The sequence below is a fragment of the Paenisporosarcina sp. FSL H8-0542 genome (assembly GCF_038632915.1).
Lineage (GTDB): Bacteria > Bacillota > Bacilli > Bacillales_A > Planococcaceae > Paenisporosarcina.
On the sequence record NZ_CP152050.1, the window covers coordinates 1085001 to 1141169 of the forward strand.

Sequence of the window (56169 nt, forward strand, 5' to 3'; positions counted from 1 at the left end):
CAAGGCTAAATACTACCTAGTGACCGATAGTGAACCAGTACCGTGAGGGAAAGGTGAAAAGCACCCCGGAAGGGGAGTGAAAGAGATCCTGAAACCGTGTGCCTACAAGTAGTTAGAGCCCGTTAATGGGTGATAGCGTGCCTTTTGTAGAATGAACCGGCGAGTTACGATTGCATGCAAGGTTAAGCTGAGAAGGCGGAGCCGCAGCGAAAGCGAGTCTGAATAGGGCGATAGAGTATGTAGTTGTAGACCCGAAACCAGGTGATCTACCCATGTCCAGGGTGAAGGTAAGGTAACACTTACTGGAGGCCCGAACCCACGCACGTTGAAAAGTGCGGGGATGAGGTGTGGGTAGCGGAGAAATTCCAATCGAACCTGGAGATAGCTGGTTCTCTCCGAAATAGCTTTAGGGCTAGCCTCAATTTTGAGAATCCTGGAGGTAGAGCACTGTTTGGACTAGGGGCCCATCCCGGGTTACCGAATTCAGACAAACTCCGAATGCCAGAGATTTATAATTGGGAGTCAGACTGCGAGTGATAAGATCCGTAGTCAAGAGGGAAACAGCCCAGACCACCAGCTAAGGTCCCCAAGTAATTGTTAAGTGGAAAAGGATGTGGCGTTGCTTAGACAACCAGGATGTTGGCTTAGAAGCAGCCATCATTTAAAGAGTGCGTAATAGCTCACTGGTCGAGTGACGCTGCGCCGAAAATGTATCGGGGCTAAACAATTCACCGAAGCTGTGGATGGATTCCGTATGGAATCCGTGGTAGGAGAGCGTTCTAAGGGCGTTGAAGCTAGACCGGAAGGACTGGTGGAGCGCTTAGAAGTGAGAATGCCGGTATGAGTAGCGAAAGACGGGTGAGAATCCCGTCCACCGAATGACTAAGGTTTCCTGAGGAAGGCTCGTCCGCTCAGGGTTAGTCGGGACCTAAGCCGAGGCCGATAGGCGTAGGCGATGGACAACAGGTTGATATTCCTGTACCACCACTCCACCGTTTGAGTAATGGGGGGACGCAGAAGGATAGGGTAAGCGTACTGTTGGTTATGTACGTTCAAGCAGTAAGGCGTGGAATGAGGCAAATCCCGTTCCTATAACGTTGAGCTGTGATGACAAGGACCATTAGGTCTGAGTTCCTGATTTCACACTGCCAAGAAAAGCCTCTAACGAGGTGGAAGGTGCCCGTACCGCAAACCGACACAGGTAGTCGAGGAGAGAATCCTAAGGTGAGCGAGAGAACTCTCGTTAAGGAACTCGGCAAAATGACCCCGTAACTTCGGGAGAAGGGGTGCTCTATTAGGGTGTTAAAGCCCGAGAGAGCCGCAGTGAATAGGCCCAGGCGACTGTTTAGCAAAAACACAGGTCTCTGCAAAACCGTAAGGTGACGTATAGGGGCTGACGCCTGCCCGGTGCTGGAAGGTTAAGAGGAGTGCTTAGCGCAAGCGAAGGTGCGAATTGAAGCCCCAGTAAACGGCGGCCGTAACTATAACGGTCCTAAGGTAGCGAAATTCCTTGTCGGGTAAGTTCCGACCCGCACGAAAGGCGTAACGATCTGGGCACTGTCTCAACGAGAGACTCGGTGAAATTATAGTACCTGTGAAGATGCAGGTTACCCGCGACAGGACGGAAAGACCCCGTGGAGCTTTACTGTAGCCTGATATTGAATTTTGGTACAACTTGTACAGGATAGGTAGGAGCCTGAGATTCCGGAGCGCCAGCTTCGGAGGAGGCGTCGGTGGGATACTACCCTGGTTGTATTGAACTTCTAACCCTTGCCCCTTAGCGGGGCAGGAGACAGTGTCAGGCGGGCAGTTTGACTGGGGCGGTCGCCTCCTAAAGTGTAACGGAGGCGCCCAAAGGTTCCCTCAGAATGGTTGGAAATCATTCGTAGAGTGTAAAGGCAGAAGGGAGCTTGACTGCGAGACCTACAAGTCGAGCAGGGTCGAAAGACGGGCTTAGTGATCCGGTGGTTCCGCATGGAAGGGCCATCGCTCAACGGATAAAAGCTACCCCGGGGATAACAGGCTTATCTCCCCCAAGAGTCCACATCGACGGGGAGGTTTGGCACCTCGATGTCGGCTCATCGCATCCTGGGGCTGTAGTCGGTCCCAAGGGTTGGGCTGTTCGCCCATTAAAGCGGTACGCGAGCTGGGTTCAGAACGTCGTGAGACAGTTCGGTCCCTATCCGTCGTGGGCGTAGGAAATTTGAGAGGAGCTGTCCTTAGTACGAGAGGACCGGGATGGACACACCGCTGGTGTACCAGTTGTTCTGCCAAGAGCATCGCTGGGTAGCTATGTGTGGCCGGGATAAGTGCTGAAAGCATCTAAGCATGAAGCCCCCCTCAAGATGAGATTTCCCATTACGCAAGTAAGTAAGATCCCTCAAAGACGATGAGGTAGATAGGTTCGAGGTGGAAGCGCGGTGACGTGTGCAGCTGACGAATACTAATCGATCGAGGACTTAACCAAAATGAACTTGAATGGTTTTCAATGACCCGTTTATCCAGTTTTGAGTGAACAAACACTCAAATAGTCTAGTGATAATGGCAAAGAGGTCACACCCGTTCCCATACCGAACACGGAAGTTAAGCTCTTTAGCGCCGATGGTAGTTGGGGGTTTCCCCCTGTGAGAGTAGGACATCGCTAGGCGATTTATTCCGGAGGATTAGCTCAGCTGGGAGAGCATCTGCCTTACAAGCAGAGGGTCGGCGGTTCGAGCCCGTCATCCTCCACCATTTTTCTTTTTAACACCGTGCCGGTGTAGCTCAGCTGGTAGAGCAACTGACTTGTAATCAGTAGGTCGAGGGTTCGACTCCTTTCGCCGGCACCATTGTTAGAGCCATTAGCTCAGTTGGTAGAGCATCTGACTTTTAATCAGAGGGTCGTAGGTTCGAATCCTACATGGCTCACCATTTTTATACTAAGATGCGGGTGTGGCGGAACTGGCAGACGCACTAGACTTAGGATCTAGCGCCGCAAGGCGTGGGGGTTCGACTCCCTTCACCCGCACCATTTTCACAATTTTATACGAGCGGAAGTAGTTCAGTGGTAGAACACCACCTTGCCAAGGTGGGGGTCGCGAGTTCGAACCTCGTCTTCCGCTCCATATCTTCTTAAATGCCGGGGTGGCGGAACTGGCAGACGCACAGGACTTAAAATCCTGCGGTAGGTGACTACCGTACCGGTTCGATTCCGGTCCTCGGCACCAGTTTTTAAAATAGTATAATATGCGCCCGTAGCTCAATTGGATAGAGCGTCTGACTACGGATCAGAAGGTTGTGGGTTCGACTCCTGCCGGGCGCGCCATAATTTTTGACTCGGGAAGTAGCTCAGCTTGGTAGAGCACTTGGTTTGGGACCAAGGGGTCGCAGGTTCGAATCCTGTCTTCCCGACCAGTTTATTTTATCCCTTTTACGGGGCCTTAGCTCAGCTGGGAGAGCGCCTGCCTTGCACGCAGGAGGTCAGCGGTTCGATCCCGCTAGGCTCCACCAACATTTTATAAAGATCCTGGCGGCGTAGCTCAGCTGGCTAGAGCGTACGGTTCATACCCGTGAGGTCGGGGGTTCGATCCCCTCTGCCGCCATTTTTTAGGACCTTTAGCTCAGTTGGTTAGAGCAGACGGCTCATAACCGTCCGGTCGCAGGTTCGAGTCCTGCAAGGTCCACCACTTATATACTGCGGAGGTATACCCAAGTCCGGCTGAAGGGATCGGTCTTGAAAACCGACAGGGGAGTCAAATCCCGCGGGGGTTCGAATCCCTCTACCTCCTCCATTTTTACTAAGTGTGTGGTGTAAGATCATCAAACATATAAACATACATATACTCGCGCTAAAGAAATCGTGATATTACTAGAAGCGTTGAGTCATAGTGTTTATAACAATAATATTATCGCGGGGTGGAGCAGCACGGTAGCTCGTTGGGCTCATAACCCAAAGGTCGCAGGTTCAAATCCTGCCCCCGCAACCAAATGGTCCCGTGGTGTAGCGGTTAACATGCCTGCCTGTCACGCAGGAGATCGCGGGTTCGATTCCCGTCGGGACCGCCATTTTTTATGAAGTGTTAAGAATTGGAATAAGCAAAGAAGGTCTAGGAAGCAAAATGAGTAAGTGAAGGAGCGTACTAACGTACGTGACTGAACGAACGAATGAAGCTGACAACGAGATTCGAAGCTTAGTACAATTCGAATGTGGCTCAGTAGCTCAGTCGGTAGAGCAAAGGACTGAAAATCCTTGTGTCGGCGGTTCGATTCCGTCCTGAGCCACCATATTGCGGGTGTAGTTTAGTGGTAAAACCTCAGCCTTCCAAGCTGATGATGAGAGTTCGATTCTCTTCACCCGCTCCAATTTTTTGTGGGCCTATAGCTCAGCTGGTTAGAGCGCACGCCTGATAAGCGTGAGGTCGATGGTTCGAGTCCATTTAGGCCCACCATTCCGAAGTAGCTCAGTGGTAGAGCAATCGACTGTTAATCGATTGGTCGTAGGTTCGAGTCCTACCTTCGGAGCCAATTATTTCTGGGGAAGTACTCAAGTGGCTGAAGAGGCGCCCCTGCTAAGGGTGTAGGTCGGGCAACCGGCGCGAGGGTTCAAATCCCTCCTTCTCCGCCAGATGTAAGGCCCCTTGGTCAAGCGGTTAAGACACCGCCCTTTCACGGCGGTAACACGGGTTCGAATCCCGTAGGGGTCATTTAAAAAGATGCGCTATCTTCGGGATAGCGTGTTTTTTTATGGAGAAATGTCGAATTGTAGCGAAACGTGACAGACGAAATTCATACAAGTATTTTTATAAACAAACAACCGCAATTGCGGTTGTTTTTCATTCTATATTATGTAGCCGATCAATAAACCTATGCCGAGTAAGAATCCGAATAGTGTATTTGTTAATGCTGTATCTTTCATAGCCGGCATTACTTCCAGTGGGTGTTCTTTTGTTTTGAAAACTTGGATGTCATGCACTGGTTTCTTTACGCTTAAGATCACAAATAGTGCCCAAGGCGTAACAAGGTTTAGAACAACTAATATTAAAATCCAAATGTATGAAATTACGAACAGTGCTAACAAGACATTAACTGCTCGTTTGCGACCGATTAAGATGGCCATCGTTTTTCGACCACTTTCTTTATCACCTACTAAATCCCGAGTATTAATGGTTTTCAATGACCCGTTTATTCAGTTTTGAGTGAACAAAAATGTTTTTTTAAAAAAATAAAAAACACTTGTAAATTTCGTCAGACTTGTTATAATAAATCTTGTCTTAAAAAAAGAATACCCAGTCCAGTGATAATGGCAAAGAGGTCACACCCGTTCCCATACCGAACACGGAAGTTAAGCTCTTTAGCGCCGATGGTAGTTGGGGGTTTCCCCCTGTGAGAGTAGGACGTCGCTGGGCGATTTATTCCGGAGGATTAGCTCAGCTGGGAGAGCATCTGCCTTACAAGCAGAGGGTCGGCGGTTCGAGCCCGTCATCCTCCACCATTTTTTTTTAACACCGTGCCGGTGTAGCTCAGCTGGTAGAGCAACTGACTTGTAATCAGTAGGTCGAGGGTTCGACTCCTTTCGCCGGCACCATTGTTAGAGCCATTAGCTCAGTTGGTAGAGCATCTGACTTTTAATCAGAGGGTCGTAGGTTCGAATCCTACATGGCTCACCATTTTTATACTAAGTTGCGGGTGTGGCGGAACTGGCAGACGCACTAGACTTAGGATCTAGCGCCGCAAGGCGTGGGGGTTCGACTCCCTTCACCCGCACCATTCTTACAATATTATACGAGCGGAAGTAGTTCAGTGGTAGAACACCACCTTGCCAAGGTGGGGGTCGCGAGTTCGAACCTCGTCTTCCGCTCCATATCTTCTTGAATGCCGGGGTGGCGGAACTGGCAGACGCACAGGACTTAAAATCCTGCGGTAGGTGACTACCGTACCGGTTCGATTCCGGTCCTCGGCACCAGTTTTTAAAATAGTATAATATGCGCCCGTAGCTCAATTGGATAGAGCGTCTGACTACGGATCAGAAGGTTGTGGGTTCGACTCCTGCCGGGCGCGCCATAATTTTTGACTCGGGAAGTAGCTCAGCTTGGTAGAGCACTTGGTTTGGGACCAAGGGGTCGCAGGTTCGAATCCTGTCTTCCCGACCAGTTTATTTTATCCCTTTTACGGGGCCTTAGCTCAGCTGGGAGAGCGCCTGCCTTGCACGCAGGAGGTCAGCGGTTCGATCCCGCTAGGCTCCACCAACATTTTATAAAGATCCTGGCGGCGTAGCTCAGCTGGCTAGAGCGTACGGTTCATACCCGTGAGGTCGGGGGTTCGATCCCCTCTGCCGCCATTTTTTAGGACCTTTAGCTCAGTTGGTTAGAGCAGACGGCTCATAACCGTCCGGTCGCAGGTTCGAGTCCTGCAAGGTCCACCACTTATATACTGCGGAGGTATACCCAAGTCCGGCTGAAGGGATCGGTCTTGAAAACCGACAGGGGAGTCAAATCCCGCGGGGGTTCGAATCCCTCTACCTCCTCCATTTTTACTAAGTGTGTGGTGTAAGATCATCAAACATATAAACATACATATACTCGCGCTAAAGAAATCGTGATATTACTAGAAGCGTTGAGTCATAGTGTTTATAACAATAATATTATCGCGGGGTGGAGCAGCACGGTAGCTCGTTGGGCTCATAACCCAAAGGTCGCAGGTTCAAATCCTGCCCCCGCAACCAAATGGTCCCGTGGTGTAGCGGTTAACATGCCTGCCTGTCACGCAGGAGATCGCGGGTTCGATTCCCGTCGGGACCGCCATTTTTATTAAGTAATTCTTTAAGAATTTGAGATAAGCAAAGAAGGTCGAGGAAGCAATTGAGTAAAGGAAGGAGCGTACTAACGTACGTGACTGACTGAACGAAAGAAGCTGACAAAGAGATTCAAAGCTTAGCACAAATTCAATGTGGCTCAGTAGCTCAGTCGGTAGAGCAAAGGACTGAAAATCCTTGTGTCGGCGGTTCGATTCCGTCCTGAGCCACCATTATTATGCGGGTGTAGTTTAGTGGTAAAACCTCAGCCTTCCAAGCTGATGATGAGGGTTCGATTCCCTTCACCCGCTCCAATTTGTGGGCCTATAGCTCAGCTGGTTAGAGCGCACGCCTGATAAGCGTGAGGTCGATGGTTCGAGTCCATTTAGGCCCACCATTCCGAAGTAGCTCAGTGGTAGAGCAATCGACTGTTAATCGATTGGTCGTAGGTTCGAGTCCTACCTTCGGAGCCAATTATTTCTGGGGAAGTACTCAAGTGGCTGAAGAGGCGCCCCTGCTAAGGGTGTAGGTCGGGCAACCGGCGCGAGGGTTCAAATCCCTCCTTCTCCGCCAGACGTAAGGCCCCTTGGTCAAGCGGTTAAGACACCGCCCTTTCACGGCGGTAACACGGGTTCGAATCCCGTAGGGGTCATTTAAAAAGATGCGCTATCTTCGGGATAGCGTGTTTTTTTATGGAGAAATGTCGAATTGTAGCGAAATGCGACAGACGAAATTCATACAAGTATTTTTATAAACAAACAACCGCAATTGCTGAATGCAATTGCGGTTGTTTTTCATTCTATAATAAGTAGCCGATCAATAAACCTATACCGAGTAAGAATCCGAATAGTGTGTTTGTTAATGCTGTATCTTTCATAGCCGGCATTACTTCCAGTGGGTGTTCTTTTGTTTTGAAAACTTGGATGGCATGCACTGGTTTCTTTGCGCTTAAGATCACAAGTAGTACCCAAGGCGTTACAAGGTTTAGAATAACTAATATTAAAATCCAAATGTATGAAATTACGAACAGTGCTAACAAGACATTAACTGCTCGTTTTCGACCGATTAAGATGGCCATGGTTTTTCGACCACTTGCTTTATCACCTACTAAATCCCGAATATTATTGGAGAGCATAATTGCTGCAACAAGTAACATACTGGGTATAGACAATAATAGAGCAAGGGTCGTTATTTCACCTGTTTGGATATAAAATGCGATGAGAACAATGAGCATTCCCATAAATACACCTGAAAATATTTCTCCAAAAGGTGTGTACGCAATCGGGTAGGGACCGCCTGTATAGAAATAGCCGATCGCCATTGACACAGCACCAACGACTGCCAGCAACCAAGTGGTTTCAATACATATGTATATCCCTAAGATAATTGAAACTGCATAAAGCAGTAACGCGAGCTGCATAACTGTTTTTGGTTGAACGCCATTTCTGACGATGGCTCCACCAATTCCCACAGACTTCTCATTATCTAAACCTCTTGTGAAATCATAATACTCATTAAACATATTAGTTGCTGCTTGGATGAGCATACTTGCAACTAGCATTGCTAAGAATAAAGGCCAGTGTATATCTGTATAAGAAATTGCAATCATTGTACCTAGAAACACCGGAACAAATGATGCAGTTAACGTGTGAGGCCGTGTTAATTGCCACCAAATACGCCAGCCACTATCAGCTTTTAACTCGTGTGACATATAGTTTCCGCTCCTTCTTCTTTTTTCACCTCTCTCATTGTACTTCATCCACTTAATTCTGTGTAGATTGTTTGCTTAACGGGTGCTGAATTGTCAATAAAGAGGTATGATAGAAGGTAGGATATTAAAGGGTCCTCATATGTTTATGAAGTCCTAATTACGGAGGGAAGCTGGATGAAACGAAAGTCATTTACATCCACAGAATATGTAGTCGAGGATCATTCTTCGGCCGTACATTTTTATACAGAAACAATTGAAGTGAATGGATTATCCTCTGTTGCTTTCTTTGAAGCAGGAGAGTCATATAAAGGTCAACGATTTTACTGGCAAAACCGTGAAAAGACATTTACATTAGTCGGACTTGGACATGCTCATGTCATTACAAGTTCGTCAGAAGAAAATCGCTTTGCAGAAGTGGATAAACAATGGAATGAATTATGTTCTAAAATCGTGAATGAAGAGCATGATTTACAGCCAATTTTGTTTGGCGGGTTTTCATTTGATCCAGCCAATAAATTATCTTCCGAGTGGGATATGTTTCCTTCGGCTTACTTTACTGTGCCTTCTTTTCAACTCGTTATTCGTGATGACAGAGTATTTATCAGCATCCATTTAATCACGAGTGATAAAAATTCACAACTTCAATTCGATCGGTTGCGAGGTGAACGGGACGACCTGATTCATGCAGCACAGGTCAAAGAATTGAAACCTTATGCAAAGCCTCTATTAACTCAAATGGATGAGCGCTTCAAAGAGTTGTATATGGATGCAGTTTCACATGTCACGAAATTTATTCATGCCGGAGAAGCTCAAAAAGTTGTCATTGCACGTTCATTGACACTGACCTTTGCTGAAGAAGTGAGTTCACCATCCGCAATGTATCATATGTCTAAAGAGCAACCAGAAAGTTTTCTATTTGGTTTAGAGCTTGCAGATAATTTGTTTTTTGGAGCGACACCAGAACGCTTAGTTAAAGTGGAAAATCGACGAGCATTGTCCACTTGCTTAGCTGGATCTGTTAAGCGGGGACAAACCGCAACCGAAGATCAGCAATTAGGCAATGATTTACTGCAGGATTCAAAAAACAGGGAAGAACATCAATACGTGGTAGATATGATTACAGGTGTTTTCAACCAATATTGTGATGATGTTAAAGTGCCTAAATATCCAAAATTGATGAAAATCAGGGATATCCAGCATCTATATACACCGGTGGAAGGGAAGTTGCAAAAAGGTCAAGGAATATTGCAACTGGTTAAAGATTTGCACCCAACGCCGGCTTTAGGTGGAGAACCCCGAGGAGATGCCATGGCTATAATTAGAATGGTTGAGCAAATGAATCGTGGATACTATGCTGCTCCAGTTGGATGGATAGATGCAGAAGGAAATGGTGAGTTTGCTGTTGCGATCCGTTCCGCGTTATTAAATAAAACGCACGCTTACCTATATGCTGGTGGAGGTATTGTTGCGGATTCGGATCCGACTTCAGAATATGCGGAGACGTTAGTGAAATTCAGGCCGATGTTACGCACGCTTGGAGGCAAATTACATGGATAATCGTGCAATGTTAACTGAGTATGTACACTCAATTGTACAAACCTTTCTCCAGGCAGACGTTAAAGATATCGTAATCAGTCCAGGTTCTCGTTCTACTCCCTTGGCTTATGCATTCAGTCTTACAAAAGAATTCAACACGTATATGCAAATCGATGAGCGATCCGCTGGTTTTTTTGCTTTAGGAATGGCAAAAGCTAAACAGAGTCCAGTTCTTTTACTATGTACGTCCGGAACAGCCGCAGCCAACTATTTTCCTTCTATTGTAGAAGCGAACTATGCGAGAATTCCACTTATTGTTTTAACGGCAGATCGTCCGCATGAACTTAGGGAAGTGGGAGCACCTCAAGCCATTGATCAAGTTCAATTGTATGGAAAACATGTTAAGTGGAGTGTGGACTTTCCTTTGGCTGACGACCATAAAGAGACGATTCCATTTATTATCCGTCATACGGGGAGGGCCATTGCATACGCAAAGACTGCACCAATGGGACCAGTACATATGAACATCCCTTTCCGTGAACCTTTACTGCTTGATTTTGACTATCAAATAGAAGCTCCTTCTTTTCAAAAATCATTACCAGGGACTATCGTTGCTTCACAGTCCCATATGGATTTTGTTGAACAGACGATTGCTCAAGCAAGACGTGGTTTACTTATAGTTGGGGAACTATCGGCAGACACTGATAAGAATGAGTTTTGGGCTTTTGCTAAGTCAATCCAGTGGCCTGTATTGGCGGATTCACTTTCTCAACTTCGGACAGGCGTCCCACAAGAATGCCAACACTTACTCATGGAACAATACGATGCACTTCTAAAAAGTGAACACTTTAAACAGTCCATTGTTCCCGATGTAGTTATTCGCTTTGGTGCCCAACCAGTATCCAAACCGCTATCGTTATTTTTGAAAGATGTACAGCCTGAAATCTATATTGCGGTGGATGAAGATCCTTTGTTCAGGGATTCATTAGGTGTTGTGACTCATCATGTCCAATCCGAGGCCCAAGCGTTATGGAAAGAGTTAAGTAACATTCAAGAGAATGAAGCTCTTCCAAAATGGACAGAGGCTAATACGATTGCTACCAAGCACGTTGAGAGATATATTAATGAACAACACGACGAAGGTGCGCTAGCAGGTCTGCTCTTTAAACATTTGCCTGATGGGAGTGATCTTATTTCAGGCAGCAGTATGCCAATCCGTGATGTCGATACGTTCTTCAATCAAACTGATAAAGACATTTCGATTTATGCTAACCGGGGAACGAATGGAATTGACGGTGTTGTTTCCACCGCTCTAGGTATTCAGCAGGCGAGAAAAAGACCTGCGACTTTATTAATCGGGGACATCTCGTTCCTGCACGACAGCAATGGATTACTGGTTACACGTTTCCATGAAACTGACCTCACCATTGTTGTTATGAATAACGATGGTGGCGGCATCTTCTCGTATTTGCCTCAGTCCACCGAAGAGACGTACTTCGAAAAATTGTTTGGTACGCCAACCGGTTTGACGTTCGATTCAATTGCCACCATGTATGAAGCTGAATATTTTGCTGTGGAATCAAAAGAAGATTTTACAAAAGCTTTATCAACGCCAAAACAAAAAGACTTACGAATCATTGAAGTAAAGACCAATCGGCAACAGAATGTTTTAACACATCGTCAGTTATGGAACGGAATTACTGAGGAGTTGGACCGAAAATGGAACAACTAGTCGCAACCGTTCGAGGAGTGAAAGTTAGTTATTCTATCACCAACAGAGAAGCTTCGGAAACAATCATCTTTTTACATGGATTTACTGGTAGCTCGAAAACATGGGTCCCGATTATTGAACAATTACCTGATTCTGTCCGTTGCATTACAGTCGATTTAATGGGGCATGGTAAAACCGATTCACCGAGTGATGCAAATCGTTACATCATGTACGATCAAGTGATGGATTTACACGAACTTTTTCTATTTCTGAATGTTACTAATTTCTCCCTCGTTGGTTATTCTATGGGAGGACGCATTGCGCTTGCTTATGCGCTTGCATTTCCTAAGCATGTTAAGCGGCTCGTACTGGAGAGTGCATCTCCAGGTTTACAATCAGAAGCTGACAGACTGGCCCGAATAACTGCAGATGAAAAATTAGCGAAGAAAATGGAAAGTGAAGGTCTTTCATCTTTTATTGATTTTTGGCAGGACATTCCTTTATTTCATTCTCAAAAAAAGTTAGGTGAGATAAAGCTTCATTCCATAAGGGAAGAGCGAATGCAACAAGCTGTTTCGGGATTGGCTAATAGTTTAAAGGGAATGGGAACCGGCAGACAGCCTTCTTACTGGTCCAGATTGAATGAGTTGAAAATCACTGTCATCATAATCACAGGTGAACTCGATGAAAAATTTACGATCATTGCCAAACAAATGACAGAACTCATTCGATATAGCCAGCATCTTGAAGTTTCAGGGGCAGGACATGCAATACATGTGGAAAATCCCGTTCAGTTTGCTACAATAATATTGGAGCAAGTATTAGAAAGATTTTGAGGAGGAAGAGTATGACACGTCAATGGGTATCAGAACGTACATATGAAGATATTAAGTATGAAACATATAACGGTATTGCGAAAATTACAATTAACCGTCCGGAAGTAAGAAATGCTTTCCGACCTAAAACAGTTAAAGAATTATTGGATGCATTTACTTATGCACGCGATGATTCAAAAGTAGGCGTTATCGTATTAACGGGCGAAGGCGAAAAAGCTTTCTGTTCAGGTGGAGACCAGTCCGTTCGTGGACATGGTGGATATGTTGGGGAAGATGAAATCCCACGTTTGAACGTTTTGGATTTACAGCGCCTGATTCGTGTTATTCCTAAACCTGTAGTGGCAATGGTAGCGGGTTATGCGATCGGTGGCGGACATGTACTGCATGTCGTATGTGATTTGACGATTGCTGCAGACAACGCGATCTTCGGACAAACTGGACCGAAAGTGGGATCGTTTGATGCAGGATACGGCTCAGGATATTTAGCTCGTATTATCGGTCATAAAAAAGCACGTGAAATCTGGTACTTATGCCGTCAATATGACGCACAGGCAGCACTAGACATGGGCTTGGTTAACACTGTAGTTCCTTACGCACAATTAGAAGATGAAACGGTTCAATGGTGTGAAGAAATGCTTTCAATGTCACCTACAGCCCTTCGTTTCCTGAAAGCGGCAATGAATGCAGATACTGATGGTTTAGCAGGTCTGCAACAAATGGCTGGAGATGCGACACTTCTTTACTACACGACAGATGAAGCAAAAGAAGGCCGCGATGCCTTTAAGGAAAAACGTAAACCTGACTTCGGTCAATTCCCACGTTTCCCTTGATAATAACAATTTTCTAGCTGTCCTTTTTAAGGGCAGCTTTTTCTAAAGGTGGCTATAAATCATGTACCCTAACTGGCTAGCACAACGGGTCAAAATGACTCCGAAACGCAAGGCATTAACATTTGGACAACATTCCTGGACGTTTCAACAGCTTTTCGACGAAGCAATGAATTTAGCTGGTTCACTAAAGACAGTTGGAATTGACAATGGAAATCGCGTCGCCATTCTATCACCTTCAAATCCTTCTTTAATTGTTACAATCCATGCCTGTTGGCAATTGGGCTGTGAAGTTGTTCTATTAAATGAACGATTGTCTGATGGGGAACTTGACTATCAAATTAACGATGCACAGCCAACACTTTTGTTAGTCGATAAAGACTATCAGGCAAGAGTGGCTAACCACCCATCAGTGACATTGGACGAACTGGCAGAAAAGGCTTCAAGCAAATTCGAGATAGAAGATGAATGGCCAATCGATCGTACCATGTCCATTATGTATACATCCGGTACAACGGGAAATCCAAAAGGTGTTCGTCAAACCGTCAGAAACCATACCACGAATGCAACGGCTTCAGCGTTTAACATGGGGATACAATCAAATGATGTATGGCTTTGTACGATGCCAGTCTTTCACATAAGCGGTTTATCCATATTCATTCGCTCCGTATTATATGGAATGGAAGTGAAGCTCTATTCAAAATTCGACTTGGTAAAAGTGGTCGACGATTTAGTAGATGGACAGGTCACACGTATGTCTGTTGTCTCCGTTATGCTAGAAAGGATTTTAAGGGAATTAGAGGAGCGGGATGCGAAAGTATCGCCTTGTTTACTGACGATGCTAGTGGGTGGAGGTCCTGTTCCGAGCAATTATTTAGAGCGAGCTATTTCTCGCGGTATTCCAATACTGCAAACTTATGGAATGACCGAAACGGCCTCCCAAACAGCAACGCTTGCTCCTGAAGATGCGGTCAGGAAACTGGGGTCTTCTGGCAAACCATTGTATTTGAGTTTCATTCGAATCGATCAAGCATCAAAGCCATTTGAAGAAGGAGAGATTTGCATACGTGGCGGGCATGTAACACCTGGTTACATTGGCAGTCATACAACTACGGCATCCCAAGTAAAAGGGTGGCTTCATACCGGCGATATTGGCTATTTCGATGAAGAAGGATATTTATTTGTTGTCGACCGACGTTCTGATTTAATTATTTCCGGCGGGGAAAATATTTACCCAGCAGAAGTGGAGAGTGCGATTCTTCAACATCCACAGATTCGAGAAGCCGGAGTCTGCGGAATGAGTGACGAGAAGTGGGGACAAGTGCCCGTAGCCTTTATTGTCAGTGATGAGGATATGACATTGGCATCATTACAGGCATTTTTACAAGCCAAATTAGCACCTTATAAAATGCCGAAAGCATTATATCAAGTCAATGCTATGCCAAGGAATGCATCGAATAAATTACTTAGAAGAGAGCTGAGAGCGTGGTTAATATCCAAATCAAGCAAGTGACGTTATATCACGTATGTGTACCGCTAAAGCAAACGTTTTCTACTCATTTACAGGAAGTGGTGGAACGAGATAGTATCTTGCTTGAAGTAATGGATGTCGACGGTACAATCGGTGTAGGCGAATGTGTGGCATTTACTTCCCCATGGTACACCGAAGAAACAGTGGACACTGCTTGGAACACGCTTGAAAATTGGATAATCCCAGCTTTGTTGAATCAATCTTTTTCACATCCAGACCAACTAGACGCCGCTTTAGAGAAAATAAAACGCAATCATATGGCAAAAGCGGCTTTTAATCATGCAATATGGGATATTTATGCCAAGAAATTGAACCAACCTCTATGGCAAGTAATCGGCGGAACAAGGCCCGTTATAAATGCCGGAATAGTGGTAGCTGCTGCAACTGAAAAAGCCATGATGGAAGAAATCGAAACCGCAGTAAAAACCGGGTATAAACGGATAAAGTTAAAAATTTCTCAAAACACAGATCCAAAGCTCATGAAATCAATTATCGCACAATACCCTCAAATGTTATTCTTCGCCGATGCGAATGGAGCATTCACAGAAAGAACACTGGATTACTTAATCGCATTCGACGAATGTGGTTTTGCATTAATCGAACAACCTTTTTCAGAACACCATAATCGCTTGTCTGCTGAAGCTCAACGAATAATGAAAACGCCATTTGCCCTGGATGAAAGTATTGCAAGTTTAGCAGATGCCCAGGATATGATTGAACGCAAGTCTGGGAAAATAATTGTGATGAAACAAGGTAGAGTTGGTGGACTAACTGCTGCTCTTCAAATTCATAATCAATGTGTCATAGCAGAGGTACCAATTTGGGTGGGTGGTATGATTGAATTTGGCGTTTCAAAAGCATTCAATTTAGCTTTTGCTTCATTACCAGGAGTTAAGTTTCCAGGAGATTTCAGTTCATCGACTCATTTTTGGGAGAAGGATTTGGCGACTCCACCTATCGATGTATATGATGGTAAAATCGAACTCTCTAATTTACCAGGTGTCGGAGTATCTTGGAATCATGCCATTCTTCAGAAATTCGAAGTGCAAACCAAGCTATTTAAATGAGTAAAACCACGGAATGAAAGCCATTCCGTGGTTTTTATATTAGTTTGCTGAAGCCAGTGCTTTCTTTAATGTTTCTAAATTTTGCTCCATTAATGTGAAGTAAGTTTCTTTGTTTTTAATATCTTCCTGTGTCAGTACGCCTAAGTTATGCAAGGTCATGGCATCTGCACCGACTTCATTTTGAATCACTTTCGTTAAATTGGATGAGACATTTTGTTCAAATAAAATCGTTTTGATGTTTTTTTCTTTTGCCAATTTGACGATATCAGTAAGATCTTGTTGAGAAGGTTCGTCCTGTGAATTCAAGCCTGAAACTGCAACTTGCTCAAGACCATATGTTCCAGCCAAATACCCAAAAGCCGCATGGGATACAAAGAACGTTTTATTATTCGATGCGTCCGCCATTTCCTTGAAATCCGAATCCAATTGTTTGAGTTCAGTCACTAATATGTCGTAGTTCTTAGTATAAGTTGCTTCATTTTCAGGATCTTTTTCAATTAAAGAATTTTTAATTGAAGATGCAAGTTTAATGCTGATTTGAGGTGAAATCCAAAGGTGCGGATCGATGTCACCATGATCATGCTCATCGTGACCTTCTTCTTCATGTCCATGGCCATTTGCTTTACCCATTTCCAATTCTTTATCAGAAACTGCATCGGCAGTTGCGACCAAAGAAACATCTTCATTTGCCAATGTCTTTTTCGCATTTTCAACAAAACCTTCAAGTCCTAAGCCAATATAAAAAAACAAGTCTGCATCTGCTAAATCCATCATATCTTTTTGCGTGGGATCGAATGTATGCTCGTTTGAACCTGCAGGATATACGGATTCCACATTCACATGCTTGCCACCGATTCGTTCGGTAAAGTAAGTAAGTGGATAGACCGTTGTATAGACAGTTAAGGCATTGGGGTTTTCAGATTTACCATTAGTCGAAGTGTCTTTTCCACAAGCAACAGTAAATAAAGTAAGAACAATAATAAAACTATATAATAGAAATTTCTTCATGTTTATCTCCTTTTTAAATAGTAACGATTACGATTTGAATTAAGAACTTACTTATCATACAAGATAAATCTTTAAAATACAAGAAAAATGGACACAAAAAAAATGACTCTTTTCAAGTCATTTCTTTGTAGGCCATTCTTCTGGTACTGGATCATATCCGCCTTCATGAAATGGATGACAACGAAGGATACGGCTGATTGCCAAGTAAGTGCCTTTGATTGCTCCGTGTTTTTCGACAGCTTCAACGCCGAAATGGGAACATGTTGGATAAAATCGGCAACTCGGCGGTGTCATTGGCGAAATGAATTTCTGATAAAACCGGAAGATGCCCATAACAAGGAATTTCATGTGTTGTCACTTTTGCCTGCTGATTCAGTTGGAACTGGATCTATTTTATGCTCTATTTTATAGGCTTTTTTAGTTGCAAGAAGGAACATCATGGTGATGCCGATGACCATTACTATTGAGACGATTATCATAAATGCTAACATTTTTTTCACTCCACTTCGTTCTGTATGTTTATTGTAGAGAACTTAGTGGTAAATTGAAAGTATTCAGAGCGATAAATAAAATTAGGAGTGTGAAGTTTTTATGTCAGCAGCATTAAATACAGAACTAAATAAGCAAGTAGCAACTTGGTCAGTAATGTATGCGAAGTTACATAATTTCCATTGGTACGTAAAAGGACCTCAATTCTTTACATTACATGCAAAGTTTGAAGAACTTTACAATGAAGCAACGTTACATATGGATGAGATTGCCGAACGTTTGCTTACTTTAGGCGGTAAACCAGTTGCCACATTGAAGGAGCATTTAGAACTATCAGATGTTACGGAAGCGACAGGCAAAGAAAATGATATGCAAATGGTTGAAACAGTTGTAAAAGATTTCGGTAAAATTATGAAATCATTGAAAAAAGGGATGGACGAAGCTGCAAAAGATGAAGACGATATGACAGAAGATGTATTGAATGCAGTGTATCAATCGATTGAAAAACATCAATGGATGTTAAATGCTTTTTTAGGCGATACAAACAAATAAGCATCTCAGCAAAATCCTTATGGGAATTTACTTCAGACTGTAGACAAACAAAAAAATGAGTGAATATAACTGTATACTATTGAAAAAGAGTCTATGCAAGAAAATGTTGATTTCCATTGCGGCGGACGCGTTTCGCGGGCAGGCTTCAGTCTCCTCGTCACTAGAAAAACCGGTGCTTCTGCATCGCTTCGCTAGCTTCGTCGCAAACGAATGGTGCAAAGTTCCATTTGCACTATTCGTTTCCTGTGGGGTCTTCAGCTCGTACTGTTCCCGCTGAAATGATTAGGACCAAAGGCAATTTGGTCCTAATCTTTGCGACGAGTAACCGCAGGAGCAGATGTTTTCAGACGCCTCCACTCCAATCAAAAGAAATTGCTTCTGTAAGCTGTCTCTGCAAAATATATAAGTTGGAAGGTGGTTGGCTATTTCTGAAGACTCCTGTGGAAAAACGAAACAAGCTAGACCCCACAGGCTCAGCGGTCATAGACAGCTGAGCCGAGGAGGCTAGTGTTTCGTCCGCGGAAAGCGAAAGAAATAGCCGACCACAATCTTTTTCGATAGAGTGCAAAAAATAAGAACTCAATTTTTATACTTTTATATTAATTATTATTCTTTTGTCAACAAGCTGCAGCAAATTCCTTCCGGGAATTTGCTTTTTTCAATTCTCCTATCGGTTGCATGCATGAAATATATCCATAATGCCATGCTAGAAAAAAGGGGTTGAAAAAATGTCGAAAGTATATGTTTCGGTCACTCATCACCGATACTATTTCCATCCTGAGGATTCGCAATGGGAATATGAGATTGAAGCCGAGCCCGAAGTTTTAACCGTACTAGATCAATTATTTGATCAAAAGGAATCCTTTGAATGGAAAGGTTTTTGGAGAGCTCAAACGCCTTATGTACCTTATCATCTAGACCCAGAAAATGACGGTGTCGATTTGCGATTGAAAAAGTTATACGCTGTCATTCATGAGTACGGAAATGAAGAAGCAAAACAACAAATAGAAACATTGCCTTATTATAGTTGAATGCTGTGCATGCCTTCGCTACACTATTTGAAAGGAGTGTAGCAGGCATGTTTTCTTTTGTAGATCAGCATGGGTTAAAAGTTACGTTATCATTTGAACCAAATGCCTTTTTAATTCCTACCACACATGTACTCGTGCTAGCGAACAGGCAGAACCAGTGGTTGCTCACAAAACATCCACAAAGAGGGATTGAATTTCCCGGTGGAAAAGTAGAATCAGGCGAGACGTTAGAACAAGCAGCAAAACGGGAAGTATTTGAAGAAACAGGCGCACAACTTTCAAATTTAATATGGTTTGCAGAATATATGGTGCATGAGCGTAAGCCTTTTTGTAAGGCGGTTTTCCGTGCAACAGTTGATTCAATTGAAAACAATAGTGAACGATTTGAGACTGAGGGCCCTGTATGGATGACGCTACAGGAGTTTTTCAAATCAACTAATCTTAGTTTTCATATGACAGATGACGGAATGAGAAAAATGTTGGAACAGGTGATGTTAGATGAAAGTAGACGGAACAATTGTACACAGACTTCCGTATCCAAGTCCAAATCCACTAGTTAAATTAACGGAAATTGTCTATTGGTCATGTGGATTCAGGGTAAAAGGGTTACTCGCGGAGCCACGCAAAGAAGGCAAGTATGAGGGAATCCTCTATTTACGTGGAGGTATTCAAAACATTGGTATGGTTCGATCTGCTCGAATTGCTCAGTTTGCCACACAAGGATTCGTGGTGTTTGCCCCTTATTATCGTGGGAACAGAGGCGGCGAAGGTAGAGATGAATTTGCTGGGGAAGATCGGTTTGACGCTACCAATGGAGTAGAAGTATTAAGACAGTTTATTTCAGTGAACCGTATTCATTTGTTTGCATTTTCTCGTGGAGGAATTATGGCTTTATGGACGGCTGTTCTGCGTTCAGATATTACATCGGTTGTCACCTGGTCAGGTGTGTCAGACATGGTTCTCACCTATGAGGAACGTGAAGACATGCGTAGAATGATGAAGCGGGTGATTGGTGGTAATCCTACGAATGTACCTGAGGCATATGAACTTCGTCAACCACTCAAACATGTCAGTGCTATTGATGCCAAAATTCTAATTATCCATGGACGAAAAGATGGGAATGTCGGAATTGAACATGCCTTACGTCTCGAAAGAGCACTCATTGATGGAAATAAAAATTTTGAGACTTGGTATTTTAAAGATTACACACATTATTTCCCTTCGAAAACCAATAGACAAACTGTCAGAGATTTAACGGACTGGATGAAACGACAAGGGGATTAATATATGAAACATATCCGAATTCATTTAAAGACTATCAGTACTGCTAACAAAACCTCGGTCCCTAATGATACGTCATATTGGAAAAAGCTTTGGGATACGTATACGCGTGAATATGCTTCAGTGGAAATTCAGTGTTGGCAGGAAGAAGTGCATGATATTGAGGAATTGACCAAACTCTCTGCACATTCTGTGAAACAAGGACTTGTAAAATCGTTTACAATTACATTGAACGAAAAAAACTGTAACTATTTACGTAATCATTCAATTGATGCAGATGGCGGTTTAAAATGGTTCACTATATTCTTTTATAAAGAAGATATTCAAATGCTTGAGATAGCACAATATGGTTCAGAAATTGTATTATATGGAGTAAATGAGAAAGAAGCGGAAGAATTTGAAGCGCTATTCCCTGAAATCGAGAACGCGGAATACTTCAAAGAACACCTCATGTAAGCAGAGGAGGGTGAGGCATGGGCAATTTACATATAATATACGACTCTTTATTACTAACCAGTGAAACCAACAAGCTTAGGAAGAGTATTAGCTATTGGTTTCCGTTAATGAATGAGGTACTTCCAGTGTTTACAGAAGTCGAAGTACATTGTCATGAAGATGAAAAAGAAGCAATTCTTAAGATTAAACCTTTCGCTCATACCATTCGATATGGAAGTGGATTGGTCATTTTTACAATGCCTCTAAATCAGAAGCTAAAAGACTTGCTACTGTATGGGGTAAATGAAGGGCATACAAGAATTCCCTGGTATACATTAGTATTCAAGAGAAATGGTGCACATATTTGTACTGTTAAACATCACGGATCTGAATTGTTTTTCTACCAGATAACGAAAGAGGATGCTAAAGAGATAGAATCTTACTTTCCCGAAGAGACAGTTTTTGAATATACGGAGTAAAAAAATGGCCTGCACATGAAGTGCAAGCCATTTTTGTATTCTAGATAATTGGACCGCCTTTAGAAATAATGTCTTCAGACACTGATCCAAATTTATTGAAGTTCTCACGGAATCGATTAGCCAATTCTTGTGCTTTTTTATCGTATGCTGCTGGATCCGCCCATGCATCGCGTGGGTTTAATACGTCAGAAGGTACGCCAGGTACTTCTTTAGGAATAGCTAAACCGAATGCTGAACCTTTATCCATTTCAACATTATCTAATTTGCCTTCCAATGCAGCACGAACCATCGCACGTGTATAAGAAAGTTTCATACGGCTACCAACGCCATATTCGCCGCCTGTCCAGCCAGTATTTACAAGGAAGACTTGTGCATCATGCTCATCGATTTTCTTCCCTAACATTTCTGCATATACAGTTGCAGGAAGGGGAAGGAATGGAGAACCGAAACAAGTTGAGAATGTTGCTTGTGGAGATGTAATTCCACGTTCTGTACCAGCAAGCTTCGATGTAAATCCGCTTAAGAAGTGATACATCGCTTGTTCTTTCGTCAACTTACTGATTGGAGGTAATACCCCAAACGCATCAGCAGTTAAGAAAATGATGGTTTTTGGATGACCCGCTACAGAAGGATCAACAATATTGTCGATTGCTTGTAATGGGTAAGCAGCACGCGTATTTTCAGTTAACGAAATATTTTCGTAGTCGGGTATACGCGTTTCTGGATCCAATACTACGTTTTCCAATACAGAACCAAAACGGATTGCATCGAAAATTTGTGGTTCATTTTCACGTGTTAAGTTAATTGCTTTTGCATAACAGCCGCCTTCAATATTGAATACGCCGTTATCTGACCAGCCATGCTCATCATCACCGATTAATTTACGATCTGCATCAGCAGATAATGTTGTCTTTCCTGTTCCGGACAATCCGAAGAACAAAGCAACATCGCCTTTTTCACCAACGTTTGCAGAACAGTGCATCGGTAGGATGCCTTGCTCAGGAAGCAAGTAGTTCATAATGGAGAAAATTGATTTTTTCATTTCACCGGCATACTCAGTACCACCGATTAAAATGATGCGTTTTTCCATTGACACAATGATAAACGTTTCCGAACCTGTACCATCGATTGCAGGATCTGCTTTGAAAGTCGGAGCATAAACGATTGTGAATTGTGCTTCATGCGATGCCAACTCATCTTTAGACGGACGAATGAATAATTGGTGTGCAAAAAGGTTATGCCAAGCATATTCATTAATTACTTGCAATGAAAGGCGAGATTCTTTATCCGCACCGGCAAAGCCATTAAAGACAAATAACTCTTCTTTTGTTTTTAAATAGTTCACAACTTTTTTATATAAAGAGTTGAAAATTTCAGATGATATTGGTTGGTTTACTGAGCCCCAATCAATCTTGTCTTTAGAGCTATCTTCCACAACAACATATTTGTCTTTAGGAGAACGTCCTGTATATTTTCCTGTCACTACTTTTACAGCTCCAGTTGGTGTTAAGACAGCTTCTCCACGTAATGTTGCTTTCTCCACAAGTTGTGGGACTGAAAGTTGCACATGCACGTTTTGGCCATTTAACAAGTCGTTCAGCTCGTTCATCGTGTTCACTGAATTCATGTATATGTACCTTCCTTTATCGTATATTACCCTTATATCGGGTTAACCTTGATTCGAAAATTAGTATAACACATTACGCTTAATAATCTACACTAATAGCCTAATTAATTTTATCTGATTTTCGAACATTTATATAGAACGAAAAAAATATTTGACAAGGCTTCATTAGTTTATTATGATGTAAAACTGAACGGATACTCTTATCCCGAGCTGGTGGAGGGGTCAGGCCCTATGAAACCCGGCAACCTGCAGTTATGAACCAAGTAGTAATTGGCAAAGGTGCTGAACCTGAAGCAAGGTGTATTCCTTGGATGATAAGAGTGAAAGGTGCCTATTAACGAATGCCTTTCCTCATGTTTTTACGTGAGAGAGGGTTTTTTTTATGACATCTCCCTTTATCCTCGTGTGCAGAAGCCCGAAAAGGCGGAAGGTTTTATTCTAATGAATAAGCTGGACATGGGAAATGAGTACCGTTTGAATTTTCCGAGAGCAATCTCGAAGGATATAGGAGGAATATTAAATGACAACTCGTCGTCTATTTACATCAGAATCAGTAACAGAAGGGCATCCGGATAAGATTTGTGATCAAATCTCAGACGCAATTTTAGATGCTATATTAACAGAAGACCCGAACGCACGTGTCGCTTGTGAAACAACTGTAACAACAGGTTTAGTGCTTGTTGCTGGAGAAATCACAACATCTGCTTATGTGGATATTCAAAAAGTTGTACGTGAAACAGTTCGTGAAATTGGCTACACTCGTGCAAAATATGGTTTTGACTCAGAGACTTCTGCAGTATTGACCGCAATCGATGAGCAATCTGCCGACATCGCAATGGGCGTTGACAGAGCACTAGAAGCACGTGAAGGTTCGATGACAGATTCAGACATCGAAGCAATCGGTGCAGGTGACCAAGGTTTAATGTTCGGTTTTGCTTGTAATGAAACACCGGAATTAATGCCTCTTCCAATTAGTATGGCTCATAAGTTAGCTCGTCGTTTAGCATTAGTTCGTAAAGAAGAAATTCTTCCATACTTACGTCCAGATGGCAAAACACAAGTAACTGTAGAATATGATGAAAACAATAAACCGTTGCGCATTGACACAATCGTTATTTCTACTCAACATCACCCAGAAGTAACTCTTGAGCAAATTCAACGCAACTTGAAAGAACATGTCATCAATCCTGTCGTTCCGGCAGAATTAATTGACGAAAATACAAAATACTTCATTAATCCAACTGGTCGCTTCGTAATTGGTGGACCACAAGGGGATGCTGGTTTAACTGGTCGCAAAATTATCGTTGATACTTACGGTGGATACGCTCGTCACGGTGGCGGCGCATTCTCTGGTAAAGATGCGACAAAAGTTGACCGTTCAGCAGCATATGCAGCACGTTATGTAGCGAAAAACATCGTAGCAGCAGGACTTGCTGACCGTTGCGAAGTTCAACTTGCATATGCAATCGGTGTTGCACAACCAGTATCAATTGCAATCGATACTTTTGGTACAGGCACTGTAGAAGAATCGAAACTTGTTGAAATTGTTCGCGATTCATTCGACCTTCGCCCAGCTGGAATCATCAAAATGTTAGATCTACGTCGTCCGATTTACAAGCAGACAGCTGCTTATGGACACTTCGGTCGCACAGACTTGGATGTACCATGGGAGAAAACAGACAGAGCGGCTACTTTGAAAGAAAAAGCAGGCGTTTAAGATTGAGAAGCCATTCTGGGTATGCCCTAGAATGGCTTTTTTATTGGAAATTAGTGGGCGAAAGGGAACAAATCAATTTGAACGGGAATAAATTTAAGAATGCTTCAACATATTAAAAGGACCGGGCTCTATCACCCGGTCCTTACTATCCGTTTACTTTTGTTGTTGCATTTCCTTATAAATCTGTCCTTTTTCAGCATATTCTCTCACAATACGTTCCATATCTAGTTTGTCTTCAGCATTCAACTCCCGAACCACTTTTGCCGGACGTCCCAATGCAAGCATACCTGGGGGAATTACTTTACCGGGTGGAACCAAGCTACCTGCCCCGATAAATGCACCTTCACCAATCTCTGCGCCATCCAGGACAATGGAACCCATGCCAATTAAGGCGCCTTTTCGTACGGTACAGCTATGTAGAGTTACTTGGTGACCGATGGTGACTTCATCTTCCAAAATTAATGGAGCGGCAGGGCTTTGATGAAGGCAACACAAATCTTGAATATTAACTTTGCGGCCGATTCGAGTCGCATTGACATCACCACGAATAATGGTATTAAACCAAATAGTGGACTCTGGACCGATTGTCACGTCACCACTTATTGTGACATAATCAGCAATATAAACAGATGGGTCAATCATGGGTGTTTTATCTTTAAAAGGGTAAATCATTCAAAAAACCTCGTTTCTTCTTGCCATATGGTTTCATTATACAAAAAAAGAGGAACTAAAAAAGGATGACTTCGTCGAATAAAGAAATAGAAGGAGCGATGATTATGTGGAAATGGGAAGCTGATGGCCAGGCAAAAGCAGTCATCGCCATCGTACACAGCGCGTATGAACATCACCGTCGGTACGCCTGGTTAATAGAAGAATTTAGAAGTTCAGGATTTCATGTTGTAATGGGGGATCTACCTGGGCACGGAGAATCGGCTCTCAATAAACAAGCACATGACGAAGATTTTCAATCCTATGGCACTTTTATCAATCACTTGATTGACGCTTCGCTTACATATAACTTACCTGTTTTTATTATGGGTCACGGGCTAGGTGCAACTTTAGTCATGCAGATGCTTCAGGAAAAATCAATTGAATGTGCTGGAATAATTCTGACATCTCCTTGGATGCATTTACATATTCATGCATCGAAACTTTCCAGTGCTTTAGCCAACATGGGGAAGCTTGCTGAAAACGTCAAGAGTACTCATGAAATAACCATTAAAAAACTGACAAGAAATTATGATGTTTATACGCAAGATAAAGACGATGATCTATATAACACGACCATTACTTTGAAGTGGTACAGGGAGTTGCAGCATTTGATGAAAGCAACAACTGCCAAACAAGAAAGCATTCAAAATGTTCCTATTTTGATGATGACTGCAGAGTGGGATAAAATTGCCGATCCGACATTCGCAAAGAATTGGCTGCAAAAACAACAACTTTCTGAAATACAATATAAAGAGTGGAAAAATTGTTTTCATGATCTGTTCCAAGAGCCAGAACGAGAAGATGTGTTTTATTACACGAAGACGTTCGTGAATAATGTGTTGCGTTCACTCGGATATGTGGTTTAAGTCAAATAAAAGCCTTTCTAATGAAAAATTAGAAAGGCTTTTACTATGGATTTGTTTATGACTTCATTTATGAATTATGCTGATTTACAAGGATTTATAAATTATTCTGACATGAAAATTAGCCGCCTGTAAAAAAGGGAAGCAATAGATTCAAAATTTCAAAACCTGAACATTTTCCAATATGATAATTCTATTTTAATAAAAATATTCCTCTATTGTTTTTTAGACCTTGGAAACTTGGATTTATGTACGCTAGGGCTTGCAAAAGTCGAAGTTAGCATAATGAAAATCTAGAAGTATATAAAATCTTTCATTGTACTAACATCATTTTTGTAATACAGTGAATAATGTGACAATATTATGAACAAACAAAGGGGGAAATTGGATGGAAGAGTTTATTGGGCAAATAAATAACTTTTTATGGGGACCTTGGATGATTTATGGCTGTTTGGCTATCGGTCTATTATTTTCAATCCTTACTCGTTTCTTGCAAGTTCGACTGATCAAGGATATGGTTGTTCAAATGTTCAAAGGTGAAAAATCGGATGCCGGGGTATCTTCATTCCAAGCATTATCGATTGCATTATCAGGTCGTGTTGGAACCGGAAATATTGCAGGGGTTGCTACGGCGATTGCATTTGGTGGTCCAGGGGCTGTATTCTGGATGTGGGCAATTGCGTTTATCGGGGCGTCTTCAGCGTTTGTCGAATCAACTTTGGCCCAAATTTATAAAGTGAAAGACCAAGGACAATACCGTGGTGGTCCTGCTTATTACATAGAAAAAGGAATCGGCTCGAAGTGGTATGCAGTTATTTTTGCACTCGCAACATTACTGGCTATGTCCATTTTGATGCCAGGCATTCAATCGAACTCCATTGCCATAGGGATGGAAAATGCATTTGACATGCCTCGATGGGTTACTGGAGCTATAATTGTTGTCATTCTAGGCGGCATTATTCTCGGCGGAGTAAAACGTATTGCAAACGTAGCTCAATTTGTCGTACCTTTCATGGCGCTAGCATACATTCTAATGGCAATTATCATTATTGGAATGAACATTACTGAAGTGCCAAGTGTTCTTAGATTGATCTTTTCAAGTGCTTTCAGCTTTGACTCGACTTTCGGTGGGATAATTGGTGCTGCAATTGCATGGGGCGTCAAACGTGGAGTCTATTCAAATGAAGCTGGTCAAGGTACTGGACCTCACGCAGCAGCTGCGGCAGAAGTTTCTCATCCGGTGAAACAAGGTCTAGTTCAGGCATTCTCAGTGTACATTGATACATTGTTGGTGTGTTCAGCAACTGCTTTCATGATTTTATTCACAGGGATGTACAATGTTCAATTGGATGACGGCGAAGGCGAATTTGTTGTTGAAAACCTTCCAGGAGTCGATGCTGGAGCTGGCTACACGCAAGCAGCAATTGATTATGCAATGCCGGGAGCAGGTATTGGAGCTGGATTTGTTGCAATTGCGTTGTTCTTCTTTGCATTCACGACAATTATGGCTTACTACTATATGGCAGAAACCAATGTTGCTTATCTACTGAAAGGCAATGCTGAAAAAATAGGTATTTTTGTTTTGAAAATTGTCATTTTAATAACAGCGTTCTATGGAACGATAAATGAAGCTAAATTAGCATGGGCACTAGGCGATGTAGGGTTAGGTTTAATGTGTTGGTTGAATTTAATTGCAATTCTCATCATAGCTAAGCCCGCTCTTCTTGCTCTTAAAGATTATGAAGCTCAGAAAAAAGAAGGCAAAGATCCAGTATTTGATCCGAGAAACTTAGGCATTAAAAATGCTGATTTCTGGGTTGAATATAATGACAACTTAAAAAATGAGAACCTGAAGAAATAACAATGTATCGCCTAACTCCTGTTGGGCGATTTTGTTCTTTAAGATAAAGAAAAAGAGATTATCTGCGGACTATACATTTTGATTTCCGAACATACTTGGGAATTTAATATAATGGACGAATGACTTTTTCTTAAGGATGCCTTGGCTGCAGGTGCTGCTATTGCAGCGGATGGAAGATCGGTAAATAATGCATAAGGATTCCCAGGGATATTTCGTGGTGCTTTGAATGCAGGCGTGAGTGGCATCAGTTACCCGATGCTAGTCATACAAAACCAGGGGATTTAATATCAAATCCATTAGATCCGAGTGTGCATACAGTTGTAGCAAGAGCTGTTGAACAAGCCGTACAGGAACAAAAATAAGTAATAACCGTTTCATTCCATTGTGAATGAGACGGTATTTGTTTTATGATTATACAAAGTGGAGGTGCCATCATGACAAAAATCTGTTTTCATCATGCAACATTTTATACGATGAAAGATTCACAACATACTATTGATGCAGTTTTGGTCGAGAACGGCAAAATTATCAATACCGGTTTATATGAAGATATGAAAAAGTATGCAGATCAATGTATCGATCTTGAGGGGGCATTTGTCTATCCTGGATTTGTGGACAGCCATATACATATGATTGGTCATGGTGATAAATTGCGTCATATTGATTTATCTAAATATATGTCTCCAAATGAAATGACGGCAGATTTGAAAAATCTTCTGATCAATCATCCAGAGGGAGAATGGTTCCTTGCTGAAGGATGGAATGAAAATAATTTTGACAACAAAAAAATACTTACCCGCTACGAACTGGATGAGCTTTCTACTTCACCGATTGTATTAAAGCGAATTTGTAGACATGCTATGATTGTGAATTCAGTTGCACTTAAGCTGGCGGGAATTACAAAAGATACTCCCGACCCGGAAGATGGTGTCATAGTCAGAGACGATGAAGGCGAGCCAACTGGATATTTATTGGACGGGGCTATGGCTTTTGTAGAAAAACATATACCTGAAGTGTCTGTTACACAATTGATTATTTCTTTAGAAACGGCTTTGACCGATTTGTTATCGCGAGGTTTTACAGGCGTTCATACAGAGGATATGAGTTATTACGGTGATTACAACCGACCGTTGCAAGCGTTTAAAACAGTCATCGGAAATGACCGCAAATTCCGTGTGAATTTACTTCGCCATCATACAGTCTTTGAAGAGATGATGCATGAAGCAACATATGATCAACCGTGGATTGAACCAGGCGCAATGAAGATATTTATTGATGGTTCCCTTGGAGGGCGAACTGCCTTGCTGAGTGAGCCATATGCCGACGACATGTCAACTTCAGGTGTTTCAATTCATACTCAAGAAGAATTGAATGCCCTCGTGGCAAGAGCTCGTTCTTATGGTGAAGCAGTAGCTGTGCATGCAATTGGTGATATGGGGATGGAAATGATTGTATCCGCTATAGAAAAACATCCTGTCCGAGAAGGGAAACGAGATCGTTTAATTCATGCGAATGTATTACGCGAGGATTTAGTAGACCGTATGGAGAAACTCGATATTGTACTCGATATACAACCAAGTTTTGTTACATCGGACTTTCCGTGGGTTAAAGAGAGGTTGGGAGAAACTCGACTTGACTGGGCGTATGCTTGGAAAAAGCTATTGGACCGCGGAATTACATGTAGCGGAGGTTCAGATTCTCCAATAGAAGAAGTGGATCCACGACTCGGTTTATATGCAGCCATTGCAAGGAAGAGCCCTGGAGACACACATGACGGGTATCAACCACAGGAAAAACTCAGTCGATACGACGCGATTGCCCTATATACGATTGGCAGTGCAATGGCTATTGGCAAGGAACATGAAAGAGGCTACATTAAGAAGAACTTTGACGCGGATTTTACCGTCTTTGATCGAGATTTATTTGACGGATCAGATGAACAAGTTCTGGAAGCAAAAGTCGTGAAAACAATCATCGCCGGAGAGATTGTGTTTGAAAAATAAATTAAAAAAGTAAAAGGCTGACTACTTATTAGGGTCAGCCTTTTTGCGTAGGGAAATCGTATATTAGAAGACTTCTTTGTAATTCGTAACTTCCCGTAAAGCTGCTTCTTCCATCGGGATGCGCACACACAAAATAATTAAATTTAATAAAGCAAATATCAGTGCTGTAAAGTAAGCCCCAAACATTAAGGGAATCACTAAAATTTCCAATGAAACGACGACATAATTTGGGTGTCTTAAGAAGCGGAAGGGTCCTTTTTTAACGACATGCGCACCAGGTAAGACAAGGATTTTTGTGTTCCAGAACCTTCCAAGTGACGCGATTACCCATACTCGCATGATTTGCAGACCTACAAAAATTATAAATAGCACAGGCCAAAGAGAGGGGAGTTCGCGCTCGAACATCAAAAATTCAACAATTAGACTAAGGAAAAAGCCAACATGTATGCCTACCATGTAAGGATAGTGCCTCGCACCGACTTCGTATCCTCCTTGACCACGAATCCATCGCTCATTATTGCGTGCGACAAAGAGCTCAACTATTCTTTGCACAATAACAAATCCCACTATACTGGAGAAAATAATTGTTTCTATTGCCATTCCAGCAACACCAATTCTCCACTGAATCCAGGTCCAAGTGCCGCCAACAAACCTTTTTCTCCTGGAGAACAATCCATCTTCATGAAAGCTTCCAATACATAAAGAACGGTGGGCGAAGACATATTCCCGTGTTTTCTTAAAATTTCCCTTGAAATATCAGTTTTGGATGAGTCAAACCCAAGCGATTTTTCGTATGCAGTCAGCACTTTCTTGCCACCAGGATGGGCAATAAAATGGTCAAGCTGTTTAGAAGTCAAGTGGTGTTCTGCCAAAAATTCTGTAACGAATGGCTCGAGCCACTTTTCAATAATGGAAGGAATGCTTTTGGAAAAGACGACATGCAATCCATCGTTTTTCATATCCCATCCCATCACATTTTCGGAATTGGCCATTGTTTTTGAAGATGTGGCGACAAATGTGGGACAAGGTTTCTTGGATTGAATGGCTGCGTCGTCTCCGCAAATCAATGCACAAGCTACTCCATCTGCAAATAAAGATGCCCCAATTAAATTGCTCTTTGAGTAGTCATTTGGCTGAAATGTTAAGCTGCATAATTCCACACATAGCACGAGTACTTTCGCTTTCGGATAAGCAAGACAATAGTCAAATGCGCGACTTAATCCTGATGCACCGCCTGCACACCCCAGTCCCCAAATCGGGATGCGTTTGACATAGTCAGAGAATGGAAGTTGATTTAAAATTCGCGCCTCGATACTCGGTGTCGAAAAACCGGTACTAGAAATAAATAAAATACCGTCAATCTCGGAAGGATGAACGGACTCTTCCAAAAACTCACGGTTTTGCAGACAGGCATTAATAGCTAAAGCACCGTAGGAAGTGGCAAGTTCAATGTATAGTCGATTTCGTTCTTCCAAATCATGAGGATGTTCAAACCACTCCATTGGCACGCAAAATTGACGGGATTCAATTTCGCCATTTTCAAACACTTTGAGCATCCGTTCCAAATCTTCATAGTGATCGGTAAATAAATTTTTCAATAATGTCGAGGCTTCTTCTTGGGAATAGGAATATGGAGGAAGGAATGAACTGATGGATTGGATTTTTGGCATAGAAATCTCCTTAGGGAAAAATGATAACCCTAGTTTTTCCAATCCTCTTAAAATTATGCAAAAAACCTTAAGGAAAGCTAAATAGCTTACCTTAAGGTCATGTAAGATGCTTCATTTTCTCAATCGCCACAACAAACGGCGGATGATTTTGTTGATTGATAAATTCATATTTCAGTACATGGACAAATGATTGAGGTAATGTTTGTAAATACTCAAGCAAAGCGTCACGCTCCACATCGCCCCCCTCATGTCCATGGTATACGACCAACACAATGATTCCACCGACTTTTAATAAATCCAGACAACCAGTGATTGATTGAATGGTTGTATTCGGTTTTGTGATGATGGAATGGTCTGCACCTGGCAAATAGCCGAGGTTGAAAACGGCGGCAGATATTTCATTCGTTACATATTGGGTAATTTTCTCGTGACCATCTTGTATGACCGTAGCACATTCCTGCCATTCACCTAATCGTAATCGTGTTGCTTCAATTGCCTCTTCCTGAACATCGAAAGCATACACTTTTCCAGTCAGTCCAACCAGCTGTGCGAGAAAGAGGGTATCATGGCCATTCCCAGCGGTTGCGTCTACAACAGTATCTCCAGGAGAAACCGAGCTTTTTATTAATGTTTTCACATAGGGGAGAACCCTTTCGAGTTTCATTGTATGGTCACCTTCTCTGAGAAATGTTTGCCTTGCCAACTGTCCCGGTGAACAAGTTCAGCATCGATCGCATTCAATACAGACCATTTATTGACACTCCACATGGGCCCGATCATTAAATTAATCGGTCCATCTCCTGTAATACGATGAATTACCATTTCAGGTGGCAGTAGTTCAAGCTGATCGGCAACGAGTTGGACATATGCGTCCTGGTCCATAAACTCGACCATTCCTTTTTCGTATTGTTTGATCATAGGTGTTCCCTTCAGTAAATGAAGCAAATGGATTTTAATCCCTTGGACATCCAGTTTGGATACTTCACGGGCAGTTTCCATCATCATCTCTTTATCTTCAAGAGGCAGACCATTAATAATATGGGCACATACGTTAATGCCATGTTTGCGGAGTTTTTGAACTCCTTCGACATAACAAGCATAATCATGTGCACGATTGATTAACTTTGCTGTCCGTTCGTGAACGGTCTGAAGACCAAGTTCTACCCATAGATAGGTACGTTCGTTCAATTCAGCCAAATATTCCACGACATCATCTGGCAGACAATCGGGGCGTGTTGCTATCGATAAACCGATAACGCCTTCCTGTGCTAAAGCAGCTTCGAATTTTTCTTTTAATACAGGGAGCGGCGCATGTGTATTCGTGTAAGCCTGAAAATAAGCCATATATTTTCCGTCTTTCCATTTCTTATGCATCTTATTTTTCACTTCTTCAAATTGAACGTCAATCGAATCTACACGGTCACCGGCAAAATCTCCTGAGCCCGCCGCGCTGCAGAAAGTGCAACCTCCGAAGGCCACTGTTCCGTCCCTATTTGGACAATCAAATCCAGCGTCTAATGCTACTTTAAATACTTTGAAACCAAATTCGTTTCGTAAATGACGGTTCCAGGTGTAGTATCGCTTCCCGTCAGAAGGAAAAGGGAAAATCATTTATGCATCCACTCCTCTAAAAGGGTATTTTATCATGATTCTCTTAGAAAACCCATTCGCCCAAAAAGCAGAATACTTGTATTATTTGAGACATCTTGTTGGATTGCCCAAAAAAGACTACAATTATTTAGGATTTCGAAATAATGGAGGAATTGTCATGCCTAGAAGTGTATGGCTTTTAATAATAGGTATGCTCGTCAATGTCACGGGTAGCTCGTTTTTATGGCCCTTAAATACTATATATTTACATGAACATTTAGGAAAAAGTCTGTCAGTGGCAGGGTTGGTTTTAATGGCGAATGCAGGTGCAGGAATCTTCGGTAATTTACTCGGTGGTTATTTGTTTGACCGTATTGGTGGGTATAAATCCATCATGCTTGGAATTGTAATTACTATAATTGGTCTGATCGGGTTAACTCTATGGCACGGTTGGCCGCATTATGTGTGGTTCCTGACGATTATAGGATTCAGTGGAGGTATTGTCTTTCCAAGTATGTATGCGATGGTCGGAACTGCCTGGCCGGAAGGTGGGAGGAAAGCGTTCAATGCGATCTATCTTGCACAAAATTTGGGTGTAGCTATCGGTCCGGCAGTAGCGGGAATTATCGCGGATGCCAGTTTTGATTATATTTTCATTGCGAATTTAGGCATGTATCTTGTGTTCTTTTTCATTGCGTTTTTTGGCTATCGAAAGTTTAATATTTCGCCGAATATGCATACTTCCGTCATTAATGAAGGGAAAAAGATACGAAACAAATCACCGTTTTATGCCTTGCTTATCGTCACTAGCGGCTATTTAATATGTTGGCTAGTGTATGTGCAATGGCAGTCAACTATTGCTACGTATACTCAGGAGCTGGGTCTGACACTGAAGCATTACAGTTTGCTATGGACAATTAACGGCTTGCTCATTTTAGCTGCCCAGCCAATCATTCAACCGATTGTCAAAAGACTTGAACACCGTATAAAAGCTCAGCTGGTTTTAGGTATTGTCATCATGATGATTTCATTTATCGTCGTTGGATATGCACAAGTATTTTCGATGTTCGTAACAGCGATGGTGATATTGACCATTGGGGAGATGTTTGTGTGGCCCGCTGTGCCGACTTTAGCAAGTCAGCTGGCACCTAAGGGCAGGGAAGGGTTCTATCAGGGAATTGTTAACAGTACTGCGACTGTTGGAAGAATGCTGGGTCCTTTTGTAGGTGGAGTCCTGGTCGATCAGTATGGTATGACAGCTATGTTTTTAATCTTGACGTCATTTATGGCATTGGCTATCATCCCAAGCCTTTACTATGATCGTCCACTTAAAAAAGCAATGTTAAAGAATGCAGTAGATGTTGAATAAGAATTGAAAGAGTACATGTACTTTTCTGTTGCATGATGGCATGTGTAGTAAGAGTGCAAATTAGGAGGAAATTGGTTAGTTGCTCCAAAGAGAGTGCATTTACATCTATCATGAAATCTATGATAACAATAGGAAATTTAAATTTAACCTTAAGAAAAGAAAGTGAAGAGCCTACTTAGGCTCTTCGCTTTTTTGCATAATTGCGTATTCTTTGGGAAAATAGAATGGAACGAATCGCAAAGTTAGGGTGAGTAAAATGAAGTCAGTATTACAACAATTACCGGAGTCTGTTCTTGCACAAATATTGGAGAACGCATTTCAATGGTTTGTCGTGGTAGATAAAAATTCACGAATCCTTTATATCAACGAAGACTATTGCCGGTTTTTAGAGGTGCCACGAGATCAAGCCATCGGAAAACCTGTGGATGAAGTAATCGAAAATACAAAAATGCACGAAGTTATTAAATCCGGAATGGCACACCAAGCATCTCCTCATTACATAAAAGGGACATATATGCTGGCTAATCGCGTACCTTTAATAGTGGATGGAGAAATTGTCGGTGCTTTTGGAAGCGTTGTTTTTCGGGATATGAACGATTGGAAAAAGCTTAGTTCACACGTTAGGACTACCATGGACAAAATTAACATGACTTCGCATGAAGCACCGAACAAATTATATCGTCTTGAAGATATTAAAGGTAGTTCGAAAGCGATTCGTTCGATCAAAGAAACAATACAAATGATTGCCCCAAGTGATTTGTCCGTACTGATAGAAGGCGAAAGTGGGACGGGAAAAGAACTATTCGCTCAAAGTATCCATGAACGATCGGAGCGTGCCGAATTTCCCTTTGTGAAAATTAATTGTGCAGCAATCCCAGAGGATTTATTGGAATCGGAGATTTTTGGTGCCAATATAGAGCCCGAAAAGCATCATCGAAAAGGACGCTTTGAACTTGCCGATAATGGCACCTTGTTTCTTGATGAAATTGGTGCAATGCCACTGACCATTCAAGCGAAGCTATTACGCGCTATACAGGAAGGTGAAATTGAACCCATTGGCTCTAATATGACGAAACAGGTAAACGTTAGAATACTTGCAGCAACCAATCGTCCTTTGGAACATTTAATTGAACAAGGCAAATTCCGAGAAGATTTATATTATCGAATACAAGCCATTACGCTACGTATTCCCCCGTTACGTGAGCGAATGGAAGATTTCACAGAACTGGCTAATACCTTTCTGCAGCAATACATATTAAAGGCTGGTAAACGCAGACTTGTCCTGTCGAGCCGAACAAGAGAGTATTTACAAAACTACCATTGGCCCGGCAATGTTCGCGAATTGCAAAATGTCATTCAAGCGGCAGTTTATTTAGCCGAGCACGAGATAATAGAACCAACTGCATTACCGGAACAATTAAAACAAGTTCGAAAAAAACCCGTAACTCAGTTCGTCAACTTGCAGGATGCAATTGAAGATCTTGAAAAAATGATGATTCAACATGCATTGCAAGATGAAAAGGATAAAAGGATAATAGCCAAACAATTAGGACTGAGTCGTTCGACACTTTATGAAAAAATAAAAAAATATAACTTATGACCTAATTCCGAATAAACGGACGTAAATCCGAAAAATAGGACTACTAATTTCGACAAAATCTCTATTCATATTAAATAGACTTCTAAATAGTCCGAAATTTCGGACTTAAAGACGAGGGATTTCGACAATTAGTTGTCACAACTTCTATTGCGTGAAAATTCTGTATCTGTTTTAATAGCTATGAAAGCGCTTTTATACAATTAATTAAATGAATTCTTGTAAGGAGGAAAACACATGAAGCCAATCTATTCTTCTGCAGAAGAGGCTGTACAACAAATTCAAAATGGGGCGACATTAATGGTCGGTGGTTTTGGACTGGTTGGAATACCCGAAAAATTGATTCTTGCTCTTGTTGATAAAGGAGTAACCGATTTAACCGTTATCTCGAATAACTGTGGAATTGATGATTGGGGACTTGGTCTTTTATTGAAAAATAAACAAATAAAAAAGATGATCGGTTCATATGTTGGTGAAAACAAGGAATTTGAACGCCAAGTATTATCTGGCGAAATCGAAGTGGAGTTGACGCCACAAGGGACTTTAGCTGAAAAAATTCGTGCGGGCGGTGCTGGCATTCCTGCATTCTTTACTCCGGCAGGCGTTGGTACAACCATTGCTGAAGGAAAAGAAATTCGTGATTTTGACGGTAAGGAATATGTACTTGAAGAAGCATTGCGAGCTGACTTTGCACTTGTTCGTGCTGCGAAAGCTGATAAGTTTGGGAATCTTGTTTATAACAAAACAGCGCAAAACTTTAATCCGATGATGGCAGCTGCAGGGAAATTCACCATTGCAGAAGTGGAAGAAATTGTTGAAACAGGTGACTTGGATCCGAACACAGTTCAAACACCAAGCATCTATGTACAAGGACTACTGCAAGCATCACAGGAAAAACGGATTGAACGTTTAACGACTCGTTCATAAGACAGGAGGAGACAAACAGCATGGGAAAAGTAAATGTTAGGGATCGTATAGCTATTCGAGCTGAACAAGAAATTGAAGACGGAAACTACGTGAACTTAGGAATTGGGATGCCAACTTTGGTTGCAAACTATATTTCTCCTAACAAAACAGTAGTTTTACAATCTGAAAACGGATTACTAGGTATCGGACCGTATCCAACAGAAAATGAAGTTGATCCTGACTTGATTAACGCAGGAAAGGAAACGGTTACAACAATTCCAGGTTCTGCATTTTTCACAAGTGCTGAGTCGTTTGCCATGATTCGTGGTGGACATGTTGACGTTGCTATTTTAGGTGGTATGGAAGTTTCAGAGACTGGCGATTTAGCAAACTGGATGATTCCAGGCAAAATGATTAAAGGCATGGGCGGCGCAATGGATTTAGTTCATGGTGCCAAGAAAATCATCGTGATTATGGACCATGTTGCAAAAGATGGGTCAGCCAAAATCAAGAAACAATGTGATCTCCCGTTAACCGGTAAAGGCGTAGTAAATAAAATAATTACAGAACGTGCTTTGATTGAAGTAACACCAACTGGATTGGTTCTAAAAGAAGTTTTTGAAGGGTTCTCTGTTCAAGACGTCATTGATTCTACAGAAGCTTCTTTAAATGTGGATAATGTAAAAGAAAACGTCCAGTTCTAAAACGTCTTAATAAAATTTCGGGGGAAATTTATTAATGGATACTAGTATTGTATTAAGTATGATCGGCCTCCTTGGTGGACTAGCTTTACTCATTTTCTTAACATTAAAAGGTGTAAATATTCTTATTGGTGGTCCCATTTCTGCATTATTCGTTGCCGTCATGAGTGGTCTGCCATTATTTCCTCAGTTGGTTGAAGAAGGAGCAGCAAACTTTGTTACCAGTTATATGACAGGTTTTACATCATTCATTTTAGCTTGGTACCTAATGTTCTTACTTGGGGCTGTTTTTGGAAAAGTAATGGAAGACAGTGGTGCTGCAGATTCAGTTGCCAAATGGTTTGTAGCAAAATTAGGCATGAAGTTTGCCGTGCTTGCAATTGTACTTGCATGTGCAGCTTTAACTTACGGCGGTGTTAGTTTGTTCGTCGTAGCATTCTCTGTATATCCAATGGCTATCTCTTTATTTAAACAAGCAGATTTACCACGTCGTTTTATTCCGGCGACATTAGCTTTAGGATCTGTCACATTTACAATGACTTCTGCAGGTTCTCCAGAAATTCAAAACTGGATTCCAATTCCATATTTAAAGACAGATCAGTTTGCAGGTTGGGAAGTCAGTTTAATTGTAGCTGCTTTCATGGCAGTTTTCGGTTATTGGTGGTTGAAAAAACTTATCACGAAAGCAGTCAATAAAGGTGAACGTTTTGAAGATCGTGAAACGGATCCAACTTTTGATGTAAACCGTCCATTGCCAAATCCATTCCTATCTATGATTCCATTATTGGTTGTATTGGGTATTTCGTTCATTTTCCACAATGAATTAAAAACTTCCGCATTAATTGTTGCCTTGCTGGGTGGAATTATTGCAACGTTTATCGTTAGTTGGAAATACTTTAAATCACCTTGGGAAGCAGTTTCTGCAGGTACTGTAGGTGCTATTATCGCTATTGGTAACACGGCTGCGGTTGTAGGCTTCGGTGGAGTTGCAAAATCTGTGCCTGCATTTCAGGTAGCAGTTGATGCAATGACCAGCATTCCTGGTTCTCCTTTAATCGGAGCAGCTGTAGCGGTATCAGTAATTGCAGGTATGACTGGTTCAGCTTCTGGTGGGCAAGCTATAGCATTACCATTATTAGCACCAGGTTATATGGATGCTGGTGTTAACCCTGAAGCGTTACACCGTGTTGTGGCCATTTCATCTGGAGCGCTTGATTCATTGCCACACAATGGCTATGTAGTCACAACTATTCATTCCATTTGTGGTGAGAAATATAGCCAAGCATATTGGGCAGTAGCTGCAACTACAGTTGTTACACCAGCAATCGGTGTAGTAATTGCGATTATACTTTTCTCGTTTGGTTTTGGAATTAATTAAATGAACTCAGCCGCCTAGTGCGGCTGATTTTTTTGGAGGGAAATATGATGGTAAAAGATAAAGTGTTATTCATTACTGGTGCAGCACAAGGAATCGGTTTTCAAATAGCACAAGAGTTTGCACAAGCTGGCGCCAAAGTGGTGTTGACTGATTTGAATGAAGAAAAAGTAAAAGAAGCAGCGGCTTCACTTGGTTCAGGTGCAATCGGCTTAAAATGTGACGTAACTGTTGAAGAGGAAATTATCATTTCAATCGATGAAACCATCAGACAATTTGGCAAGCTTGATATTTTAATCAACAATGCTGGTATGCAACACGTTGCCATGTTGGAAGATTTCCCAACTGCACGTTTTGAATTGCTTATAAAAATCATGCTCACTGCTCCATTTATTGCCACGAAAAATGTATTGCCACATATGCGCAAACAAGGCTTCGGCCGTATTATCAATATGGCCTCAATCAACGGATTAGTAGGGTTTGCTGGTAAATCAGCCTATAACTCGGCCAAGCATGGCGTGATTGGATTGACGAAAGTTACAGCTCTTGAAACAGCAGTGGACGGCATTACCGTAAATGCAATTTGCCCAGGTTATGTGGACACGCCACTTGTGCGTAATCAGTTGCAAGATTTGGCTACAACTCGCAATGTGCCCCTTGAATCAGTGCTTGAAGAAGTTATTTATCCGTTGGTTCCACAAAAACGTTTACTGGATGTAAAAGAAATCGCGGATTTAGCAATGTTCTTATCCAGCGAATCGGCAAAAGGCATGACGGGACAGGCAGTTGTCCTGGACGGCGGATATACTGTTCAATAAATCTTGTGCTTTTTGAAAACTTCGATTACAATAAAAAACAATAGTGTAAGACTGTGAAAAGGATCAGTAAATAATGTTGTGTTTTGTAGAGAGCCGACGGTTGGTGCAAGTCGGTATCACAAATTATTGAACTCGCCTTGGAGTCTGCAGTGGTGAAGTAGTAGTAACCGGTGCCGTTTTCCGCGTTAAGGAAACAAGTTGAGCAATATTTGTTGCTAATTTGGGTGGTACCGCGGGAGTATGCGTATAACTCTCGTCCCTTAGTCTTTTTTGACTAATGGACGAGAGTTTTTTTTATTTTGGCTATGTTATATTTCTTTGTTGTTTTTTACTGGTAAGTGATATGGAGCAAAACAGCGAAGACTCCTTTGGGAAAGCGAGACAGTCGAGACCCCCCAGAAGCGAATATAGGAACGAAGGCTAGGAACGCCACCTCGTGTGGCAACGCCTTCGTGACCAACATCCTGTTGGCCTGAGGAGGCTCGACACTCGCCCAAGGAAAGCGTAGCTGTTTTGCGGAAAATCAACAGCATTGTTTAACAGAGCCTTTATTTTAAGGAGGAAAAGATATGAATTTTAAACATCAACAGATTGAAAAAAAATGGCAAACGTATTGGGATCAAAATAAAACATTTAAAACTGGGGAAGATTCTTCAAAACCGAAGTTTTATGCTTTGGATATGTTTCCTTTTCCGTCAGGTGCAGGACTGCATGTAGGTCATCCAGAAGGATATACGGCAACTGATATTTTGAGCCGATTCAAGCGTATGCAAGGTTACAATGTGTTACATCCAATGGGATGGGATGCTTTCGGTTTGCCTGCAGAGCAATATGCTCTTGATACAGGCAATGACCCTGCTGAATTTACGGCAAAAAACATTGCGACATTCAAACGTCAGATTCAGGAACTTGGATTCTCTTATGATTGGGAACGTGAAATCAATACAACGGATCCTTCTTATTACAAGTGGACGCAATGGATATTCCTTCAGCTACATAAAAAAGGATTGGCTTATGTGGATGAAGTGGCAGTGAACTGGTGCCCGGCACTTGGAACTGTGCTTGCAAACGAAGAAGTGATTGATGGGAAATCCGAACGCGGAGGGCATCCTGTTGAAAGACGTCCAATGAAGCAATGGATGCTGAAAATTACAGCATATGCCGATCGTTTAATCGAAGATTTGGATGAACTGGATTGGCCAGAAAGCATTAAAGATATGCAACGTAACTGGGTTGGCCGTTCAGAAGGAGCAGAACTGACATTCAAAGTGGATTGCACTGAGCACTCATTCCGTGCATTTACTACACGTCCGGATACAATCTTTGGCGCAACATATGCAGTACTGGCACCCGAGCATGCTTTGGTAAAAGATATTACCGTAGCCGAACAACGTGAAGCGGTAGAAAAATATATTGAATCTGTGAAGTTGAAAAGCGACCTTGAGCGTACAGATTTAGCAAAATCCAAAACAGGTGTGTTTACAGGTGCTTATGCACTTAATCCAGTAAATGGAGAAAAAATGCCGATTTGGATTGCTGACTATGTACTGGCTTCATATGGTACGGGCGCAATCATGGCTGTTCCTGCACATGACGAACGCGACTATGAATTTGCCAAACAGTTTGAACTTCCAATAGTTGAAGTCGTTGCAGGTGGAGACGTTTCAAAAGAACCGTATGCAGGAGAAGGCGAGCATGTAAACTCTGATTTCTTGAATGGTCTGGACAAAACGGAAGCAATTGAAAAAGCGATTGCTTGGTTTGAAGAAAAAGGAACTGGCGAAAAGAAAGTAACATATCGCCTACGTGATTGGTTATTCAGCCGTCAACGTTACTGGGGAGAGCCGATTCCTGTAATTCACTGGGAAGATGGTTCAATAACAGCTATTGATGAATCAGAACTTCCACTGATTTTACCGAAATCTAATGATATTAAACCAAGTGGAACAGGTGAATCACCACTTGCTAAAATAGACGAATGGGTAAATGTTGTTGATCAGAAAACGGGCATGAAAGGCCGTCGTGAGACGAATACAATGCCAAACTGGGCAGGTAGCTGCTGGTATTACCTGCGCTATATTGATCCAAACAATGATCAAGCCATCGCAGACCCAGAATTGATTAAACAATGGTTGCCTGTCGATATTTATATCGGTGGAGCTGAACATGCGGTTCTTCACTTACTTTACGCTCGTTTCTGGCATAAAGTGTTGTATGATATTGGCGTTGTGCCAACTAAAGAACCATTCCAAAAACTTTACAACCAAGGAATGATTTTGGGCGAAAATAACGAGAAAATGTCCAAATCAAAAGGGAATGTCGTGAATCCTGACGATATCGTGGAAAGCCACGGTGCAGACACTCTTCGTTTATACGAAATGTTCATGGGGCCATTGGACGCGTCCATTGCGTGGTCAGAAAATGGACTTGACGGTGCCCGTCGATTCCTAGATCGCATCTGGCGCTTGTTCGTAAATGAAGATGGTACAATCAGCGGTAAGATTGTTGAGTCAAATGATGGAACACTCGAAAAAGTGTATCATCAGACAGTGAAGAAAGTGACGGAAGACTACGAAGGAATCCGTTTCAACACAGCGATTTCGCAAATGATGGTCTTTATCAATGATGCTTACAAAGCACCACAAATTCCTGTTGAATATGTAAAAGGATTCGTTCAGCTACTTGCTCCTGTAGCACCACACGTGGCAGAAGAGCTTTGGGAAAAACTTGGAGGCAGCGAAACGATTTCTTACGTGGCTTGGCCGACATTCGATGAATCCAAACTAGTGGAAAACGAAATTGAAATGGCTATCCAATTCAATGGTAAGGTTCGCACGAAAATGGTCGTTAGTAAAGATTTCACTAAAGATGAGTTGGAAAAAGCGGTTTTACAAGACGAAAAAGTGATTGAAATTCTTGATGGAAAAGAAATCAAAAAAGTCATTGCCATTCCTGGTAAGCTTGTGAACATAGTGGTCGGCTAATGGAACCGATACATGTTGTCTTAATACTTGTCGTCATCGCATTTTCTTGGAAGATTTTCACGATTCTACGTCACCCGGAAATTTCTAAATCCAACAAAAGGATGGCACTCAGTGTATTTATCATTTCACTGATATCATTCGCCATTGCACTATATTTTGCAGGATAAGCGAAAACCCCAGTCATTTAAATGACTGGGGTTTATTTTTGTTGATTAGATGGTGAAGTTGCGATCGTTCCGAAAAAAGTAGTTGTCCCACATTATCTGTTCTTTATACGTGTTGATCCACGAGAATAGGATTACCGTCTGGATCTTCAATTGTAAAACTGGCTGGTCCAACGCTTGATGTATCTGCTTCAGTCAGTATTTTAATTCCTTTTGCTTTAAGCTGATTCTGCAGTTCTCGAATGTCCGTAAACGTATCAAGATTCTCGGCATTTTGATTCCATCCTGGATTAAAAGTCAGAATGTTCTTTTCGAACATTTCTTGGAACAGCCCTATTACGCAACCTTGGTTCTTCATAATAAGCCAATTTTGAGTAATGTCCCCACCGAAGACTTCAAACCCTAAATCTTCGTAAAATGATTTTGATTTATTAATGTCTTTTACACTTAAACTTACAGAAAATGCTCCTAGTTTCATATTACTTCCTCCTATAGTTTTGAATATTCATGCTTTATATAAGTTCAGTATAGATGTGTCATTTGGAATACACAACATTCATCTTAAGTGAAGTGGACAGCTCCTCATACATTCCATGCTCAAGTGCTATACTAAATAGATACGTAGAAAGAATGGGAGGATAAAACAATGAGCCAAACTAATCTTCTAATGGATTCTTTTAAACAAACTAAATATCAAATTGATGGACACGGTACAAGAAATATTCAAATATTGAAAGAGGCATTCGACTCTTTCGATGGCCAGACAGTGAGCGATATGTACGGAAGAGGTGAAATAATTGAAGCTTTTCAAGCCAAGATGGCAGCGTATTTAGGTAAAGAAACAGCTGTCTTCTTTCCAAGTGGCACAATGGCCCAGCAAATCGCATTGCGTATCTGGTGCGACAAAAAAGGCCAGAGAAAAGTGGCTTATCATCCATTAAGCCATCTGGAAATTCATGAGCATGATGGCTTGAAGGAATTGCACCACATCGAAACGGTGTTGTTGGCGGACAAGAACAGGGTAATTGAACTGAATGATGTGCTAACTATGGACGAGGAAATAGCTTGTCTATTGCTGGAATTGCCTCAGCGTGAAATAGGAGGTCAATTACCGACGTATGAAACACTCGAAAAAATATCCAGTCATTGTCGTGAGAAAGGAATCATGTTGCATTTAGATGGGGCACGACTTCTTGAAATACTTCCTTATTATCAAAAAACTGCAACTGAGATCTGTAGTTTATTTGATAGCGTATATATCTCCGTTTATAAAGGGATAGGTGGAATTGCGGGGGCTATTCTGGCCGGTGATCAAGACTTTGCGCAAGAATCAAAGATTTGGAAACGACGTCATGGGGGAGATTTAATCAGTCTGTACCCATATATCATCAGTGCCGATCATTATTTTGATCAAAGATCAGAGAAAATGGGGCAATATTATGAGGATGCAAAGGAACTTGCCGGACTTTTCAACTCATGTCATGGAGTGGAAACATTACCATTGAAGCCTGTTTCTAATATGTTCCACGTCTATTTTGGTGGCGCAAAGGAAACCATGGAACATTTGTTGGCAGAAATACACATTGAAACAGGTATTGGTTTAACCAGGTATTTAAGAGAAACATCAGATGAAAGATGTAATTTTGAATTGAGCATTGGTGACTTGTATGAGAGTGTACCAAAAAGTGAATTAAAGCACGCATTTCAACTGCTGGATAAGAAGATGCGAGAGATTACGCAATAATGTTATGGAAAGGGGGAAGTGACAAAATCACTTGCCTCTTTCCTTTTTTGATTCTTATATCTTACTAGGGTTTAGAACCGTACGTTTGCGCTGGCCGCATGTTCCGCATGAGCCAACAAAAATAAGTGAGAAGTAATTAAAAAACGGAGCAAAGTGACTGGATCACTTCGCTCCGTTTTTCGTTAGTTGTGGAATGATTATTTATATTCAACCGGTACGTATGGAATCGTTTTTGCGTATTGCGCAGCGCTCATGCCAGCAATTTTCCCGGTAACGAGAGCAGAGGTAATGTTATACCCGCCAGTATAGCCGTGAATATCCAAAATTTCACCGCAGAAATACAGACCAGGCTTTTTCTTGGAAGCCATCGTCTTCGGTTCAATTTCTTTTACTGAAACACCGCCACCGGTAACGAACGCTTTTTCGATAGGTTGAGTGCCATTTACTTTCATCGTAAATGATTTCAACAAGCTGGCCAAAGCTCGAACTTTTTCATTGGACAGGTTAGCACCGATTTCATTCGATTCGATGCCAGCTCGATTTAATAAAAACAACAGCCAACGTTCAGGCGCAACGCCTTTCCAAACATTTTTCACTGATTTCTTGGCATCTTCTTTCATCAACTTGACCAGCATCTGGAAAGCTGACTCCGCATTTTCTTGCGGCAAGGAATCGATAACCATATCAACAGGGGATTCCCCGTTTTTCATGCGTTCTTTGACGACAAATTGACTGCAACGTAAAATAGCGGGACCGCTTAAACCGAAATGTGTAAATAACATGTCCATTTGATGGGTAATCAACACTTTTCCTTTTTTATTCAAGACAGAGACCGCTACATCACGAAGTGCGAGTCCTTGCAATTCTTTTGAGCGAATGAATTTTTCATCAGACAACAACGGTACTTCAGTTGGGTATAAGGTGGTGACTGTATGTCCTGCACGCTGTGCCCATGGGTAACCGTCGCCAGTCGACCCTGTTTGAGGGACAGCTTTTCCTCCGACAGCAAGTACAACGGCTTTACTTAAGATTTCTTGTCCACTTTTCAGACGGACGCCAAGAATTTTATCTTCGTTCATCAAAAGTTTCGCAACGGGTCTTTCGAATAGTACTTCTACACGCAACTTTTCCAATTGGCGTACTAAAGTATCGACAACATCCTGAGCCCTATTGGAAACAGGGAACATGCGCCCATGATCTTCTTCTTTCAGCTCAACACCAAGACCTTCAAAGAAAGTAATGATGTCTTCATTATTGAAAACCGAGAAAGGACTATACAGGAACCGTCCATTACCGGGTATGTGCTTCACAATTTCTTCCTGGGATAATCGGTTCGTAACGTTGCAACGTCCACCGCCAGATATCGCTAATTTTTTTCCAAGTTTCGTTCCTTTTTCAAGAAGTAATACTTTCTTGCCAATTTCACCAGCAGCAATGGCTGCCATTAATCCAGAGGGACCGCCTCCGACAATTATTACATCATACATGGGATAAACACACTTTCTTCTTTTTTCTTTATTATAAACCATTTGTGGTTTTCATGTTCGAGGGGTAAAATATCCTGTAGGTTTTAAAATTTAGAGGTCAGGAAGTTAAACATGTCAAATAATTTATATAAAGGTACGGCCATTCTGACGATTGGTCTATTCCTCTCGAAAATATTAGGGGTTATTTATATCATCCCATTTTACTCGATGGTTGGAGAAGAGAATATTGGGCTGTACCAATATGCATATATTCCATACAATCTTATGCTAGCAGTAGCGATTTCCGGTGCGCCTTTGGCTTTTTCAAAGTTTGTTTCCAAATATAATTCTTTAGGGGATTATGAAACAGGCAGAAGATTATTAAAATCCGGTTTAATGGCGATGCTGGTCACAGGATTCCTATCGTTTTTGTTTTTATATTTCTTTGCGGAACCACTTGCAAGGGTTACCATCGCTGAGAATGAGAAAATATATACGGTTGGAGACGTGACGGATGCCATTCAATGGGTTAGTTTTGCATTGATTGCTGTTCCTTTTATGAGCTTGCTTCGAGGATTCTTCCAAGGGTATAGTTTCATGATGCCAACAGCATCTTCTCAATTGATTGAACAAATCGTACGGATTATCTTTTTACTTGGGGGCACTTTCCTGGTCTTGAATGTTTTTGGTGGAACACCAAAAGAAGCCATTCAAGTAGCTGTACTATCCGCATTTGTCGGTGCACTTGGCGGTATAGTCGTGCTGTATTATTATTGGCGGAAAAAGAAACCGGAATATGACAATTTACTTGAAAAATCTACAGCTTCTTACGATGTGAATTTAAAAGATATGTATAAAGAAATTTTGGTTTATGCAATTCCGGTAGTATTTTTGGGAGTTGCTAATCCACTGTTCCAATTTGTGGATCTATTAACATTCAATCGTGCAATGAGTGATGCAGGACATTCCTTGAAAACCGATTATTTGGGTATTCTGAATCTCACGGCACATAAATTGGTTATGATTCCTGTCATGCTTGCGACCGGATTCTCCATGGCATTGATACCTTTGGTAACTAAATATTTCACGACCAATGAGCATAAGCAATTGTCACGAACGCTTGATCAGACATTCCAAATCCTATATTTCCTTACGATGCCTGCTGTGATTGGAATGACGGTTCTGGCTCCTGAACTCTATCACTTATTCTATGAACAAAGTGCAGTAGGCTCAGATATTCTGGCGCATTACTTGCCTGTTGCCATTCTATTCAGTCTGTTCCCTGTAACTGCTGCCATTTTACAAGGTATCAATCAACAGAGATGGATCATTCTCAACTTGTTGGTTGGATTATTAATTAAATTGGCGTTGAACATTCCGTTAATCAGCTTGTGGGAAACGAACGGGGCTATTGCAGCGACAATTATTGGATACAGTGTTGCAATCTTTATGAACTTTGCTGTATTGGTGGTAACGCAAAACTACCGTTCCATTTTATTGGTAAGAAGAATCGTACTTATTACCGGGATAAACGTAGCGATGTTTATTGCCGCTGTCATCACTCGCATGGTGCTAATTCAGATCATGCCTGCCGAATCTAAATTCGGGGCTATGTTGATTATCTTAATTGTAGGTGCAATTGGTGCACTAGTTTATGGAGCCATTGCCCTTCGTTTGGGAATTGCGCAGAAATTATTTGGTGAACGATTAACGAAATATACGAAGAAATTTGGTTTTTAAGGTGGTTCTTTTATGAGGTTAGATAAATTACTTTCAAATATGGGCTATGGTTCCAGAAAAGAAGTAAAGCTTTTGCTTAAATCAAAAGCAGTTGAAGTAAACGGCGTTTCTGCGAAGGATGTCTCCATGCACGTCGATACGGAAAAAGATTCGATCGTTGTTTATGGGGAAGAAGTTATTTATACAGAGTTTATTTATTTAATGATGAACAAACCCCCTGGTGTCATTTCTGCCACGGAAGATAAAAAAGATGAAACCGTCATTGATTTACTTGATCCAGTGGCGCAACATTTTAAACCTTTTCCGGTAGGACGCTTGGATAAAGACACGGAAGGTCTGTTGATTCTGACGAATGACGGCCATCTATCCCATCAGCTTTTATCGCCGAAAAAACATGTGCCGAAATTATATTTCGCCACTATTGATGGGCGAGTAACAGATGATGATGTGAAGAAGTTTAAAGAAGGTGTCACGCTTGATGATGGGTATTTCACAAAACCTGGTGAATTGACTATCTTGTCAAGTGGTGAAGTGTCTGAAATCGAGTTGACGATTATGGAGGGGAAATTTCATCAAGTAAAACGAATGTTTGAATCCGTAGGTAAAAAAGTGACGTATCTAAAACGGATGCGTATGGGTTCTCTTCAATTGGATGAAACTCTCGAGCTCGGCGATTATCGTCCATTAACAGAAGCTGAATTAGAAGCATTACAACAGAAAGAATGACCGAGATTTTCTCGGTCATTCTTTTTTACCTTGATTAAGTAGTCTAAGATGTCATTTTTACGCGTTTGTTCGTCGTTGTCCATCTGCCTCGACTTGGACTGCTGACCAAGTCATTAAAGGCTAACACATTCAAATCTCTTTGAACGGTGCGAGGAGTGATGCCGAATTCATCGACTAAGTCTTGTGTCGTAACAATCCCATGATCTCGGATAAACATGTACACATCTTTAATACGATTGAGCATCCGATCAGTAGTTGGTTTCAATGTAGAACCACTCCTTCATCTTATGTTCTCTTGGCAAAAGACTAGCGGACGATATTATGAGTCTTAAAGTAGACTCCACTATATTGAATAGAGTGCCGTAAACAGCCCCTTTTCTATTAGTTCGTCAGACTACTGTTATCTGACAATTCGATTATATAGTAAAAAGCTCAATAATTCTAGTATTATATCTAAAATTTACAGTGTCTTTACAATATTGACATATAAAAACGAACGATTTTTGCATAAAAGTACTATAATGTTCGTATAAAAAGAAAGTGGAATTGCCCCCTATGATTTTTCGAAGAAAAGTGTAGAATAGCTTTAAGAAAGTGGCAGGAGGAATTCAAACGTGATTAATTGGATGGAAGAAGCACACAAAAGACAGGATGAACTATTAGCAGAATTACAACAACTGATACAAATTCCCAGTGTTCTGGATGAAACACAATCGTCAACAGATCACCCGTTTGGACCCGAGCCGCTAAAGGCGCTAGAGTGGATGCTTCAAAAAGGTCAGCAAGCGGGAATGCAAGTGAAAAATGTCGATCAAATGGCTGGGCACATTGAAATGGGAGAAGGAGAAGAACTTCTTGGTATTTTAGGACATGTTGATGTGGTGCCAGCAGGCAAAGGTTGGACTTATCCTCCGTTTGAAGGTCATATTGAAAATGACCGTTTGTATGGAAGAGGTGCCATTGACGATAAAGGCCCAACAATGGCTGCTTGGATGGCTATGAAAATGGTGAAAGAAGCTGGAATACCGTTAAATAAACGGGTGCGATTAATTATCGGAACAGACGAGGAAAGTGGATTCCGATGCGTAAAACGTTATTTTGAAAAAGAAGAAATGCCGCATATTGGGTTTGCTCCTGATGCCGATTTCCCAATTATCAACGCAGAAAAAGGCATTTCTACTTTAAGATTCACTACGGCCAAGGTAGAGCAGGAAGAGCAGTTGCAATCATTCCAAGCAGGGACACGTACAAACATGGTTCCTGATTTGGCAACAGCTGTTGTATATGGTGAACTAGATACAATTGAACAGGAATTTGAACAGTTCACACAGCAACATCAACTGCAAGGTTCTATTGAAAGAAAAGATCAGACCATTCAACTGTCATTGGAAGGGAAATCAGCGCATGCCATGGAACCAAATGATGGAATAAATGCGGGTGTGTATCTGGCTGAGTTCCTGAAAGATGTTGTGACAACTGCTGGATCGAAGACTTTTGTTGAATTTGTTTCCACATCATTCTTTAAAGATTCTAGAGGAAATGCTTTCGGTTTGAACTACAATGATGAAATGTCAGGAGATACAACCTTGAATGCAGGTATCATTTCTTTTGATCCTGCTAAAGGCGGAACGGTGGATGTCAGCTTACGATACTCCGTGACCTATGATTTTGAGAAACAATTGCCACAGTGCCAGACGATAATGAGTGACAAAGGAATCGCCGTCGATGTTACATCAAATTCAAAACCACATTATATAGAAGAATCGGATGAGCTTATTCAAAGTTTATCCCGTGTATATGAACGTCAGACGGGTGAAAAGGCAACATTGCTATCCATTGGCGGCGGTACTTATGCGCGTGTCCTTAAAAAAGGTGTAGCGTTCGGAATGTTATTCCCGGGTGAGAAAGATGTAGCCCACCAAGTGGATGAATTTGTTGATATTCCAAATCTAATCAAAGCAGTTGCCATTTATGCAGATGCAATTTGTGAACTGGCTTCAAATCAATCGTAGAAAGAAGGATTTATATGAATTGGGTATTGTGGAATGATCGATTAGTAAAAGACGAAGAAATACATTTATCTAAAGAAGACCGTGGTTACCAGTTTGGCGACGGCATTTACGAAGTCATCCGAGTATATAATGGCAATATGTTTACGGCGAAAGAACATATTGATCGCTTTTACGAAAGTGCCGATAAAATTAAATTAGTCATTCCATATACAAAAGATGTATTCCATAAAATGATGTACGATTTAATCGAGGCCAACGAAGTGACAACTGGGCAGGTATATGTTCAAATTACGCGCGGCGGAAGTCCAAGACAACATAATTTTCCTACCGAAGCTGTTGAACCGGTTCTAACGGCATACACGAAGTTAGTGGAACGTCCCGTTTCCCAAATGGCGAACGGGGTAGCTGCCAAATCGGTTGAAGATGTACGCTGGTTGCGTTGTGATATTAAGAGCTTGAATTTACTAGGGAATATCATGGCAAAACAAGAAGCTTATGAAAATGGATGTTTTGAAGCACTTTTACATAGAGGAGATACAATCACGGAAGGTTCTTCTTCGAATATGTATGGGATTAAAAACGGCGTTCTTTATACACATCCAGCGACCAACTTAATACTAAATGGCATCACACGTCGCGTCATTCTGGCTTGTTGTGAAGAGATCGGTTTACCAGTAGTCGAAGAACCGATGTCTCTATCAACTGTTTATTCAAATGATGAATTCTTCATGTCTTCGACAACTTCGGAAATCATGCCAATTGTCGTCATCGATGGAGTAAAAGTCGGTTCAGGTTTACCTGGAGTTTGGACGAAAAAATTACAAGCCGCATTTGAAGCTAAAATTGAGCAAGCTGTGCATGCATAAGTTAAATGCCTCTCCACTAAGTGGAGGGGTATTTTTTTTAACCTTATTCCTGTAAACTGAGTTTTATAAAAAGGGTGGTGTATATGAGATGCAACATTATTTTATCGGGGTAAAACTACCAAGTGAACTGTCTCAACAACTGGTCGATACACGGAATGATTGGCAGTTGGAAAACACACACAAAAGATTGTCTGCTGCAGAGGATTTGCATATTACGTTGGTTTATTTAGGTGCCGTGGAAAGCGAAAAATTGGAGACATTGATGCTAGAGCTGGATGACAATGAATCCTTTGCATCCATGAAACTTACAATTAGTGGAGTGTCCACATTTGGAAATCCCACTACGCCACGTGTAATCTATGCAGCGATCGAAGAACATCCGAAATTGAGCGAGTTGCAAAGTACAATTCTTGAAAAATGCCTGGATCTTTCATTGCCTGTGGATAGCAAGAAGTTTGTTCCGCATATCACTTTAGCGAAAAAATGGAGTGGACAGCAAGAGGGATTTTCAAAAGAAATGCATATAGCAACAAGTACGTTCAAAGTGAATCAATTTTCTGTATACTCCATCAATCCTGGAGTCACGCCTTCTTATCAAGCAATACATACCATTTACTTAAAGGACTAATTTGATGAAAACAACCATTATTGTCAATCCCACAGCAGCAAACGGAAAGTCGTTGAAACGCTGGGAGCAATTCAAGAATAAATTAAATTTTACATACGATCTCCAAATGACAACCAGTCCAAAACACGCCACTACATTAGCGAGAAAATGTGCTGAAACGGGTGAGCCCCAACTGATTATTGCATTTGGAGGAGACGGTACTGCCCATGAAGTAATTGAAGGGATTCTCGATTGTTCTAATTGTATCGCAGGAGTCATCGGAGCCGGATCAGGCAATGATTTTGGACGCGGATTTCTGTCCTTTCAAAACGCGCACGAAGTCAATCAATATGTGCAGTCACAAGGTTTGGCAACTGAAATGGACATCGGTGTAATGCATCATCAGAATAGAAGTTACTATTTTGTTAACAATGCAGGCATTGGTTTTGACGCTTACATTGCATACCAAGTAAACAAATCACCAGTGAAAAAAATATTGAATAAATTCAGTCTTGGCAAACTTGCTTATACATTCTTTCTCATTAAGACATTGGTGACATTTCAACACTTCGATTTAAACGTAGAAACGCCTAGTTACAGTCGATCATTCAAAAAAGTATGGTTTGTGACTGTAAGTAACCAGCCCTACTATGGAGGAGGCATGAAAATCTCTCCCCAATCCAATCCAGCTGATGGTCAAATTGAATTAACGATTGTTCATCATTTGTCCCGTATTAAACTGTTGCTCGTTTTTGTCTCTGTATATTTTGGGAAGCATACATCGTTTAAAGAAGTACATCAAATGTCAGCTAAATCGTTTGCTTTAACAACTAATGATTATATGTATCGACACACAGATGGGGAGTTTGCGAGCAAGACGGTGCCACAAGTAGCGGACAAATTTACAGTTCTTCCCAAGCGGTGGAAAATAACGAAATTGACATGAACTTGACGATAGCGGGAACTTGGATGATAATGTATAGTCGAAAAGCACGTATGAAAGTAGGAATAGATTATGAGATTACGCAATAAACCGTGGGCAGAAGATTTTATCGCTGCACACCCACATATCGTGATACCAAATCCGGAAGACCATAAAGGCAAATGGAAAGAAGTCTTTCAAAATGACAATCCATTGCATATTGAAGTAGGCACTGGAAAAGGTCAATTTGTGACAGGTATGGCGAAAGCCAATCCACATATTAATTATATGGGCATCGAATTATATGACAGTGTGATTGTATCTGCTTTAGAAAATGCGCTGGAAGCGGGAACATTGCCAAACTTGAAACTGTTAAAAGTGAATGGGGCACACTTGGCGAAATTCTTTGAAAAGAATGATGTTAGTCGCGTTTATTTAAACTTCTCGGATCCTTGGCCAAAAGTTAGACACGAGAAAAGAAGATTATCTCACGAAAACTTCTTGAAGTTATACGAGTCAATTCTGATTGATAATGGTGAAGTTCATTTTAAAACCGATAATCGTGGACTTTTTGAATTCTCGTTAATGAGCATGTCAGCATATGGCATGTTGTTAAAATATGTTTCACTGGATTTACATGCAAACATGCCAGAAGACAATATCATGACGGAATACGAAGAAAAGTTTTCTGCAAAAGGACAACCCATCTATCGCCTAGAATCTCAATTTATCACGAAGAAGGCTGAATAAAGTTATAACATACTCGCCACGCAATCAAGAGATTGTCGTGGCGTTTTTTGATACACTGAAAACAGTACAAAGGAGGGTTCCATATGGATCAATATATATTTCACAAAATGACTTTATCATGGTTAAACGGAGGCTCGACAAACTTAGATGGGGGTTCCATGTTTGGGGTGGTACCCAAAATGGTATGGTCAAAAAAATACCCTGCCAACGAATCAAACCAAATTGCCATGAGTACCGACCCAATTCTGATTCAAGTAGATGGGAAAAACTTATTGATTGATACCGGTGTTGGGTTTAATAAAATGGACGAGCGACAATTACGCAATAATGGGGTAAAAGCACAGTCACAACTCGAGGATTCATTGGCTATGTTAGGGCTCTTAACTGATGATATTCATTACGTTCTCATGACACATATGCATGCCGATCATGCTTCTGGTCTGACAAGAAGAGAAAATGATCAACTTGTTTCTACTTTCCCGAATGCGAAAATTCACTTATCTGCTATTGAATGGAACGAAGTGCGTAACCCAAACATCCGTTCAAGGAATACATATTGGAAAGAAAATTGGGAAGCAATCCAAGGCCAGGTTGAAACATTCGAAGGAGAGCTTGAAGTACTTCCAGGAGTCCGAATGGTTCATACAGGGGGACACAGTGAAGGGCATAGCATCATCAAGCTCGAACAAAATGGCGAAACGATCATCCACATGGCGGATATCATGCCAACACATGCCCATCAAAATCCATTGTGGGTACTGGCTTTTGACGACTACCCAATGACTTCCGTTTTTGCCAAAGAAAAAATAATGAAAGAAGCGTTAGCAAACGGTCATTCATTTATCTTCTATCATGATGCTTACTACAGATTGATCAAGTGGGATAAAACAGGAAAAGAAATCATCGAGAAATTAGAACGGACAAATAATTAATACCTTTTAATTTCTGAACTTTTATAAATGCTTTTATTCTTGGGTTTTCGGATAACTTCAGAGGCTGTACCATTGCCTATTAAATGAACAAGGGGGGAGATGTGGGATCGTCACATCTCCCCCTTGTCAATGCAAGGAATTCTTTCGCTAGAATGATATCGGAGGGGATTTTGACTTATTGAGTAGTTCAAGGATAGTGTGGAATAATTGTCTAAAACAGTTTAAGACTTGCAGTGTTAAAGGGGAATGACCATGTTTCAAATGAATATCATCAAAAAACTTAAAACATCATTCGAAATAAAAATGTCCAATGATCAAGGATTATTATGTCATACGATGGGAGGTAAGACGATAGTATTTGATACTAAATCATGGGAAAAGGTTGCTGAACTAACCAAACCAAAACATCCTGGTGATTTAGTGTTTTCAAGAAATAATGATTATTTATACATCAAAAACGCTCTCGGTACTCTTTGTGTTTATGATACGACTACGTTTCAGTTAGTCAAAAACATCCAATCAAATAAATCATTGAAAATGACAGAGGGGAGATTTGCAATAACTAAAGACCCCTTCAAAATTATAGATATGGTTAAGACTAAAAACGGGAACCAACTTGCTTCAATTAACTTGGATAATGCTGATTCCAAAGTAATTACTACCTACGAAGACACTATTACTAGATTTACATACCATCAGTATATTCCATCTGAAGATTATCATCTATTTACCCTCGAATATGATAATAAAGCTGAGGACATACGTGAATATAAATTATTAAAAATTAAAGAGTCAACTCATGAGATTTCTCTATTAAGTCATCCCAATAGATTATATTGGAAGTACGTTATCTATGATCCAATCCATGATGTATATATAGTAATGCAAGAGAATTATAAACTTATTGTTGTGGATTCAACCTTTAAAAAAGTATTGAGGGAAAAGACTTTATACACTGAAATAAAGGGAAGAAGACCCGGTATGTATGTCACTTATTTTCATCAGTCTTCTACTGGTAAATATATTGTAGTTACTTATGATGAAATGATTCTAATTTTACGTTACGAAGACTTAGAAGTCTTAATGACTGAAACTATACAGTATGCTTGTTTTGCGGAATTTAGTGATGATAATCAATATTTATTAATTGGTACTTGGAAAAATGGATATGTATTAGAAAACAAT

48 protein-coding genes, 40 tRNA genes, 3 rRNA genes, 1 pseudogene, 1 riboswitch and 1 other annotated feature (2 of these 94 running past the window's edge) are annotated in these 56169 nt (G+C 41.4%); of the genes and pseudogenes, 78 read left to right on the plus strand and 14 right to left on the minus strand.

The genetic code is table 11. The features are described from left to right. The 22 genes from MHH33_RS05730 to MHH33_RS05835 form a co-directional block, all read left to right on the plus strand. Positions 1 to 2467, plus strand: a 23S ribosomal RNA gene (locus MHH33_RS05730) (it extends 465 nt beyond the left edge of the window). Positions 2468 to 2531: 64 nt separating this feature from the next. Then, a 5S ribosomal RNA gene (gene rrf, locus MHH33_RS05735) occupies positions 2532 to 2647 on the plus strand. Between the two features lie 10 nt (positions 2648 to 2657). Beyond that, positions 2658 to 2733: transfer RNA gene (locus MHH33_RS05740), tRNA-Val, on the plus strand. A gap of 19 nt (positions 2734 to 2752) precedes the next feature. Next, positions 2753 to 2828 (plus strand) — tRNA-Thr (locus MHH33_RS05745). 6 nt (positions 2829 to 2834) lie between these two features. Further along, positions 2835 to 2910, plus strand: a tRNA-Lys gene (locus MHH33_RS05750). Between the two features lie 15 nt (positions 2911 to 2925). Beyond that, positions 2926 to 3010, plus strand: a tRNA-Leu gene (locus MHH33_RS05755). A 19-nt stretch (positions 3011 to 3029) separates the two neighbouring features. Beyond that, positions 3030 to 3104, plus strand: a tRNA-Gly gene (locus MHH33_RS05760). 13 nt (positions 3105 to 3117) lie between these two features. Continuing rightward, positions 3118 to 3206 (plus strand) — tRNA-Leu (locus tag MHH33_RS05765). A gap of 21 nt (positions 3207 to 3227) precedes the next feature. Continuing rightward, positions 3228 to 3304 (plus strand) — tRNA-Arg (locus MHH33_RS05770). A gap of 12 nt (positions 3305 to 3316) precedes the next feature. Next, positions 3317 to 3393 (plus strand) — tRNA-Pro (locus tag MHH33_RS05775). A gap of 20 nt (positions 3394 to 3413) precedes the next feature. Further along, positions 3414 to 3489, plus strand: a tRNA-Ala gene (locus tag MHH33_RS05780). A gap of 18 nt (positions 3490 to 3507) precedes the next feature. Further along, positions 3508 to 3581: transfer RNA gene (locus tag MHH33_RS05785), tRNA-Met, on the plus strand. A 7-nt stretch (positions 3582 to 3588) separates the two neighbouring features. Next, a tRNA-Ile gene (locus MHH33_RS05790) sits at positions 3589 to 3665 on the plus strand. 12 nt (positions 3666 to 3677) lie between these two features. Further along, positions 3678 to 3770 (plus strand) — tRNA-Ser (locus MHH33_RS05795). Positions 3771 to 3888: 118 nt separating this feature from the next. Beyond that, positions 3889 to 3965 (plus strand) — tRNA-Met (locus MHH33_RS05800). A gap of 3 nt (positions 3966 to 3968) precedes the next feature. Further along, positions 3969 to 4044: transfer RNA gene (locus MHH33_RS05805), tRNA-Asp, on the plus strand. Between the two features lie 143 nt (positions 4045 to 4187). Then, positions 4188 to 4263, plus strand: a tRNA-Phe gene (locus tag MHH33_RS05810). A 4-nt stretch (positions 4264 to 4267) separates the two neighbouring features. Then, positions 4268 to 4341 (plus strand) — tRNA-Gly (locus MHH33_RS05815). Between the two features lie 9 nt (positions 4342 to 4350). Continuing rightward, positions 4351 to 4427 (plus strand) — tRNA-Ile (locus MHH33_RS05820). A 1-nt stretch (position 4428) separates the two neighbouring features. Next, a tRNA-Asn gene (locus tag MHH33_RS05825) sits at positions 4429 to 4503 on the plus strand. Positions 4504 to 4512: 9 nt separating this feature from the next. After that, positions 4513 to 4603 (plus strand) — tRNA-Ser (locus tag MHH33_RS05830). A 7-nt stretch (positions 4604 to 4610) separates the two neighbouring features. Continuing rightward, a tRNA-Glu gene (locus MHH33_RS05835) sits at positions 4611 to 4682 on the plus strand. 134 nt (positions 4683 to 4816) lie between these two features. On the opposite strand, the gene MHH33_RS05840 is transcribed toward MHH33_RS05835, so the two are convergent. Next, entirely contained in the window at positions 4817 to 5152 is a 336-nt protein-coding gene (locus MHH33_RS05840) for a hypothetical protein (RefSeq protein ID WP_342543192.1), read from the minus strand. 116 nt (positions 5153 to 5268) lie between these two features. Between MHH33_RS05840 and rrf (MHH33_RS05845) the strand changes: the two genes are divergently transcribed. The 21 genes from rrf (MHH33_RS05845) to MHH33_RS05945 all read left to right on the plus strand — a co-directional run bounded on the left by rrf (MHH33_RS05845) (position 5269) and on the right by MHH33_RS05945 (position 7421). After that, positions 5269 to 5384, plus strand: a 5S ribosomal RNA gene (gene rrf / locus MHH33_RS05845). A gap of 10 nt (positions 5385 to 5394) precedes the next feature. Then, positions 5395 to 5470 (plus strand) — tRNA-Val (locus tag MHH33_RS05850). A 17-nt stretch (positions 5471 to 5487) separates the two neighbouring features. Continuing rightward, positions 5488 to 5563 (plus strand) — tRNA-Thr (locus MHH33_RS05855). A gap of 6 nt (positions 5564 to 5569) precedes the next feature. Then, a tRNA-Lys gene (locus MHH33_RS05860) sits at positions 5570 to 5645 on the plus strand. Positions 5646 to 5660: 15 nt separating this feature from the next. Continuing rightward, a tRNA-Leu gene (locus MHH33_RS05865) sits at positions 5661 to 5745 on the plus strand. Positions 5746 to 5764: 19 nt separating this feature from the next. Further along, a tRNA-Gly gene (locus MHH33_RS05870) sits at positions 5765 to 5839 on the plus strand. A gap of 13 nt (positions 5840 to 5852) precedes the next feature. Beyond that, positions 5853 to 5941 (plus strand) — tRNA-Leu (locus MHH33_RS05875). A gap of 21 nt (positions 5942 to 5962) precedes the next feature. Continuing rightward, positions 5963 to 6039 (plus strand) — tRNA-Arg (locus MHH33_RS05880). Between the two features lie 12 nt (positions 6040 to 6051). After that, positions 6052 to 6128, plus strand: a tRNA-Pro gene (locus tag MHH33_RS05885). A 20-nt stretch (positions 6129 to 6148) separates the two neighbouring features. Next, positions 6149 to 6224, plus strand: a tRNA-Ala gene (locus MHH33_RS05890). An 18-nt stretch (positions 6225 to 6242) separates the two neighbouring features. After that, positions 6243 to 6316, plus strand: a tRNA-Met gene (locus MHH33_RS05895). A gap of 7 nt (positions 6317 to 6323) precedes the next feature. Next, positions 6324 to 6400, plus strand: a tRNA-Ile gene (locus MHH33_RS05900). Positions 6401 to 6412: 12 nt separating this feature from the next. Further along, positions 6413 to 6505, plus strand: a tRNA-Ser gene (locus MHH33_RS05905). A gap of 118 nt (positions 6506 to 6623) precedes the next feature. Further along, positions 6624 to 6700 (plus strand) — tRNA-Met (locus tag MHH33_RS05910). Positions 6701 to 6703: 3 nt separating this feature from the next. Next, positions 6704 to 6779: transfer RNA gene (locus MHH33_RS05915), tRNA-Asp, on the plus strand. 147 nt (positions 6780 to 6926) lie between these two features. Continuing rightward, positions 6927 to 7002 (plus strand) — tRNA-Phe (locus MHH33_RS05920). A 7-nt stretch (positions 7003 to 7009) separates the two neighbouring features. Continuing rightward, a tRNA-Gly gene (locus MHH33_RS05925) sits at positions 7010 to 7083 on the plus strand. A gap of 6 nt (positions 7084 to 7089) precedes the next feature. Continuing rightward, positions 7090 to 7166 (plus strand) — tRNA-Ile (locus tag MHH33_RS05930). A 1-nt stretch (position 7167) separates the two neighbouring features. Then, a tRNA-Asn gene (locus tag MHH33_RS05935) sits at positions 7168 to 7242 on the plus strand. Positions 7243 to 7251: 9 nt separating this feature from the next. Beyond that, positions 7252 to 7342: transfer RNA gene (locus MHH33_RS05940), tRNA-Ser, on the plus strand. A 7-nt stretch (positions 7343 to 7349) separates the two neighbouring features. Further along, positions 7350 to 7421 (plus strand) — tRNA-Glu (locus MHH33_RS05945). Between the two features lie 147 nt (positions 7422 to 7568). On the opposite strand, the gene MHH33_RS05950 is transcribed toward MHH33_RS05945, so the two are convergent. Beyond that, a complete protein-coding gene (locus MHH33_RS05950; protein WP_342543193.1) occupies positions 7569 to 8480 on the minus strand; it encodes a 1,4-dihydroxy-2-naphthoate polyprenyltransferase in 912 nt (303 codons plus the stop codon). Positions 8481 to 8654: 174 nt separating this feature from the next. Here MHH33_RS05950 and MHH33_RS05955 point away from each other — a divergent pair, with 174 nt between their 5' ends. The 6 genes from MHH33_RS05955 to menC all read left to right on the plus strand — a co-directional run bounded on the left by MHH33_RS05955 (position 8655) and on the right by menC (position 15988). Further along, positions 8655 to 10037: an isochorismate synthase gene (locus MHH33_RS05955; protein ID WP_342543194.1), complete on the plus strand. Its 1383-nt coding sequence runs from the start codon at positions 8655 to 8657 to the stop codon at positions 10035 to 10037. Then, the gene (gene menD, locus MHH33_RS05960) at positions 10030 to 11748 is read left to right on the plus strand and encodes a 2-succinyl-5-enolpyruvyl-6-hydroxy-3-cyclohexene-1-carboxylic-acid synthase (RefSeq protein ID WP_342543195.1); all 1719 of its coding nucleotides are present in this window, start codon (positions 10030 to 10032) and stop codon (positions 11746 to 11748) included. Before MHH33_RS05955 ends, menD begins: the two co-directional genes overlap by 8 nt. Next, entirely contained in the window at positions 11736 to 12563 is an 828-nt protein-coding gene (menH, locus tag MHH33_RS05965) for a 2-succinyl-6-hydroxy-2,4-cyclohexadiene-1-carboxylate synthase (RefSeq protein ID WP_342543196.1), read from the plus strand. The genes menD and menH overlap by 13 nt, the downstream gene beginning before the upstream one ends. 11 nt (positions 12564 to 12574) lie before the next feature. Further along, on the plus strand, positions 12575 to 13393 hold the full coding sequence (gene menB, locus MHH33_RS05970) for a 1,4-dihydroxy-2-naphthoyl-CoA synthase (protein WP_016426539.1): 819 nt from the start codon (positions 12575 to 12577) through the stop codon (positions 13391 to 13393). A gap of 61 nt (positions 13394 to 13454) precedes the next feature. After that, positions 13455 to 14903, plus strand: coding sequence for an o-succinylbenzoate--CoA ligase (locus MHH33_RS05975; protein WP_342543197.1), 1449 nt, complete (start codon positions 13455 to 13457; stop codon positions 14901 to 14903). Further along, on the plus strand, positions 14900 to 15988 hold the full coding sequence (menC, locus tag MHH33_RS05980) for an o-succinylbenzoate synthase (RefSeq protein WP_342543198.1): 1089 nt from the start codon (positions 14900 to 14902) through the stop codon (positions 15986 to 15988). Before MHH33_RS05975 ends, menC begins: the two co-directional genes overlap by 4 nt. Before the next feature lie 39 nt (positions 15989 to 16027). On the opposite strand, the gene MHH33_RS05985 is transcribed toward menC, so the two are convergent. The 3 genes from MHH33_RS05985 to ytzI form a co-directional block, all read right to left on the minus strand. Then, on the minus strand, positions 16028 to 16996 hold the full coding sequence (locus MHH33_RS05985; protein ID WP_342543199.1) for a zinc ABC transporter substrate-binding protein: 969 nt from the start codon (positions 16994 to 16996) through the stop codon (positions 16028 to 16030). A 117-nt stretch (positions 16997 to 17113) separates the two neighbouring features. Then, a complete protein-coding gene (gene yidD, locus MHH33_RS05990) occupies positions 17114 to 17344 on the minus strand; it encodes a membrane protein insertion efficiency factor YidD (RefSeq protein WP_342543200.1) in 231 nt (76 codons plus the stop codon). Continuing rightward, entirely contained in the window at positions 17341 to 17487 is a 147-nt protein-coding gene (gene ytzI / locus MHH33_RS05995) for a YtzI protein (RefSeq protein WP_016426544.1), read from the minus strand. Before ytzI ends, yidD begins: the two co-directional genes overlap by 4 nt. Before the next feature lie 100 nt (positions 17488 to 17587). Between ytzI and MHH33_RS06000 the strand changes: the two genes are divergently transcribed. The 6 genes from MHH33_RS06000 (at position 17588) to MHH33_RS06025 (ending at position 21263) form a co-directional block, all read left to right on the plus strand. Beyond that, complete coding sequence (locus MHH33_RS06000; RefSeq protein ID WP_016426545.1) at positions 17588 to 18037, plus strand: DNA starvation/stationary phase protection protein; 450 nt, start codon at positions 17588 to 17590, stop codon at positions 18035 to 18037. Between the two features lie 728 nt (positions 18038 to 18765). After that, positions 18766 to 19068 carry a hypothetical protein gene (locus tag MHH33_RS06005; protein ID WP_016426546.1) on the plus strand — a complete coding sequence of 101 codons (303 nt, stop codon included), beginning with the start codon at positions 18766 to 18768 and terminating at the stop codon, positions 19066 to 19068. A gap of 47 nt (positions 19069 to 19115) precedes the next feature. Next, positions 19116 to 19628, plus strand: coding sequence for an NUDIX domain-containing protein (locus MHH33_RS06010; protein ID WP_342543201.1), 513 nt, complete (start codon positions 19116 to 19118; stop codon positions 19626 to 19628). Then, positions 19567 to 20352, plus strand: coding sequence for a prolyl oligopeptidase family serine peptidase (locus MHH33_RS06015; RefSeq protein WP_342543202.1), 786 nt, complete (start codon positions 19567 to 19569; stop codon positions 20350 to 20352). The genes MHH33_RS06010 and MHH33_RS06015 overlap by 62 nt, the downstream gene beginning before the upstream one ends. 3 nt (positions 20353 to 20355) lie before the next feature. Further along, positions 20356 to 20805, plus strand: a complete 450-nt coding sequence (locus MHH33_RS06020; RefSeq protein WP_342543203.1) for a hypothetical protein — start codon at positions 20356 to 20358, stop codon at positions 20803 to 20805. A gap of 17 nt (positions 20806 to 20822) precedes the next feature. After that, the gene (locus MHH33_RS06025) at positions 20823 to 21263 is read left to right on the plus strand and encodes a hypothetical protein (protein ID WP_342543204.1); all 441 of its coding nucleotides are present in this window, start codon (positions 20823 to 20825) and stop codon (positions 21261 to 21263) included. Between the two features lie 40 nt (positions 21264 to 21303). Here MHH33_RS06025 and pckA read toward each other — a convergent pair whose 3' ends face one another. Then, a complete protein-coding gene (gene pckA, locus MHH33_RS06030; protein WP_342543205.1) occupies positions 21304 to 22890 on the minus strand; it encodes a phosphoenolpyruvate carboxykinase (ATP) in 1587 nt (528 codons plus the stop codon). Positions 22891 to 23087: 197 nt separating this feature from the next. Further along, positions 23088 to 23211: riboswitch (SAM riboswitch) on the plus strand. Positions 23212 to 23410: 199 nt separating this feature from the next. On the opposite strand from pckA, the gene metK reads away from it, so the two are divergent. Then, a complete protein-coding gene (gene metK / locus MHH33_RS06035; protein WP_016426552.1) occupies positions 23411 to 24607 on the plus strand; it encodes a methionine adenosyltransferase in 1197 nt (398 codons plus the stop codon). Between the two features lie 153 nt (positions 24608 to 24760). On the opposite strand, the gene MHH33_RS06040 is transcribed toward metK, so the two are convergent. Continuing rightward, positions 24761 to 25279 carry a gamma carbonic anhydrase family protein gene (locus tag MHH33_RS06040; protein ID WP_342543206.1) on the minus strand — a complete coding sequence of 173 codons (519 nt, stop codon included), beginning with the start codon at positions 25277 to 25279 and terminating at the stop codon, positions 24761 to 24763. A gap of 104 nt (positions 25280 to 25383) precedes the next feature. Between MHH33_RS06040 and MHH33_RS06045 the strand changes: the two genes are divergently transcribed. From MHH33_RS06045 to MHH33_RS06060, 4 genes and pseudogenes are all read left to right on the plus strand, one after another. Beyond that, positions 25384 to 26184: an alpha/beta hydrolase gene (locus MHH33_RS06045; protein WP_342543207.1), complete on the plus strand. Its 801-nt coding sequence runs from the start codon at positions 25384 to 25386 to the stop codon at positions 26182 to 26184. Between the two features lie 385 nt (positions 26185 to 26569). Continuing rightward, a complete protein-coding gene (locus MHH33_RS06050; RefSeq protein ID WP_342543208.1) occupies positions 26570 to 28042 on the plus strand; it encodes an alanine/glycine:cation symporter family protein in 1473 nt (490 codons plus the stop codon). Positions 28043 to 28174: 132 nt separating this feature from the next. Then, positions 28175 to 28404: pseudogene (locus tag MHH33_RS06055) on the plus strand (NAD-dependent malic enzyme); the annotation flags it as partial. A 72-nt stretch (positions 28405 to 28476) separates the two neighbouring features. After that, on the plus strand, positions 28477 to 30045 hold the full coding sequence (locus tag MHH33_RS06060; RefSeq protein WP_342543209.1) for an amidohydrolase: 1569 nt from the start codon (positions 28477 to 28479) through the stop codon (positions 30043 to 30045). 63 nt (positions 30046 to 30108) lie between these two features. Here the strand turns inward: MHH33_RS06060 and MHH33_RS06065 are convergent, their stop codons facing one another. The 4 genes from MHH33_RS06065 to MHH33_RS06080 all read right to left on the minus strand — a co-directional run bounded on the left by MHH33_RS06065 (position 30109) and on the right by MHH33_RS06080 (position 33326). Further along, positions 30109 to 30645 (minus strand): isoprenylcysteine carboxylmethyltransferase family protein, encoded by a 537-nt coding sequence (locus MHH33_RS06065; protein ID WP_081637767.1) that lies wholly within the window; start codon positions 30643 to 30645, stop codon positions 30109 to 30111. Beyond that, a complete protein-coding gene (locus MHH33_RS06070; RefSeq protein ID WP_342543210.1) occupies positions 30636 to 31715 on the minus strand; it encodes a 3-oxoacyl-[acyl-carrier-protein] synthase III C-terminal domain-containing protein in 1080 nt (359 codons plus the stop codon). Before MHH33_RS06070 ends, MHH33_RS06065 begins: the two co-directional genes overlap by 10 nt. Positions 31716 to 31812: 97 nt before the next feature. Further along, positions 31813 to 32379: a class I SAM-dependent methyltransferase gene (locus MHH33_RS06075; RefSeq protein ID WP_342543211.1), complete on the minus strand. Its 567-nt coding sequence runs from the start codon at positions 32377 to 32379 to the stop codon at positions 31813 to 31815. Continuing rightward, positions 32376 to 33326, minus strand: a complete 951-nt coding sequence (locus tag MHH33_RS06080; protein ID WP_342543212.1) for a TIGR01212 family radical SAM protein — start codon at positions 33324 to 33326, stop codon at positions 32376 to 32378. Before MHH33_RS06080 ends, MHH33_RS06075 begins: the two co-directional genes overlap by 4 nt. A 157-nt stretch (positions 33327 to 33483) precedes the next feature. On the opposite strand from MHH33_RS06080, the gene MHH33_RS06085 reads away from it, so the two are divergent. The 8 genes from MHH33_RS06085 to MHH33_RS06120 all read left to right on the plus strand — a co-directional run bounded on the left by MHH33_RS06085 (position 33484) and on the right by MHH33_RS06120 (position 43222). After that, the gene (locus tag MHH33_RS06085) at positions 33484 to 34674 is read left to right on the plus strand and encodes an MFS transporter (RefSeq protein ID WP_342543213.1); all 1191 of its coding nucleotides are present in this window, start codon (positions 33484 to 33486) and stop codon (positions 34672 to 34674) included. Positions 34675 to 34930: 256 nt separating this feature from the next. Further along, the gene (locus MHH33_RS06090) at positions 34931 to 36274 is read left to right on the plus strand and encodes a sigma 54-interacting transcriptional regulator (protein ID WP_342543214.1); all 1344 of its coding nucleotides are present in this window, start codon (positions 34931 to 34933) and stop codon (positions 36272 to 36274) included. A gap of 234 nt (positions 36275 to 36508) precedes the next feature. Further along, positions 36509 to 37198: a CoA transferase subunit A gene (locus tag MHH33_RS06095; RefSeq protein WP_342543215.1), complete on the plus strand. Its 690-nt coding sequence runs from the start codon at positions 36509 to 36511 to the stop codon at positions 37196 to 37198. Between the two features lie 20 nt (positions 37199 to 37218). Then, entirely contained in the window at positions 37219 to 37881 is a 663-nt protein-coding gene (locus tag MHH33_RS06100; RefSeq protein WP_342543216.1) for a 3-oxoacid CoA-transferase subunit B, read from the plus strand. 34 nt (positions 37882 to 37915) lie between these two features. Then, positions 37916 to 39256 carry a GntP family permease gene (locus tag MHH33_RS06105; RefSeq protein WP_016426565.1) on the plus strand — a complete coding sequence of 447 codons (1341 nt, stop codon included), beginning with the start codon at positions 37916 to 37918 and terminating at the stop codon, positions 39254 to 39256. A gap of 47 nt (positions 39257 to 39303) precedes the next feature. Continuing rightward, positions 39304 to 40071, plus strand: coding sequence for a 3-hydroxybutyrate dehydrogenase (locus MHH33_RS06110; protein ID WP_036659257.1), 768 nt, complete (start codon positions 39304 to 39306; stop codon positions 40069 to 40071). 44 nt (positions 40072 to 40115) lie between these two features. After that, positions 40116 to 40335, plus strand: a binding site (T-box leader). A 305-nt stretch (positions 40336 to 40640) separates the two neighbouring features. Continuing rightward, positions 40641 to 43055 (plus strand): leucine--tRNA ligase, encoded by a 2415-nt coding sequence (gene leuS / locus MHH33_RS06115; protein ID WP_342543217.1) that lies wholly within the window; start codon positions 40641 to 40643, stop codon positions 43053 to 43055. Further along, the gene (locus MHH33_RS06120; RefSeq protein WP_016426568.1) at positions 43055 to 43222 is read left to right on the plus strand and encodes a hypothetical protein; all 168 of its coding nucleotides are present in this window, start codon (positions 43055 to 43057) and stop codon (positions 43220 to 43222) included. The genes leuS and MHH33_RS06120 overlap by 1 nt, the downstream gene beginning before the upstream one ends. Before the next feature lie 103 nt (positions 43223 to 43325). Here MHH33_RS06120 and MHH33_RS06125 read toward each other — a convergent pair whose 3' ends face one another. Beyond that, positions 43326 to 43697, minus strand: a complete 372-nt coding sequence (locus MHH33_RS06125; protein ID WP_016426569.1) for a VOC family protein — start codon at positions 43695 to 43697, stop codon at positions 43326 to 43328. Positions 43698 to 43865: 168 nt separating this feature from the next. Here MHH33_RS06125 and MHH33_RS06130 point away from each other — a divergent pair, with 168 nt between their 5' ends. Then, positions 43866 to 44963: an aminotransferase class I/II-fold pyridoxal phosphate-dependent enzyme gene (locus MHH33_RS06130; RefSeq protein WP_016426570.1), complete on the plus strand. Its 1098-nt coding sequence runs from the start codon at positions 43866 to 43868 to the stop codon at positions 44961 to 44963. Positions 44964 to 45160: 197 nt separating this feature from the next. Here the strand turns inward: MHH33_RS06130 and MHH33_RS06135 are convergent, their stop codons facing one another. Then, a complete protein-coding gene (locus MHH33_RS06135) occupies positions 45161 to 46450 on the minus strand; it encodes an NAD(P)/FAD-dependent oxidoreductase (protein ID WP_342543218.1) in 1290 nt (429 codons plus the stop codon). Between the two features lie 111 nt (positions 46451 to 46561). On the opposite strand from MHH33_RS06135, the gene MHH33_RS06140 reads away from it, so the two are divergent. Then, a complete protein-coding gene (locus MHH33_RS06140) occupies positions 46562 to 48169 on the plus strand; it encodes a polysaccharide biosynthesis protein (RefSeq protein WP_342543219.1) in 1608 nt (535 codons plus the stop codon). Between the two features lie 12 nt (positions 48170 to 48181). Beyond that, positions 48182 to 48895: a pseudouridine synthase gene (locus MHH33_RS06145; RefSeq protein WP_342543220.1), complete on the plus strand. Its 714-nt coding sequence runs from the start codon at positions 48182 to 48184 to the stop codon at positions 48893 to 48895. A gap of 43 nt (positions 48896 to 48938) precedes the next feature. Here MHH33_RS06145 and MHH33_RS06150 read toward each other — a convergent pair whose 3' ends face one another. Continuing rightward, complete coding sequence (locus tag MHH33_RS06150) at positions 48939 to 49160, minus strand: DeoR family transcriptional regulator (RefSeq protein WP_016426574.1); 222 nt, start codon at positions 49158 to 49160, stop codon at positions 48939 to 48941. A gap of 352 nt (positions 49161 to 49512) precedes the next feature. Here MHH33_RS06150 and pepV point away from each other — a divergent pair, with 352 nt between their 5' ends. The 7 genes from pepV to MHH33_RS06185 form a co-directional block, all read left to right on the plus strand. After that, entirely contained in the window at positions 49513 to 50907 is a 1395-nt protein-coding gene (gene pepV, locus MHH33_RS06155) for a dipeptidase PepV (protein WP_342543736.1), read from the plus strand. A gap of 14 nt (positions 50908 to 50921) precedes the next feature. Beyond that, entirely contained in the window at positions 50922 to 51773 is an 852-nt protein-coding gene (dat, locus tag MHH33_RS06160; RefSeq protein ID WP_342543221.1) for a D-amino-acid transaminase, read from the plus strand. A gap of 88 nt (positions 51774 to 51861) precedes the next feature. Further along, on the plus strand, positions 51862 to 52401 hold the full coding sequence (gene thpR, locus MHH33_RS06165) for an RNA 2',3'-cyclic phosphodiesterase (RefSeq protein ID WP_342543222.1): 540 nt from the start codon (positions 51862 to 51864) through the stop codon (positions 52399 to 52401). A gap of 4 nt (positions 52402 to 52405) precedes the next feature. Then, positions 52406 to 53326: a diacylglycerol kinase family protein gene (locus tag MHH33_RS06170; protein WP_342543223.1), complete on the plus strand. Its 921-nt coding sequence runs from the start codon at positions 52406 to 52408 to the stop codon at positions 53324 to 53326. Positions 53327 to 53395: 69 nt separating this feature from the next. Continuing rightward, positions 53396 to 54052 (plus strand): tRNA (guanosine(46)-N7)-methyltransferase TrmB, encoded by a 657-nt coding sequence (trmB, locus tag MHH33_RS06175; protein ID WP_342543224.1) that lies wholly within the window; start codon positions 53396 to 53398, stop codon positions 54050 to 54052. An 83-nt stretch (positions 54053 to 54135) separates the two neighbouring features. Then, positions 54136 to 54984 (plus strand): MBL fold metallo-hydrolase, encoded by an 849-nt coding sequence (locus MHH33_RS06180; RefSeq protein WP_342543225.1) that lies wholly within the window; start codon positions 54136 to 54138, stop codon positions 54982 to 54984. A gap of 252 nt (positions 54985 to 55236) precedes the next feature. After that, a protein-coding gene (locus MHH33_RS06185; protein ID WP_342543226.1) for a hypothetical protein crosses the window boundary here: on the plus strand, positions 55237 to 56169 show its 5' portion. The gene runs 9 nt beyond the window's last position; 933 of the gene's 942 nt are visible here — the first part of the coding sequence; its start codon is at positions 55237 to 55239; its stop codon lies off the right edge, out of view.

Excerpts from the sequence above, each read along its gene's own strand:
- MHH33_RS06065 (WP_081637767.1), bottom strand. The coding sequence starts at position 30,645 with ATGGCAATAGAAACAATTATTTTCTCCAGTATAGTGGGATTTGTTATT.
- MHH33_RS06080 (WP_342543212.1), bottom strand. The coding sequence starts at position 33,326 with ATGATTTTCCCTTTTCCTTCTGACGGGAAGCGATACTACACCTGGAAC.
- MHH33_RS06015 (WP_342543202.1), top strand. The coding sequence starts at position 19,567 with ATGAAAGTAGACGGAACAATTGTACACAGACTTCCGTATCCAAGTCCA.
- MHH33_RS06125 (WP_016426569.1), bottom strand. The coding sequence starts at position 43,697 with ATGAAACTAGGAGCATTTTCTGTAAGTTTAAGTGTAAAAGACATTAAT.
- menD (WP_342543195.1), top strand. The coding sequence starts at position 10,030 with ATGGATAATCGTGCAATGTTAACTGAGTATGTACACTCAATTGTACAA.
- trmB (WP_342543224.1), top strand. The coding sequence starts at position 53,396 with ATGAGATTACGCAATAAACCGTGGGCAGAAGATTTTATCGCTGCACAC.
- MHH33_RS06100 (WP_342543216.1), top strand. The coding sequence starts at position 37,219 with ATGGGAAAAGTAAATGTTAGGGATCGTATAGCTATTCGAGCTGAACAA.
- MHH33_RS06045 (WP_342543207.1), top strand. The coding sequence starts at position 25,384 with ATGTGGAAATGGGAAGCTGATGGCCAGGCAAAAGCAGTCATCGCCATC.
- MHH33_RS06110 (WP_036659257.1), top strand. The coding sequence starts at position 39,304 with ATGGTAAAAGATAAAGTGTTATTCATTACTGGTGCAGCACAAGGAATC.
- MHH33_RS06170 (WP_342543223.1), top strand. The coding sequence starts at position 52,406 with ATGAAAACAACCATTATTGTCAATCCCACAGCAGCAAACGGAAAGTCG.
- metK (WP_016426552.1), top strand. The coding sequence starts at position 23,411 with ATGACAACTCGTCGTCTATTTACATCAGAATCAGTAACAGAAGGGCAT.
- MHH33_RS06070 (WP_342543210.1), bottom strand. The coding sequence starts at position 31,715 with ATGCCAAAAATCCAATCCATCAGTTCATTCCTTCCTCCATATTCCTAT.
- leuS (WP_342543217.1), top strand. The coding sequence starts at position 40,641 with ATGAATTTTAAACATCAACAGATTGAAAAAAAATGGCAAACGTATTGG.
- MHH33_RS06105 (WP_016426565.1), top strand. The coding sequence starts at position 37,916 with ATGGATACTAGTATTGTATTAAGTATGATCGGCCTCCTTGGTGGACTA.
- MHH33_RS06050 (WP_342543208.1), top strand. The coding sequence starts at position 26,570 with ATGGAAGAGTTTATTGGGCAAATAAATAACTTTTTATGGGGACCTTGG.
- pckA (WP_342543205.1), bottom strand. The coding sequence starts at position 22,890 with ATGAATTCAGTGAACACGATGAACGAGCTGAACGACTTGTTAAATGGC.
- MHH33_RS06010 (WP_342543201.1), top strand. The coding sequence starts at position 19,116 with ATGTTTTCTTTTGTAGATCAGCATGGGTTAAAAGTTACGTTATCATTT.
- MHH33_RS06020 (WP_342543203.1), top strand. The coding sequence starts at position 20,356 with ATGAAACATATCCGAATTCATTTAAAGACTATCAGTACTGCTAACAAA.
- MHH33_RS06040 (WP_342543206.1), bottom strand. The coding sequence starts at position 25,279 with ATGATTTACCCTTTTAAAGATAAAACACCCATGATTGACCCATCTGTT.
- MHH33_RS06180 (WP_342543225.1), top strand. The coding sequence starts at position 54,136 with ATGGATCAATATATATTTCACAAAATGACTTTATCATGGTTAAACGGA.
- MHH33_RS06000 (WP_016426545.1), top strand. The coding sequence starts at position 17,588 with ATGTCAGCAGCATTAAATACAGAACTAAATAAGCAAGTAGCAACTTGG.
- MHH33_RS06095 (WP_342543215.1), top strand. The coding sequence starts at position 36,509 with ATGAAGCCAATCTATTCTTCTGCAGAAGAGGCTGTACAACAAATTCAA.
- MHH33_RS06130 (WP_016426570.1), top strand. The coding sequence starts at position 43,866 with ATGAGCCAAACTAATCTTCTAATGGATTCTTTTAAACAAACTAAATAT.
- MHH33_RS06140 (WP_342543219.1), top strand. The coding sequence starts at position 46,562 with ATGTCAAATAATTTATATAAAGGTACGGCCATTCTGACGATTGGTCTA.
- MHH33_RS05950 (WP_342543193.1), bottom strand. The coding sequence starts at position 8,480 with ATGTCACACGAGTTAAAAGCTGATAGTGGCTGGCGTATTTGGTGGCAA.
- MHH33_RS06145 (WP_342543220.1), top strand. The coding sequence starts at position 48,182 with ATGAGGTTAGATAAATTACTTTCAAATATGGGCTATGGTTCCAGAAAA.
- yidD (WP_342543200.1), bottom strand. The coding sequence starts at position 17,344 with ATGAAATTCCTTGTTATGGGCATCTTCCGGTTTTATCAGAAATTCATT.
- MHH33_RS06120 (WP_016426568.1), top strand. The coding sequence starts at position 43,055 with ATGGAACCGATACATGTTGTCTTAATACTTGTCGTCATCGCATTTTCT.
- menH (WP_342543196.1), top strand. The coding sequence starts at position 11,736 with ATGGAACAACTAGTCGCAACCGTTCGAGGAGTGAAAGTTAGTTATTCT.
- MHH33_RS06060 (WP_342543209.1), top strand. The coding sequence starts at position 28,477 with ATGACAAAAATCTGTTTTCATCATGCAACATTTTATACGATGAAAGAT.
- MHH33_RS06135 (WP_342543218.1), bottom strand. The coding sequence starts at position 46,450 with ATGTATGATGTAATAATTGTCGGAGGCGGTCCCTCTGGATTAATGGCA.
- MHH33_RS05955 (WP_342543194.1), top strand. The coding sequence starts at position 8,655 with ATGAAACGAAAGTCATTTACATCCACAGAATATGTAGTCGAGGATCAT.
- MHH33_RS06085 (WP_342543213.1), top strand. The coding sequence starts at position 33,484 with ATGCCTAGAAGTGTATGGCTTTTAATAATAGGTATGCTCGTCAATGTC.
- thpR (WP_342543222.1), top strand. The coding sequence starts at position 51,862 with ATGCAACATTATTTTATCGGGGTAAAACTACCAAGTGAACTGTCTCAA.
- MHH33_RS06075 (WP_342543211.1), bottom strand. The coding sequence starts at position 32,379 with ATGAAACTCGAAAGGGTTCTCCCCTATGTGAAAACATTAATAAAAAGC.
- MHH33_RS06005 (WP_016426546.1), top strand. The coding sequence starts at position 18,766 with ATGTCGAAAGTATATGTTTCGGTCACTCATCACCGATACTATTTCCAT.
- MHH33_RS06025 (WP_342543204.1), top strand. The coding sequence starts at position 20,823 with ATGGGCAATTTACATATAATATACGACTCTTTATTACTAACCAGTGAA.
- dat (WP_342543221.1), top strand. The coding sequence starts at position 50,922 with ATGAATTGGGTATTGTGGAATGATCGATTAGTAAAAGACGAAGAAATA.
- ytzI (WP_016426544.1), bottom strand. The coding sequence starts at position 17,487 with ATGTTAGCATTTATGATAATCGTCTCAATAGTAATGGTCATCGGCATC.
- MHH33_RS06090 (WP_342543214.1), top strand. The coding sequence starts at position 34,931 with ATGAAGTCAGTATTACAACAATTACCGGAGTCTGTTCTTGCACAAATA.
- MHH33_RS05985 (WP_342543199.1), bottom strand. The coding sequence starts at position 16,996 with ATGAAGAAATTTCTATTATATAGTTTTATTATTGTTCTTACTTTATTT.
- menB (WP_016426539.1), top strand. The coding sequence starts at position 12,575 with ATGACACGTCAATGGGTATCAGAACGTACATATGAAGATATTAAGTAT.
- MHH33_RS05975 (WP_342543197.1), top strand. The coding sequence starts at position 13,455 with ATGTACCCTAACTGGCTAGCACAACGGGTCAAAATGACTCCGAAACGC.